The organism is Microcoleus sp. B13-B6 (genome assembly GCF_036705405.1).
GTDB lineage: Bacteria > Cyanobacteriota > Cyanobacteriia > Cyanobacteriales > Microcoleaceae > Microcoleus.
The window spans coordinates 95,131-152,801 of record NZ_JAUBUJ010000005.1 but is presented as its reverse complement, the minus strand read 5'-3'; the positions used below and the strand labels follow the sequence as shown (position 1 = coordinate 152,801).

Sequence of the window (57,671 nt, the reverse complement as noted above, 5' to 3'; positions counted from 1 at the left end):
GTTGTACCAGGCAATTCCCATGACAACATTAGCTCGGATTCCCGCATCCTGATAACAATTGCTGATAATGGTTTGGGCATGACAGAAACAGTTCGTGCTAAACTTTTCACTCCCTTTTTTACTACTAAACCCATAGGAAAAGGTACAGGCATGGGATTGTCAATCAGCCGAAAAATTCTAATAGAAAAGCACTGTGGTCAATTGGAGTGTATTTCTAAGCCAGAGCAGGGAACGCAGTTTATTATTGAGCTGCCGACTATCTGTAAATGCACTAACATCGCCGCCCTAGCGAATGCCTAGAAAACTCATCGGGCTGAATTGATCGTATACCGTTTTTCAGTTGCATGAGAATAGGGTAATTGCTAATTGGTAATTGCTCATTAATCAAAATTATGACTGAATTTTTCCCCGCAGCAAGTCCCCCCCTTCTGGGGTCGGGATAGCCACTGCGGCTTTAGCCACATTCTTCTAACTTAGAGCAGATTACAGGTTTATGAAGTAAACCCCTGATGGCTCAATCCCCGTAGGGGAATGGCATTGCCGTGTCTAAAGCTGCACTTCATAAAGCTGGGATACGCTGTAATTGTATTGGTTTTCAATATATAGCCTTTCTCAGTAACATGAGGTGCTCACGCGGGCATAGGGCATAGGGCATAGGGCATAGGGCATAGGACAAAGCCCCCATACCTCACAACGCTTGAGAACCGCTATATTTTTTAACAATATGTTCGCAGACGTTACCAACTGTGTCGTAAAAATACAGCATAAGCTGTTCTGCCTTTAAATTGTATGTCAAAAAAATTTAAAGTCTTGTGGGGAGTAGGGGTTGGGCGTCCCGCCCGCCCTGAATATACAGTTTAAATGCGCGACAGCTTATTCCATATACAGCGTATTCTAGGTTTATGAAGTGCACCCCAGAAACCGGGTTTCTTTACAGTTCTCGTATCATTACTGATTCTGTTGCTCGAAACCCGGTTTCTCGCGATCTACATCTACATGGAATATGCTGTATCACAATAGTTGAGGGCGAAAATACAAGGTTAAGACATTATTTAGCTCGTGTGAAACCAAAAAATATTTGTTATTCTCACTCAGGCAACTTGTTGCTAAGACATTCCCTTCGATTTTTAATTCACTATCTAAAATCTGCCGCTCTTTCAATTCCATATCAAAATCAAAGAAATTATTTGGCTCCTATGCGATCGCCCGCGTTGCTTAGTGATACCCTAATTGAGCAACGGCTTTTTTTGTAAAATCATCTGCTCAAGGTTCTTCCCTCAGATGCAAATGTCGCCCTATTTCTTGATGACATACGTGCCAAAAATACAGTGTTAAATTCAGAAGGGCTAATAATTTAGTGCCATCTTCTAACATCGCGTGTACTCCTAGACTTTGAGACTCCAAACGATCCTCAAAGCGTGAGATAGCAAACAAGAGGAATGCTGCGACTAATGGCAGGTAAGGAGTGGTTTTGATGTATCGCCAAAACTTAACTCCGTAAAGGAAAACAGCACTACCATAACATAAATTAATTAATTTGCTAGATATTCCCAATCGAGAAAGAATCAAAGTCATCCGAAACCTGTCATCCAGGAAAAAGACTCCGAGTAGTAAAGCACTAAAAAATAAGAAGATCGCCGATCGACTCCGCGGGTCTTTTTGGCGCACCACTCCGAAAGTAAATGCACAAATTGCGACTGGGATGCACCATAGGACTTCGGAAACTCCGGTGAGAATGCCTTCGTAAGGGAACCAGAAATTAAAAGGATCGCTAAACAGGCGTTCAACTCCGTCTCCCTGGTTGTTGAGTTTTGCGTATACGCTCAGCCCGCCCAAAATCAGAACAGTCAGAATGTTAAAAGCAGCTAAAAACCGTACACGAAAAAAGTGTTTTTTGAAAACTTCTAAAGAATTTGAAAAATTGGGAATTTTATCGAAGAAAGGCAGATGCTTCATAAAAAATGTCTCCAAGCAATAGAGTTCGTTACTTATTCACGGGTAGCCAAACCACAAATGTAGTGCCGCTATCGGTTGGATATAAGTGAGTTTCCGCCGATGGCAGCCATTCAGGATTGACAGGGGAAAATACTTCTATTTCTCCTTGCATTTGGCGGACTAAATCGCGGGCGATCGCCAAACCCAATCCTGTGCCGGGAATTTCGGTCTGCGCTTTTTCTCCCCGGTAGTGCCGCTCAAATAAATGCTCTAAATCTTGGGGGGGAATGCCGGAACCTGTGTCGCTGACGGCAACTGCTATGGCTGGCAATTGGCTGTATCCTTCCCGATCGCCATCCGCTGCTTTGTACCTTACTTTAATATAAATTTGGCGACCTGCAGGGGTATATTTCAAAGCATTGTCAATTAAATTGCTCAAAACTTCGCGCAAAGCTCGATCGTTCGCGGAGACTGGTGGCAAATCCGCCTCGATGTCGGCTACCAATTTCAGATGCCTTTCGGATGCGATCGCCTCGGCGGAAGTTAACAGCGGTTTTAAGACTTCTGTAACAAAACAGGATTCCTGGACATTGGCCGCAGGTGACAGCGACAGGGGAGAATGCCGGATTGATTCCACATTGGACATTGCTTTTTCTGAAGTGCCCGATCGCAGTTTTAGATGTGCTTCGCCGGTGTCAACAGTTCGATCGAACTGGCTGAGCAACTCTTGCAGCCGATCGCTCTCTCGGACAATACTAAAAGCCACATTGCGGTTTTTGTCTTCGGGTACCAGCCGCCGTGCTAACAGCTTGCCAAAAGTTCGCAACGCTGTCAGCGGACTTTTGAACTGATGCAGCAAATTGTGCATCGTGTCGTAAACCTGAGCCTGGATTTGCCGACTCGTACCCAATTCCTGCTGCATCCACTGCGATCGCTGGTCTAAAATGCAGGCTAGGGCTAAGGTGCGAGCAATTTGTTGTATTTGAGCCTCCTCTCGCTCGTTCCAAGGCCTGTCTTGCCTACCGCTGACTAGAAGTCCCATTACAGCTCCCTCGTGTATCAGAGGCGTCACAATTTGCATCCGCTGCTGCCACACATTCTCCGGGCCTTGGCACTGATGGGAAGTGCGCTCCTTACCCGGAAGTCGATCGGGTGCGATCGCCCCTACCGTTGATTCTTCCACAGGCCGAACAGGCGGCGCCAGCAGTCGCGGTACCGGTTTCACTGTCGAGCTTTCGGAAGATTGCAACCTCAACCCCTGATTTTCTTCCGATTCGGCTGAGGTTTCTGGGTAAACGGAGATCGGCACCAACTTTGCTTCGCTGCCTTCTACGAGCTCTTGTGTCAGGTATACCGCGCTGAATTTCGCTCCCAAACTAACGGCGATGGCTACCTGCGAGCGGCAAAGTTTGACAAATTCTGAACTGGCTGGCATTAACATGAGCGCCACATCATTAAGATATCTAACGGAATTCTAAGTAAATTACAAATGATCGGCCACCGATTACTGATGAGAGACTTCTAGATTTCAGGTTTCTTCCCTTTGATAGAAGACAGCTATGTTGAAGGCATGGGGCTTTCATGAACCCAAATTGCCCCGCATCGCCGTCGGCGCAGCTTCCACCGATCGCCAAGCTTGGCTTTTGGCGGAACTTGCGGCCAACCATACCACAACCGCTACACTTTTGTCGATCGGCACGAATGTTAAGATTATGTCGATATATTAAAAACAGTTGATTTTTTGAGCTAGAACGGATATACTGGCCTCGGATTTGGTAGCTATCATTACAACCTGTCTGCTCATACTGTCTGCTCACAGAGGAGGTAAAGAAATTGGCCAGGAGACGCAAACGCAAGAGTCGCCGCCGACAAGAAGGACGCAGAATTTTAGAGTGTGTGCCTCAATATAGCATCGAGAGCGGCGAAGATAAACCCGTAACAGCGGCTCGCAAGTTCATCCATGCAGAAGGCATTGCTCCCCCAGCTTTGCTGTTAGTCAAGCGTAACGAGCATACCACTGACAGATACTTCTGGGCTGAAAAAGGTTTATTTGGAGCCCAATACGTAGAAGAAAACCATTTCTTGTTTCCCAGCTTAAAGGTGATGTTGGAAGCTACCACAGAAAAAATTCCTGTGGTGTCAGCCAGCCGCGCATAGCTCAAAATGTTTAGCTCAAAACATTGACAGCAATGTTTTTCTAAGTCTTTTAACAAAAGCGCGAGAGTTCTCATTGTCTGGAGAGTGCCAACTGAAATTTCTGCGAAAAGTCCTTAGAAATTAGGGTATAAGGAGCCATCGCAACAGGCGTTATCGCACCCCAAGGGCGATCGCCACAATTGGCACTTTCACGATAATGGTTTTTTTTGATTGTTTTGTCGATCAAATTGGTCGATCGAACAAGTGGATCAAAAAAACAGCCACGGGTTTATCAACTAGAAAGCCGCTCTTGAGTTATGGGTTTGTCAGCTAGAAGTCTAACTACGGCATCTAGCATATCAAAAAAAGTTCCGCGTCAAACTTTTAATCGATCGGCTTCAAATCTAAAGCTTTTTGCATGGCTGCGAGTTCATCGCGGTGAGCTCTGACAGTAACAAAGCTCTTGGTTGGGCTTCCCGACTCAGCAACTGATTCGAGTTTGAGCGAGACTTGCTCAGAGCGTCCAGCTTTTTTCCAATAAAATACCCCCGCCAGCGGGGACAGCAGTACCAAAGCTAGGAAAATTTGACCTTGTTGGGGAACTAGCATTCCCAAAACCAGTCCCAAGCACAGAGCGCCGCCTGCACTCAGCAGAGTTAGAAAAATAGCTAGAAACCAACTCGGCCTGACAAAACCCTCAAACGTGACTTTATAGTTGGGGGCATCGACGGCTGCAACTCGGTAAGCTCTCTGGGCAAAATACTGTTGTAAGTCGGTTAACAGTGACTCTTGGGCGCTCTCGGAAGCCAGCTTGACTTGTTCGATTCGATCTTTGACTGAAGCCTTGATGAAGAAAAACAAGCCAACAGCCAGCAGTAGCGTTAGCACAAAGGTAGAAGGAAGAACAGCAGTATCCATCGGTAGAAGTTTGTGTAATTTAAATGATCTACTATTACTTTACAGAACTTTACATACGAAAGCGATCGAGGACTTACGCAGACACTTTGTTATCAAAATTCGCAGAAAGCTTCTTCTGCAAGGCGTTTTGCTCTCCATCACCCAATTCCCCTATCTCCCCATCATCCCTAATTCTCAAGTGACCGTGCGTAAGTCCTGACGTTGTGTAGCTGCTTTAATCGGTGTGCGGCGGGCGATCGAGCAAAGCGAAGGCAATCAGGCAAATCGCTTTGCAAGTAGCGCCAGCATCTCCAGGGTTTAGGCATCCGATTCCAACTCGGCTAACCCGTCTGACCAGTTTCTAAGGCGCGGGAACGACGCTCGGACGCGCCGTTTCCCTGACCAATGTACTCATGCCAGAGACGAGCGAGGTCTTGAGCTTGGTGCCGCCACTCAGGGAGGATTTGATACATCCGACGGGGGCGGCCACGTCCTTCTACTTTTTTCCAGTAACCGGTGATTACGGCTTCATCTTCGAGGAATTTCAGAGCGCTGTAGAGAACGGTATCAGAAAGTCGGTAGATGGGGAATTCCCTCTCTAGTTGGCCAATTAGTTCTGTACCGTAGGAATCTCCGCGCAATAACACGGAAAGAATGTAACACACAGCTAATTCCTTGTTTAGATAAACAGGAGGGGGGTCTTGAAAAAATTGATAGATATGTTCAAACTTCATCTGTCTTGTCCGCTGGAAACTCTCGTGATACCGTCAGGTTAACGGGAGAGGAAAGCGGGGCGGGGTGTGCCGCTTCCTAATGATTAAGTGGGACACCGGGGAAACAGAGGTGCAGTATTTCCCCAGTGAATGTTGATAGCCCCAAACGCTTGTCCTGCACTTCGGTAATGTTTGCCTGCGGCTTGGTTGAGCAGCGCGGGCGTAACTAGCGCAATTTTTTTCCTCTTCCAATGTATCGCAACGACTATTGTCAAGTGTGCGATCGCCTGCAAGAGTTGGCAGTTACTTGGGGAATTAGTGTGTTAACTGAATTTGCCGTTGGTGTTTGCGTTCAAGCGCAGGCTTTAAACCGAACTCAGGCCTAACATAGCCCGCAGTGTAAAAGTTAGAAAGACAAAAGTCGCTACAATCGAACTAATCAGGGCGATCGCAGTTGCCGGTCGATCGAGCAGGGGCTTGAGTCGCTCGAACAGGAAAAAGAAAATTCCCAGACATATCGTAATGAAAAAGCGCGGGTAGCGAGAGACGTTATTAATAAAATCTTGCATGAGCTTGGTGGGGTAAAGTGTTACAGCACAATCTTTGACTGGTAACACTTGTGAGCGAGTTAGACAATTTTGGCACAGCCGGAGCTAAATCTGCCGATCGGGCGCTCGGGCATTTTTGCCTAGGCTTAGCTGACATATATAATTCTAACGAAAACTTTTCGCCGATCGCTCCGGCACTGTCTGTTTAATGCCACGCGACCTCCGGTAAGAACTTCAGAAGTATTTCTATTGAGTTCTAGTTGTGATAAATATTAGAGGGCCGTTATTTCTAGATAAATGTCTGCTGCCGCACCTTCTTTCGTCTTGCCACGTCCCTTTCTGAAATGGGCAGGAGGCAAAACTCGGTTGATTGGACAATATCAACCTTATTTTCCTGAAAAGTTCACAACTTACTACGAGCCTTTTTTGGGCGGCGGAGCTGTATTTTTTTACTTAGCACAGCAGCACCCTGGTTTGCAAGCTGTTTTAACAGATATTAATCCTGAGTTGATTAATGCTTATCGCTGTGTCAGGGATAAAGTTGAGGAGCTAATTGAGCTTTTGTTCGATCACCAGTCAGAACACAGCAAGGACAATAAAGATTATTATTACTCGGTGCGATCGCGCTCCTACACAACAGATACAGAAAAAGCAGCACGCCTGATTTACCTAAATAAAACTTGTTACAACGGCCTCTACAGAGAAAACTCAAAAGGTGAATTTAATGTTCCCATAGGTCGATACAAAAATCCTAACATTTGTCAAGCCGATTTACTGCGATCGGTCTCATCTTTACTCGCGCCCGCTCAAATTGAAGTCAGAAAATTCGATGAAATTTTGGATTTTGCTACCAGCCGCGAAGACTTTGTTTATTTTGACCCGCCTTATTATCCAATCAGTGCCACCAGTAACTTCACCACTTACAGCCGGGATAATTTCAAAGAATCGGAACAGCTTAAACTGAGAGATATTTTTGCCCAACTTGCAGAACGGGGCGTGAAAGTTATGCTGTCTAATTCCAACTGCGATTTTATCGAAAAAATCTACCGCGATACTCAAGCTTTCCCAAATAAATCTCTGCCAAAACTCATTGAAATCTCAGCATCTAGGGGAATTAATTCTAATAGTTTGAAGCGCGGGAAAATCAAGGAATTATTAATACGTTCATTTTAAATATTATTTAAGCCAAGTCTATAATTAAGGAATGAGAATTAAATAACTTACAATGCGTGATGGTTCTTGTGGGATGGGCGTCCCGCCCGTCCAGAAAGGGCGGGCTATAAGCCCAACCCTACTCCCCACTTTCAAGAGTGTAAATTATTTAATTCGCGATCCTAAGCATATTTTGTAGGAGCAATACCTAGTTTCGCCAGACGCGGCAAAGTTGCGTAATTTCTGTTACAGATATTTGTTAGCCCAGGTAATAAAACCTTCTAGCTTGTGAACTGCCAACAGATTTTGATTGTCAGGAATTTGTTTTTTAAACCAGTCGATCGAACCTTGTCTCATACCATCACCGCCCACTATAACAATAGTAGGAACCCGATAGCAATTTTTTATATTTAAATTGAGGTAAGGATACTTCTCGTCTACTGAACCTTTGTCTTCTTGCCACTTGCACTCAACAATTAGACCCAGAGGAAATAAACCGCAACCAACAATATAAAAATCGACATTTATTTCAGTTTCATAGATACTAGACCCGATATAAACCTGTTTAGCATATCGCTTGGGATTTTCAGTAGAGATTAAGAGCCAATCTCGCTTGCGCTTTTTCGGCAACTGGGGGCATATTTCGAGATATCCGTGGCCTCTCAACGTACCTTCTACAGTTGTTTCTAAAACAAAACCAGTTTTATTGGCTCTAAAACCCCTATTCATTTTGTTTCCTCCTGAATATAATTTGAATTAAGCCGATCGCACTTGAATCACCCCTCTATCAAAAACCCGTTTGTCAGTACCGATAGAACTGACAAACATCCGGTCTTCATAGACATCAAACGTCGCAAAACTTAGGCGGCTAGCAGAATACTCCGTCCACTCAGAACGCCCCACCGGACGAGTGCCCGCGCCGGCCCCACAAATTAAATAAGTCGTACCGTTAATCGAGCGAGTGCGTTCGTAACTGTGCTCGTGTCCGTTGATATAAAGCTGCACGCCGTACTTTTGAAACAAAGGTGTCAAAGTCTTAATAAGAGATTGATCCGATCCGTAGACGCCAGAGGAATAAATCGGGTGGTGGCCGAACACAACTTTCCAAGGTGCGGTGCTCTGACTCAACTCTTTTTCCAGCCAAACAAGCTGATTTTTCCAATCCGCATTGTGATTGGTATCTAAAGCAAAAAACTGTACCGGATCGCGCCGAAAAGTATAGTAGCGACCTTGCATATTAAAACCCGCATATTTAACTTGCGGATCGCCGTTAGCAGTGCGGATATCGTGATTTCCCAGACAAGCATAAAATTTTACACCTTGCTGTAATAAGGGCTGATAAGGTCGCTCGAAAACAGCATTAATTTTTTCAATTTCGCCGTTATTGTAGATATTGTCGCCGGCGAGAACAGTAACATTAAAAGGGTTTTCCCGGTGATATTGCGCCATCGCCTCAGCGACAGCATACTGACCTTCTGCGCCGGTACCGGTGTCGGCTACCGAAATAAAGCGTAAAATAGGCGGTGAGGCCGGCAAAGGGACGATCGCCCTTTCTGCCTCAACGTTAGAAGGGACAGCAGCGTTGGCATCTGTACCCCAGGCACTCCGAAGCTGAAACATTTTCCAGACTCCGGCAAAACCTAAGCTGCTGAGACTGCCTAAAATTAGAAAGTGACGGCGTTTGATGCTCATTTTGATTCAGTTACAACTAATGAAATGATAAATTAAGGTTGAGATGGCTCAACTAAAAATTTATCGCTTTTAGATATATTTGCAACGCCCCAAGGCAGAGAAAATGTCAGAAGAACAACTAAACCAGTCAACTCCAGAACCCTCTCAATCTCCCACACCGGAGGTTGATTCGGCTGCAAAGTCTGCCCCCACTGGCAGCAAAACTCAAAATGCCAGCAGCGCGGTTCCCAAAAATCAGAGAATCAAAACTTTGATTGCATCGATTGGGAATTTGGGAAAAAAAGGGAAAAAATTAGCAGCCGAACCCCCCTTGCAGGCCCAAAAGCCGATCGCGCCCACCGCTTCAGACTCAGCAACAGTAACTCCTGCGGCTGTTGCTGCGGAAGTTAACAGCGTGCCACCAAAAGTTGCTGTAAAAGTTGATAAAAAGCCTGTATCCCAACGCAGGGAAGGGAGCTTTTTACAGAACGTCGGTATACTTTGGCAAAGTATTGTGCGCCTAGTGCGATCGCTACTGCCACCATCTACGAACCAGAAGCTGTCCGATCCAATTTTAAACGCCGCCATAGCAGCAATTCTAATCGTTGCAGTCGGTTTAACTCTCAACAGTTTCTCCCCAAAACCGCCGGAGAAAGTAGCAAAAGTGCCTTTGCCAGCAGCGCAGCAGTCGCCGCAAACTTTTGATGATTTTCTGGCATCGGGAACGCCGAAATCCCCAGAGGCGATCGTACCGTCTGGGCAAATCTCTGCTAAATTCAAAAGCAAGTTGCCCGATTTAGTGACGCCGGAAAAACCGCAACCAGTAGAAATTATCCCACCGCCACCGCTGACGCCCGAACAGTCTCTGATTGCTGCGATTCAAAATCAAGTTACTGACATTAAGAATCGACTGGGAGGCGGCTTAGTTGAGTCTGTTCAAGCTAATTTTGCCAGCAGCATTTTGACAGTAAAAGTCGCTGAAGATTGGTACAAACTCAGCGAACTTGAGCAAAATCAACTAGCAACGAAGATGTGGAAGGAGGCTAACTCACTCGATTTCAGCAAGTTAGAAATTGCGAATATGGAAGGCAAGTTAATAGCTAGAAGTCCGGTTGTTGGTTCGGAAATGATTATTTTAGAGAGAGGGATTAATTAGAATTTAAAGAGTCTGTATCTGTACACCATCTTACCAGCCTTAAAGTCCAGGACGCATAACATAATTATGTAGCGTGATGCCTGCGTACCTTACGGCTGTTGATGTTTTTGAGGAATATCGAACTTTTCCCAACTCCTACAGAATGCTGGCATTAAATTAATTAAGTTTGAGGAAAATTGAAAAATGACAATTTTAACTCAAGCCGAACAATTAGAAATTCAATATCCCAGCAGCGACGGAGAGCGGATGGCTGAAAGCGACATCACGCGCGATTACATGACTTACAGCGTTGAAGCTGTTGGGAGCATCTCATATTTGTATTTGTAAAAATACTTCTTCTGGCTCCTTCCTTCTTCTGGCTCCTTCCTTGTTCCTCTTTCCTTGTTCCTCTTTCCTTCTGCCTCCTGCCTCCTGCCTCCTGCCTCAAAACTCCAATTTCTAGCGGAGGGCTGCAAAGGTGAGATGCTCCCAAGCTGTCAAGCTTTACTTTCAAGAACGTTCTGATGTTTACGTGTCAGCTAATTCTTTCATTTATTATGAACAAGGGAACAACAGGGAGCATTTCATTTTTGCAAAAAGCATTTTTTTTTACAGTGCGAACTATTGAATATCTCGCACTATAAAAGCCAAAGAGAGATGCTCCCGTTGTTCCGTAATTTCCAGTCAGTAAATTTAAGTAGGCTTGAAATGCGAGCCTACAACAATCTAAGTATTTTGGCTGAGTAACGTACATTACTTTGATAAAGAATCTGTAAAAATTTAACAATTCAATCACAATTTATCAGTCAAACAAACTAACTAGCGCAGCAACCTTCACATATGCTCTGCTATTAAGTTGTTGCGGACACTGCCAGTTTTCCAGTACCCGACGGAAAATATCAGTAATTTCCGTGATTGACTTGCTGCCGAAAATACGGGAACATTATTCTTAATAAAAGCTTGGCAGCTCACTAAAAATCACGCACTAAAAACTTGATTAAGTCCGAATCCACACATTCTTCTTGAATGAAGGGTGAAGCGCATCAATTAGTTAGTTTGAAACTATCACAAGCAAACAGCTCACTCGCATCTACGGAAATTAAACATGAAACTTGTTAAAGATTCACCTTTTAACTCTCAAGATCCGTTTCAGAATTTCCTCGCCCCAGAATTCGAGATTGATACCAAAAACTTACTCAATAGTCAAGCTTACGCCAGCAACATCTCAGAACAAACACTCCCTCCACTTCGGGCCGCTGACAACAATAGCGCTGAAGTTGCCAGCTTTTCCAACTCCCTCAGTTTGAGTCAGAGCTTCCCCAACACAGATTTTACCCCCCCCGCAAAAAATAGCGCACTGGATGCTCTGACTGGGGAAATTATAGGTGAAAGGGATCTCGACTCTTACGACAAAGATGCTTTAATCGGCGAAAGACGCGCATCCCAAGTCGCACCAACAGCTTCTAATCCCAAAGCACCTCCCATCATCCAAAGTGCCGAACTTAAGTTTACAGACAGCAACAATCAATCTTTTCCCAACAATCAACCCGTTCTCTTCATCACGGGTACTAATGTATTAGTAGATAACTTGAGCGACCCGTTAGGCAGCCGATTCAGCGACTTAACCGTTAAATTTATCGTAGGCAGACAAGCTTACGAAGGAACAGTTTTGACAGACAAAAGTCGCAAATTGGCAAACAATCAATTTGAAATCGCCGTTCAAGTTCCCAACACCTTACCGTTAGGTGAATCCCGCATCGTCATCAGCCGCAAGCAAAACGAAAAAGTTAGCCCAAATCCCTCAGAACCAGCCAAAGAAGTTAAATACGATAGCAGTCCTTACCGAATAGAAAACAATACAGAATACATCTTTGGCGCGCAGTGGACAACAGATAAAATCGCAATTATTAACGGTGCAAATCCCGAATCAGTCGTCACAGCTACTAATAGCAGCGACTTGTCGATTGCCAGCGTTTCTGTAGGCACGGATGGTATACTCGATCGACCGCGAGAACTAACTGTAACCAGTGACGGCAACCGTGCTTATGTAGCGATGGATCGTTCCGGGCGCATTGCTTTAGTCGATCCGATGACCAGGCAACAGGTAGACACTCAGCCGAATACCGCTGGTATTAACCCGATAAATTTGCCCAGCGGTGCAGAACCTCGATCCATAGTCATAGACCCCCGCGACCAATACGCTTACATCGCAGACGGAAAAATCGGCAGCAACTCCATCTACGTTCTCGATATCAACCCGTTTTCCTCAACCTATCACCAAGTCACCCAAACCATCCCAGTCGGTACAGCCCCGAACGGTTTGCGACAAATAGCCATTAGCAGCGACGGCAAAAAGCTGTTTGTTACCGCACCAAACGGCTCGAACAGCAAAATTTACGCTGTTAACATCGACCCCAAAGACCGACCCAGCGACCCCAGTCAGAACCCCAAAAAGTGGAATCAATTAATCGGAAGTATCACAGCCGATGAAGGAGTAGAAGGAATAGCAAGCACCGTCAATCCCTTAGCCATGACCTTTACGAACAGCGGCAAAGATAGCAACGGATTTGGGGTATTGGACATTACTAATAATGACCCGGTGAGTTTTGCTGCTACCACCCGATATGCAAGTTTAGGGCTGGGTTCCAGTTTTGATTACTTTGATGTGAATGAGGGAGTTTCGGTAACGGTTTTACCGGATGCTAGCTATGCGTTTGTTGTGGGTCGCAATGCGGACACGAAATTTTTCGGTCAGGAATTGCCCAGCGTGGATGGAGACCCGCGGGCCGGTAGCAATATCGGCATTATCAAAGACCCGCTGACCAATCCGCAATTAGTGGCGGGAACAAGACCAATTCCCGACGGATTTGCTACTGATTTAGCGCTTTCAGGTAATAGCAAGTACCTCTATGCTTCCTATCCCAATTTGAGCGGTGCTAATGGCAAGGTGTATGTCTTTGACACTGAAGAATTCGTGAAAACAGTGACCAACCCCGGTCAATTTCAAATTGATGCTAAAGGTCGGGGTGTCGGGCTGCCTTTGTTCGACAGCACTACCGCACGAACTGCTACGGTTGCTGACCTTTCCACAGTGCCCATTGATAATATTAACCCAGCGGTTAGTGTTGCTGCTGACTTCCAGATTCTGATTGATGCGAACAGCCAGTATACTTACGGCGTGCCGCCTGGTAGCAAGCGAGCTCCTGTTTCTGCGACTAACTCTCGCGGTTTGGCTGCGACACCGCTGGATTGGTTGGATTTAATTGGGCCAGGTGAGAATACAATAAATGACTTGACTCCGACTTTTGACTGGAACTTCAGCATTCCTGATTCCCAAATACGCGAAGTTAATTTGTTTGTAAGTACCTTCCCAGAAGGTGAGGGTCTGTTGCCTTGGGACCAAGTTGTCAATTTATCGGAAGTGCTGCCCAATTCCAACCTAACTCAAGAGGAAAAAAGACAATTTTTGAGTTCTCCGTGGCAAGAGTTTGATGACTTTAATCCCAACCGCATTCTAACAGCAACTTGGAAGCCTTCGGGTGGCTGGGTTTGGAATGGAGGTGACAGGTTTGGAGATAACAACAATTTTACCCTCGATCCAGACCGGACTCTTACAGCAGGTCAAACCTATTATTGGGCTGTCGAAGCAATAAACGCTGAGGGAGAGCGCAATCTTGATTTTGGGGAGTTTAATACACAACTAGAAAGCTCTCTTTCTCCGTTCAGAAGCGTCACTGTTCTCACTCACGGTTTTACACCTCCGATAGTTACAGAAGCAGTAATTCCCGCTAACTTTTTTGACATCGCAAACAACATCGCGGATGCAGGGGGTGGGGGTTTGATTATTCGCTACGATAAGGGTACAGGTTTCTGGGTTCCTGTGGATAAATATGGGGCTGTGATGCAAGACTTCCCCGCAGGTCAAAATCCAGAAACCACAACAAATTACCTCGAACAATTAGCTACTTACATATCTGACAATTACAGCGACAAATCTTTAGTGCTGCTGCCTGATTGGGCTCAAAACAATGAGTCAAGTGTTCCTGATTCTGGTTTTACAGAAGGTGCAGCAGATGCTTTCTACGCATCGTTAGTACAGCTAGACCAGGCTTTGGGAGGAAGTATTGGACAGCGCGACTCTCAAGGGAATCTGGTGAGTCTTTACGACAGCAAAGGCAATCTAATTCGCAACCAAGGAGACTTGTTGAGTTCCCCCATGCACTTTATTGGCTTCAGTCGGGGCACAGTTGTTAATAGTGAAATTGTGCAGCGCTTGCTGACAGCATTCCCCAATGCAGGCGGAACAAATCAATTCGGCCGTGATTTTCAAGTGACAACAATCGACCCCCACGACTTCGATCAGGAGAGTCTTTCGCTGGTGGGGATTGGAGGGTTTAGGAACTTCTACGAACCCAAGGTGCAGACTTGGGAAGGCATTACATTTGCCGATAATTACTACCAAACTACAGCCGATCCGAGTGGTTTGGGGTCGTTTACTCCGAACGGTCGAAATATTCCTGACCTTCTGCCACCAGAAGATACTAGCAATCAACCCGGACTTCAGTTTCCCAAAGATGCAAATGGCAATCTCCTCGGTGTCCCCGATGTAGTCGAATTTCTGGGAACTCGTTCTAGGGAAACGGACTATGCTGAGAGTCGGGCTGGCTTCAGCCGACAAACCGATGCTATTCCGGTAATTGGGGGTGGCTTAGGCGCTACTCACGGACGAGTTCTCAATTGGTATTCCGGCAGTGCGAATCTGGGTTTAACGGAGTCGCAACCCAGCTATGCGGTGGATTGGCTCAAAGATCCAGTTTACCGCCGCCGCAGCGATGGAGGTTACGAGGTGTTGTTCGATGCCGACTTCTACGATACCAATCCCAACCGCGTCAATCCTTGGTACACCCCAGATCATACAGCAGCAAACTTTGTCCAAGGTAGCGCTGAGGCTCCTTGGGAAGGAATTGGGACTGGATGGTTTTATTCTATAAATGGTGGCGGTGAACGTTTGCGGCCAGAAACGCAGCCGCGAGTGCCGCTAAGTTTTGACAATACTTACAGCACCAGAATGCGCGGCGATGCTAGTGTTCCGACTCTTTTTAATGGCAATTTTGATGCTGTTACCGATCCGTTTGGGGGGAATTTGAGCCAGGTTCGCAGAACTATTTCTAACGCGCTACCTGGGTGGTCATTCCACAACGGTCAACAAAATCCAAATATTGATTTGGTTCAAAATTTGGAGGACGTAAAGTCCATTAAAGGAAAAAGCGAAACAGACTATGCCTTTAAACTAGGAGCCAACGGAGTCAAAGAAATTGTTCACAATCGGTTTGTTGTTCCCGATTGGGGAAATTTACGCTTTGATGTTCATGCTCCTGTCAAAAAAGGAAACCTGAAGGTCACGTTGGAAACGACAACAGGTACAGAGATCGCAAAAACCACAATAGACCTGAAAAGCAATTTGCAAAAACTCCCTTTCAACCGCAACGAAAATGTCAATACCCCAGAAAAGCTCGATCTGGCTACTAATATCTACTTAGGTAATGCTAATAAGATTGGATTTGGTGGAGAAGGTTTTGAAACTTTCCAGCTTAACTTGCAAACTCCTGATGAAGTGACACAGCTTTACCGAGGGCAACCAGCTACTTTGAAGTTTGAATTAGAAGGAGGAGACCATGTTTTCATAGATAATGTCTTCTTTAAGAGCGACCACCTGAGATTGGGAAATCCAACTGAAGCAAGATGGGATATTAAAGCCCCGGAGCAAAATCCATATCAAACCAATTTGTTGCTTGAAAAACCTCAGTATTCCTCATCTTATAATGCCGTTACTGGGCTTCCTAACTGGGTAAGTTGGAAAGTTGACAGCTCTTGGAGAAATCGAGTTGAGGGAAGAACAAATACTCCATTCATAACCGATCCAGGCTTGCCTGGTAGTCCTCAAGTTCCGAGCTGGCCTAGAATTGATGGGATAATGTATACAGGAACGGGTTTGGATAGAGGTCATCTTATCCCTAACCAAGATAGAAACAGAAATGAGAAAGATGCTCAGGCTACCTACCTAAGCACAAACTTAATCCCGCAAGCGCTCGACAATAACCGACTTTTCCCCAATAACAGAGGTAGATTAGACCCAGATATTTCGCCTGCATGGTCTAGAATTGAATCAAAATTAGTTGAGCAGCTAATCTTTGATTACAACAAAAAACTTGATATTACTGCTGGTGTTTTTGATACTAAAGAACAGAATTGGTCTATCCAGCCAAAAACTAGAGCACCTGAATTACTTACGGAAGCGCCCAATCAAGGAAATACAGATCCTACAAATTTAGAAGCTAACGGAATTCGCATTCCTGGGTGGGCATGGAAAACAATCTTAGTTTCCAATCAATCAAGTTTTGGGGTACAAGATGTTCTTGGCAGTTACACATACATTACGCCCAATATACCAGAACCTTACACGGACTGGAACGGGCAACCAGCAGTCCCGAACCCACTTAATCAACTGTTAGGTGAAAACCGCGAGCCTATAACAAGTGCTGAACAATGGCGAAGACCTAATACATGGAAGATTTCTATCGATCAGCTTGAAAATCTTCTGAATACTCAGGGTTCTGACACGGTTTTTAACTTTTTGTCAAATCTTCCTGAAGATGTTCGCAATCGAATTAAACAACAGAGCGATTTCTCGTTTCCACCACCTCCCTAAGTCCGACTTGCTCAGGATTTACGCAGAACTATTATGAAATAGGTTGGGGAGATATCTAAATGTTCAAAACATTACAATTTTCTCAATGCTCTGCGTAAGTCCTGTTTTTTGAAACAGATGTAACTCCTACGACTAATTATTACAATTTAAAATTCACCCTCCCTAATCTCACCACGCCAGTGGTAAGTAGCACTCGTTGGACCCTGGATAAATTCTCCATCTGTCCAAGTAGTCTGGTAAAAGAATACATCTCCTTGGAGACCACCAGAAAGACAATTTTTAGCTCCCGAAAAGTTGCTTCCTATGAATTGAGAATAACTCATGTCAACTCCTGATAAATTAGCCTCTCTCAAATCGCAATAAAAAAAATAGACACCCAACCAATCTTCATCCCGACTAAATCGAGCATTTCTGAAATCAGAAAATATAGCCATTCCCAAGCCAACATTTTCCAAACAAGCACAACTAAAGTTGACATAGCTTAAGCGAGAACGACTCAGGTCAATATCACGCAAGTCAGCACCGCTCAAATCTACACGATGCAATATTTTATCCTGAAAAATTCGCTCGCCTTCGCCATAGCGCCGGAGCAATTCTTCAGCAGACAACGTTCTGTTTAAATCGTTTTGAATCCTGCCGTCAGGCATAGTCACTTGATGAAAAATAGTCTGCTCTGTTGTTTTAATATCCGTCAAATTGGCATCAGTCAAATTAGTGTCAATCAGCACAGCACCCGTCAAGTCGGTACCCGTCAAGTCGGCACCTGTTAAGTCGGCACCAGTCAAGTCAACATTAACCAATTTAGCATTCCTGAGATTGGCATTGCTCAATTTTGCCTTAATCAGTAAGGATTGATCCAGCCATACTCTTTCTAAGTTAGCATGGCTCAAGTTAGAATTAATTAAATTAGCCCCCCCCAAACTAGCGTCTTCCAGATTAGCACCGATCAAGTTGATATCAACCAGGAAAAACTCGGAGAGATGAAAATTATTCAGATCGAAACCCGAAAAATTTCTCTCTCCAGCTATATACCGTCTCCGTAATTCTTGCAGGTCGTAGATTCTCGTTGACTCTTTTTCGTCCACCACGGTTTTTTTTCATATAAAATATTAGTTAATTTTAGCAGAACTATTATGAAATAGGTAGGGACCTATCTAAATATTCAACACATTACAGTTCCTTTAACTATTCCTCATATCAAACCCGGAAAGATTAACCACAGTACCGAGGGAACAACCACGGGGGGTTTGCCCCTACTGAACTATGTGCATTTAACCGGATTTGATATCACCCTCCACCTGCTACCTTGATTTTATGGGCGGTTGAGGGGAACTTCTGTATAGATAAGTGCCACAGAAGCAAGAATCCGGTGTCTTTCCAGAGCCTATCAAGTGTCAACATCGGACTAATAGTTTACCTTATTATTGAGTAATGGAGAATTAAGAGAAGACGACCTATGAAAGGATCGCTATTTACTGAAATGAGTGCCTCTGAATTGCTCGAACGTTATGCTGCTGGGGAGCGAAACTTTGCTGGAATTCGTGTTAGTGCGTTCTCATATCTCCAAGGAGCAATCTTGAGCGATGCCAATTTTTCCGGGGCTGTTCTGCAGGGTTCGATGATTGGAACTGACTTCTCTCGAAGTTACCTGATTGGAGCCGAATTGGCTGAAGTCTCTCTGGAGAACGCCATCCTGCAACATACCCGCTTGGATGGAGCTACCCTGGCTCAATCGATCCTCGATCGAGCTGACTTGACTCATGCTTGTTTGGTACGTGCCGAGTTGGATGAAACCCTGGTGGAGAAGACCAACTTCTATCGCTCTAATTTGTTCGGTGCTTCCGGTGTAGACATCGAATACTGGCTGGAACAAGAATGTATTTTCTGCCACACTATTATGCCCGATGGCAGTGAGAGGAATGATGGGTGCCAACGTCTAGGTATTTGTGTCTATTAATTCACTTGGAGCCCCTGTTACAGCGGCTCGTGAACTTTCTTTATATTATTAAATCAACCAACGTAGGCGGGAAAACTTGCTAGGCCTACCAGGCTCTTGACTTTTAATAACATTGAACTAATCTTCATCTTCATTAATACTGCATTTACTAAAGAGCAATATTAGCCGACCGCCCTTTTACCGCCTTTTACCCCTTTGAAGACTTACAAGGAAGAAAACCTGGGACGACTGGCAGCGGAGTCAGCTTTACGATCGCTCGTAACTCAACTATTAAATTCTGGAATGAGTCTGGAACAGGTAGCGCAAATGATGAATTTATCGACCGTGGAAGTGAGACGATTGGTAGGGGAAAACTTTTGATCGATCGCACTTTTCCAAGATATCAAGGATAGTGCGATCGAAGTATGGGACAAACTGAGAACAGTCAACAGCCAAGAGTCAACTATTAACTAATGACTAGAGAGGCTTATTAGTAGGCTTAAAGCCCTGCTTTTGAAAATAGGTTCGGAATACCTCTTGAGCAATTGGTGCCGCCGATACAGAACCAAATCCGCCGCCTTCAACTATAACTGCGATCGCAACTTCGGGTTTGTCAGCGGGAGCAAAACCCACAAACATAGAATTGTCAGGATGACCGGGCATTTCCACCGTCCCAGTCTTACCAGCACTTAAAGGAATAGTACCATCATTCATGCGTTTGCCAGTACCTTTTTTCACCACGTCAATCAATCCCTGGCGAACAACATTCAAAGTTGCAGGCTTAATACCTGTGGGAACTTTTTTGGTAATAGGAGTGTTGGTTTGAGAAGCCAATAAATGCGGCTGAACTCGATAACCGCCATTAGCAACAGTGGACACCATCACAGCCAATTCTAAGGGAGTACAAAGTACCAAACCTTGACCGATCGACATTGTTACTGTATCGCCAACGTACCAATCTTCACCATACATTTTCTGTTTCTCTGCTGGTATCGGAACTTGACCGTGATTGGCGGATTCCAACCCCAAAAGGTCTAAATTAATAGTACCGCCAATGCCCATCGCTTTAGCCGCTTTTGCCATTTGTTCGGGGCCTGCAGCCATACCTACTTGATAGAAAAAGGTATTGCTGCTGTAGGCTAAAGCATCGCGGAAACCGATAACGCCGTAACCGCCGCTGTGTTCGTTAAAAGAAATTCCGCCGATCGTAATTGAAGAAGAAGTAGCCACAGTCGAGTCAGGAGAAAACTTGCCCGACTCCATCCCCGCTATAGCAGTGACAATTTTAAAAGTGCTACCGACTGGATAACCTTGAACGGCTCGATTTAAAAACGGTTTTTCTGGCCCTTGCAGTCGATCCCATTCTGTTTGAGTCACCTTGCGGGTGAAAATATTGGGGTCAAATGTCGGCCAACTAGCCATTGTTAAAAGAGCTCCGGTTTTTACGTCGATCGCGACAACTGCACCCAGGCGATCGCCCAAAGCTTTTTCTGCAGTTTTCTGCATATCTAAATCTAAAGTTAGCTGCACCGGTTTGCCGGGGATAGGGTCTTTGACACCTAAATCTTGGATTTCCTCGCCCTTAGCATTCACCTCGATTAAACGGTTTCCCCAAACGCCCTCTAAAGTTGAATTGGCTAATTTTTCAACTCCCATTTGACCCACGAGCATCCCCATCGGATATGCAGGATTAGCTTTTAATTGCTCTAAACTAGCTTCGCCGACGTATCCCAAAAGGTGAGCTGCTAATTGCTGGTTGGGATTGTCTCGGCTCGATTCTACGCGAATTTCCACTCCCCGCAAACTATTAGCTTGTTCTCCCAAAGCGACGAAAGTACCTACATCGATATCCTTACTAATTCGCACTGGCAGGGCCGATCTGTAGCCAGCGGCATCGATTTTTTTGACAATTTCGGCCGCGGGCAGTTTGACGATCGGGCCCAGTGTAGCGGCGATCTCTTGCCACTCCTTGGCCGATCGCTCTTTTGGCCACACATAGACCGATCGAGATACGCGGCTGGCCGCAAAAATTTTGCCGTTGCGGTCTAAAATTTGACCGCGAGTCGCTGGGACTGAAACAGGGCGAATGCGGTTATTTTCCGCCCGCTGTCGGTTGTAGGCTCCCTGTACCAGTTGCAATTCGGCTAGACGAAATATTGGTAGCGCCATCAAGGTAGTGACGAGCAGCATAAAAATCATAACTTGGAGCGATCGGCTGCGTTGCCGTGAAGCATTGTCCAAGCCATTTTTGTCGAATCGGACTTTAGAGTTAAAAGAAAAATCGCCAGCCATATTAATTAATCTGCTCTTTTTATTCAACTAACAGGTTGATACGGGCCCCATCCGGATGATTGGGCAGATGATTACAGGGATTATAACTTCTAACTCTTTAGTAACAGACATAAATTCTGTCGATTGGCAGACGAATCAGCCGGATTGTTTAATTAAGGTATATAAGATATATGTTAAATATCAGGTTTTTCTGACAATTCAACTGTTAAGGAGGTAGGGGCGCTGTGGAACCGATCGATTTTTTGATTGCTTGGCTGGTGACGGGCAGCAGCTTGCTGCTAATTTCTCAACTCCCGATCGGCGTAGAAATTGACAGCACACCGAAAGCAGTAATTTCCGCTGCGGTTTTGGGAATGTTGAATGTTTTAATTTTGCCAATTCTGAAAGCAGTTTTTTTCGTGCCGAACTTGCTGACGCTGGGATTGCTTTCCGGCGTGTTTGCTTTTGTAATGAACGTGATTGTTTTTGCCTCGGCTGCGAAGTTAGTTGAAGGATTTAGTTTGCGGATGGGCCTTTGGAGTGCGGTACTGGGGGCGATCGCCTTAGCTGTAGTTAGCAGCTTTATCAACGGCGCACTGATTTAGCAACTTCCCCGGATAAAGGGCGATTGAAATCGCCCGATATTTCCCACCCTTAGCTGGCGCGTTTCCTGTGCCTACAACCGATTTCTATCGCTGAATATTTCTTCTCCCTTCTTCCTTCAATCCGTTACATCCGTTACATCCGTCGAGCGAATCCGTTGCCGAACTTCCTTCAATCCGTTACATCCGTTAAACAATCCGTTGCCGAACTTCCTTCAATCCGTTACATCCGTTACATCCGTCGAGCGAATCCGTTGCCGAACTTACTTCCCCATCAGCGACTTATAGGCTGTCACCTTAAGATCGATCCCAGTAATATCTGTCCCCACAACAACAGCCACCGCTCCTAAATCCAAGGCTTTTTTAGCCATTTCCGGCCCCGATATCCCGCCTTCGCAGATAACGGGAACCTTAAGCTTTTCTACCATTTCCGCAACCAAATCAAATCCCGGCGGCGACAAATTTTCCGTCTGGGCAGTGTAGCCAAAAAGAGTAGTTGCTACAGTATCTGCACCAGCTTCGGCTGCCGCGATCGCAGCTTCTATTGTATCTACATCCGCCATCACTAATTTACCCAATTCGCTGTGAATTTGCGCGATTAATGTCTTTAAATCTTCGCCGCCAGCAGGACGGTTTCTCAGAGTAGCATCAACGGCGATAATATCGGCTCCAGAAGCGGCGATCGCCCGCGCGTCTTCAAACCGAGGAGTAATGTAAATCTCGCATCCCGGCAATTGCTGCTTCCAAATCCCAATTATGGGAGCGGATATCTGTTTTCGCACCGCTGCAATGTGAGCCGGAGTGTCAATCCGCACGCCCGATGCACCTCGATTGATGGCGGTTCGAGCCATTGCCGCAATTACGATCGGATCGTGCAGCGGCGAATCAGCAGGTGCTTGACAAGAAACAATTAATCCTGTAGGAATTTGACAATTAATCATGGGGAATTGCGGATGGGGAATTGGTAATTGGGAATTACAAATTATACCAGTTCAAAAAAAGAATGTAACTGTAGACCATATCCCAACCTATATCCAATGAGTCAATCGATTTTAGATTTTAGATTTTAGATTTTAGAGGCGACCCCACGGATAAATGCGGGGGCAATAAGTGATTTTCGATTTTCGGTTTTGGATTGATTCCACGGATAAATCACGTGGCGGGTACCACCTTTGAAATTAGTGGTCATTCCCCAATCTAAAATCTAAAATCTAAAATCTAAAATTGTATTACCCATTACCAATCCCAGCCATTAAAGAAATAATTTTGTCCAGCAATTGCTCAGGGTGAATCGGTTTAGCCAAACAATCGTTAGCTCCCGCCGTCACGAAAGATATCTGATCGGCGGGGATTTCATTAGCGCTTAAGGCCAGAATTTTGATATTTTCAGTAGCGGGTTTTTCGCGCAGTTGGTGAATTATTTCGCAGCCATTCATACCGGGCAAACGCATAGCGACGATCGCAGCATTGGGCTGCAAAAGTTCAATTTGTTCCACCGCCGCCGAACCTTCAATCATCCACACCACTTGCATTCCTGCGACTGTCAGGATATCGCAAATCAGCATGGCAGTTTCTTCATCTTCTTCGACGAGCACGAGGCTGCCCCGCAAGGAGGAAGAATGCAGCGGTAAAGATGAATTCGATTTTTCATATTTAAATTTTGTGGATTCATCTTTGCTTTGAGTTTGGATTGGTATAAAAACGGTAAAAGTAGAGCCGACATCAACTGTAGAGTTAACTTCGATCGCACCGCCGTGAAGCTCTACTAACTGTTTAGTTAAAGCCAATCCCAGACCGGTGCCGCCGTATTCGCGGCGGTAGGGAGAATCTAACTGCTGGAATTTTTGAAACAACAGCGATCGCTGATTTTCGGGAATTCCAATGCCGGTATCTTTGATTTGAAAAACAGCGGTGCTGCCAGCAGGTGCCGTACCGGGCTGCCGCACTGCAGGCGTTCGATTTTTATCTTCTGTCACCCAAACTCGCAGGATGACTTGCCCGCCTTCGGGAGTAAATTTAATCGCATTTCCTAAAAGATTGAAGAGAATTTGTCTCAAGCGGCGCGGGTCAGCGATGAAGCGATCGCACTCTTGTTTTATCCGCTGTTCTTGCAGCAGTTCCACGCCTTTAGCCGCAGCTTTTTCTTTGAGGGCGTGCAGGCTCTGAGAAGCTAATTTAGAAAGTGAAAATTCACTAATTTTTAATACTGCTTTTCCCGCTTCTACTTGCGATAAATCTAAAATATCGTTGATTAATTCTAATAAGTGGTCGCCGCTGTCTCGGATAGTTTGCAGGTACTGCCGCTGCTTTTGCACTGGCACTTCTTTACTGCCAACTTTGCCGTAAGACCACCGCAGCAGCGTGTCGGAAATGCCGATGACGCAAGTGAGAGGAGTCCGCAATTCGTGGCTCATAGCTGCCAAAAATTCGCTCTTGGCGAGGCTGGCAGACTGGGCGGCAACCAGTGCATCGCGCAGTTCTCGCGTGCGCTCTATTACGCGCTGTTCTGAGGTGCGCTTTTGCTGCTGGACTTGTGCATAAAGTTCGGCTTGGTAAATGGCGATCGCCAAATGTTCTGCTATTTGTCGCAAAAATGTTTTTTTGCTTTCTTCCCACTCCCAAAAAGTACACTGGTGGGCAATTAGCAGCCCCCACAAGTCGTCTTGAACTACGATCGGCACTAGCAACTTTGCCCGCACCTTCGCCCGTCGCATCAACTCTAAAAAACAAGGCTGTGAAGAGTAAGTTGTTTCCACATCCGCGACGCACAAAGCCAAACCTTTGCGATATTTCTCTCGGTCAATGACTCCCTGGGTAAAACACTGCGCGTCTTCAGTAAAATTCAGTACAGACGAGATAGCATCGTTGGCTAAAGCTTCGTAGGTAACGCGACCTAAATACAAGTAAGACGCGGAATTTTCTTGGATTTCGCCAGACCCCGAAACCGCCGCAGGTATTTCTTTAGCTAACTCGCCATTGTGCGGCGCTGGCACTTTTTCAAATTGATAAATTAACAGGCGATCGACCTCCAAAAACTCTCGCACTTGCTCGACTGCTTTTGACAAAATTACAGGCAATTCCAAACTCTGGCGGATTTGAGTTGTCACCTGATTCAAAAGTCGCTCTTGTTCAAGCTGTTGCTGCAAAGCATCTTCCACTGGCTGACAAAATGAAATGCAGGGACTGGCAATTTGTAATTGATTGACGGCTTCGGCAATCTGGCTTTGTAGTGTTTCGGGATCTATAACTTTGGGTGCGGATTTTCCCTCTATTTCTGTTTGGCTGTGTAGGGGCGGGCGATTATTTGGGCTGGCATTGGCAGCGAGAATATCCAGCAAATTTAGGGTGAATTCGCTTTGGAGAACTGCCGAGTTGGGCTGTATATTTTTAATTGCTTGTTTGAGGGCGGGAATGTCAATTTGCCACGAGGGTGCGGGCGTTATTTCTGCGAGTTTGTCGGCGAGGGGAGACAGGAAATTGGCGATCGCCCCGGGGTCGAAAGTCAACTGCACATTCAATTGCGAATGGAGATTTTTTTCGCTGTGCTTGTGTCCGTTGGTTGCGAACTCATCTAATAGATTGCCCCGCAGCAGGGCGCTAAAATGCTCTGATACTACTGCTGCAAACCTTTCCGACGAATTTTCCAGATTTTGATAATCAGCGGCATCGTCGGTGAGCCAAATCGCCCCTGGGATTTCAGCCATTTGCTGTAACAACTGGTAAGCAGCCTCAAAGGTTGCTAGTGGCAAAGTCCGATTTAAGGTTTTTGGTTTCAATCTAGATATTTTCCCGGTTGTTTTAAAGAACAAAATATGAATGCCTCTGTTGTGAGGAAGGAACCTGGGGCACAACAGGCGCGGCCGATCCAACAAGTTGAGATGACAGTAGTCAGAAAGTAGGTAATAGAAGGCCCCAGGATGAGAGAGCTAATTTCTCCCTATAGTTGTCCTGATACTTTTAATCCCGACAATCCCCGACAATCGGTGAAAATCTGAATATAGCACACTCATCAGACAGGTCCCAGAGTATGGTGGTATCCCACAAAGCTTTGAGAAAAATTCCCAGAGCGCCATTAAAATCACGGGGCATTTCATAACCACAGTTAGGACATCTAAAAGTTTTAGAGCTACCCAATTTTTTATGAATATGACCGCATTTCGTACAAGTTTTGGAAGTATATTCCTCAGTTACCCTAACCAATCTCGAACCGTAACGATTACAGAGATGTTCTAAAGTTTGGGAGAACTGATAGAATGCCCAAGTCATCATTGCTCTCGCCGACTTAGAATTGAGCTTGCGAGTACCTCTTGCCACCATCTGAGAAGTTTCAAAAGTAGGTAAGTAAATAACATCATAATTCCTAGCCAAGTGACTTGCTACTTGCTTGTGAATCTCAGAGCGTAGGTTTTTAATTTTTGTCCTCACCCTTTCCATAGCTTGTTTTAATCGATAGCGTAATCGAGAAAACTCGCTACCTTGAGAGCGACTAAGTTTTGATTGCATTTTGTCCAAATGTTGACACAACCTAGCAATCTTCCCAAAGTCGTGTTTGCCAAATTCAGTAAAAGAATTACCATCAAACCCGGTCAAAAAACAACGCAGTCCTGGATCGAGTGCGATGGTCTTGCCACCATTTTTAGACTCTGGAACGTCCATCTCTACAGGCATATTTACAAACCAGCGCCCCTTGTTGTAGGTGACTTCTACGGCTCTATCGTAGTTAATTAAGCAGAAATCTTGCCCAGTCCATAGAGGTTTCTCTAAACCTTTACTAGAATTGGTCATTAAATGACCGTTCTTATAGTCCCCCGGAGCAAACTGAATGGTCTGTTTTTGGGATCGTATCGATCGGAACCGAGCTAACTTCAATCCGACTAAAGGATTGATTTTTGCCTTTTTCCCTTTACCTATTTGAGCGGGCTGCTTATCGGTTTTTTTCCAAGCTGTGTAAGCCTCAAAGAGTGCATTATCTAACCCGTGAGCTATGCCTAGTTCTTTGCACCATTCAGGAATTATTTGGGAGTCCCAAGTTTTACAAAAACTCCGAAAAGCTTGCTTCCCTGAAGTTTTTAAGACTGGTTGATTAGTTTTTTTGTCCACAGTATAATACGTGAATTTTCCTTGATGTTGATTCAGGTAAGCAATCGCGTTATTGTAGACTTTTCGATTGGCATGAATTCTCAGCATCCAGATTCTTTTTGTCTCCCCCTTTGGGTAAACTCGGTACGTCATAGTCTTCAATGATTTGCTTTTTATACTTCCTGAGTCCGTAGAGTCGGCAACGGTCGCCGTGGATGATTGCGAGTATGTCTTCAACCATTTCTCTTTCTGGACTAAGTGAACTATTGTTGAGAACCAAAATCTTACACCCGCCCCGCTCCGCAAACCATGAGATAAGATCGAACCCGAACCGACACAATCTATCTTTTGAGGCAATGACAACCATTCCGATGTCGCCCGTGTAAATGTGTTCCAGTAGGGTGATAAGACCTTTCCGTTTGAAATTGAGGCTGCTCCCGATGTCTTGGATAATTTCACCTCCGGGGTAGCGAGACACAAGAAAGTCAGCCTGTCGTACAAGGTCGGCTTTTTGACTTCGACTGCTAACTCTGGCGTAGAGGATTGTTGGTTGAGTAGATGGAATATCGACAATTGAGTCTCCGTCATGTCGTGGCTGTCCTGAAGGTGTTCTGTACGCTTTGATTTTCCCTTCTTTTTCCCACTGCTAAGCGTGTTTTTGCACATACTCCGAGTCGTTGAATAGCGATTCTTGGTGGTACATACTTGGACATGGTAGGTTTTTCTAAGTGAATCACTCTCTCATACACCAATTGTCGGACTTATTACGAAAAATGTCTGAGAAATGCCCCTCCTAGGGATTACTCTTTCTTGTGGGCGAGTGACCCCCACTTCACCGCTTTACGAGCGCGAAAGCGGTAGGAGGAAACGGGGGGAAGGGATACGGCTGTATAATCGATCGCTTCTGGTTGTGTTTGTGAACTGGGTTGTTGATGGAAACTAAGCAATTCCACTCCCATTGCTGGGGTGAAGTTAGCACGCGCCTTTGTTTTCTGAGCTGATTCGGCTAATGGCACGTCCTTAACCCAAATAAAAATGTTTAACCCTTAACGACAGAACATGGGACTAGCTACGTATCCGCTTGGTGTCATTACTGTCAGGCTGGTCAACTGAAAATGAAGTTTTAGGCGCGAAGCCCAGTCACTTCCGTGCTGGGTCGTTGACTACTTTCAACAATCTTATTCCAGTATAATATTAATATATAATTTGTTAACTTGTACTTAACACTATCCGGGTAAATGAGCAATCCAACTCAACTCACCCCCGATTTCACGATCGGACATCTGCCGTGTCACGACTTCCAAGTGAGCGCTACAACTCTAGGACAGGTAGTGGCTGAAAGATTTGAGCAAGAACCAGACCTGCCAGGAGTCATTATTACTCATGAATCACAGGTATTGGGCATGATTTCTCGCGTCAAATTTCGAGAGCAAATGAGTTTTCCCGATCGCGTAGAACTTTACGGGTCACACCCGATTCGAGCCTTGTTAGATTTTATTAGAATTCCGCCTTTGCTGCTTTCGGAAAACTGGAAAGTTGACGATGCCGTCCAAGCGTCTTTCCACAGGCACAAAGACTTGATTTATGAACCGATTATTGTGGTAAGGGAAGACCAGAGCCACCACCTTTTGGACGTTCATACTCTGGTGATTGCCCAGTCAAAGCATTTAGCGCAAGCTAACAAACTTCTTCAAAAATACCGAGTAGAAAGACACAAGTATTTGGCGCTACTTCAACAAGAACAGGCTAAGGTTCACGAATGTAATGAGCTTTTAAAAATCCAACAACGTCAAACAGAAAAATTGCATACTAATCCCAGTGCCCAGCAAGTGGCACTGGTCAAACAAGCTGAAGAAATTGCTCAAATGAATCAGCGATTTGTGAGGATTGCGAAACTGATTTCTTCCGAAGGTCGCCAAGCATTTCAAGCTACTTTTCAAGGCGCTAATTCTATTTGCAACAATACAGATAAAATTTTGGGCGTGGGCAAAGCAATAGCTAATGATTTAGAAACGGTTAATCGCACTTCCCGAACCATCCGGGAGGCGATCGAACAAGTCAGGCATTTAGCAGTACAGGTGGCTGTAGTTACCAATCAAATGGGAAGTCAGCCCAGCGGTCTGAGCAAAGTGAGTCTAGAAATTGGCAGACTGGCAAGTAAAACTTTTGAATTGGGGACTCAAATGGAGCAAATTGCCAGCCGGTTTAAACTTCGAGTTCACGAAATCACGGAGGCAGCAAGAGCGGGTGCTAATGTGGCTAAATCCGTGACGATCAAGATCGATCGCGCAGAAATGGCCCTGTTAGAGTTGGAAGAATTAATAGCGGAAAAAAAAATCAATTCCTTGACCGCTATCCAAGAACCTTTGGCAGGCATAAAAAGTGTTACCGCTGATTCTTTAGTTCGAGAGACAGAACAGGCCGAAGTTACGGTTTCCGAGTTGGAAGACTTAGTTAAACATCAAGATTCCTCGCAATATCTGATTCAAAAGATTCAGCAGGCGCTGAAGTCCAAAAAGCCCTAAAATCCCAGCGTGAATCTAATGAAATATTTGGAGAGGAAAACAAACAAAATAAAAATAATAATTGACTATTATCCTCTTGGTCAAAGACTATTTGTTATACTGAAGGTGGGGAATTTTTAAATGGGGTTGTAAAAAAGGCTATTTAATTAGCCCCAAAAACCGATAAAAAGTTCTAAGAATAGTTGGAATGACAGGTGAGGTTTATGAAAATCCTGCTGGTAGAAGATGACACAGTTACAGTCAGTTTGCTGACTCAAGCGCTGAACTCTCACAATTACAATGTGAATGCGGCTGCAGACGGTGAAACAGCGTTGCATTTGGTGCAGGCATACGATTACGACCTGATTGTTTTGGATGTGCTGATTCCTAAACTCGACGGCATTAGTTTGTGTCGGAAATTGCGATCGTCCGGCTGCCAAATGCCGATTTTACTGCTGACAGCGCTAGATAGCAGCAACGATCGAGTCCAAGGTTTAGAGGCTGGTGCAGACGATTATGTGGTCAAACCCTTTAATCTCGAAGAATTAATCGCTCGAATTCGGGCTTTGCTGCGCCGGGGTAAGGCAACTTTGTCGAGTACAAATTTAACATGGGAAAAACTGCAAGTCAACCCGGACACTACGGAAGTAACTTATGCCGAAAAAGTGCTGCACTTGACTCCCAAAGAGTACAATTTGCTAGAACTTTTCCTGAGAAATCCTCGGCGCATTTTCAGTCGCAGCGCCATCCTCGATCGCATTTGGTCGGCCGGCGAATTTCCTCAAGAAGAAGCCGTTACCGCTCACATCAAGGGGCTGCGGCAGAAGCTGAAAGCAGCCGGGATGACAGTAGATTTAGTGGAAACCGTGTACGGATTGGGCTATCGGCTCAAAAGTCTGCCGGAGGAGATTGAGAGCCAACAAGTTGGGCAGGAAACGGCAGAAACTGCTAAAACTCAAGAGACTTTCTCTCCTGAATCCAGCGGATCGAGCCAGGAATTAAACAATGACGAGCGCCGTCTCAAAGTCTTGAATGCGATTGCCCAAATGCGGGAAAATTTAAAAGCTAATTTTATAGAAAAGGTGGCGATATTCGATCGCGCGATCGATCAACTTAAAAACGGAAGCTTGGAGGGCGAACTGCGCGAGGAAGCCCAGGCTCAAGCTCACAAATTAGTCGGTTCTTTGGGAACTTTAGGGCTGCCGAAAGGTTCAGAAGTTGCGCGCCAGATAGAACATTTGTTCAAGCCTGAAAACATCTGGAAACCGGATACGGCTCAGCAGATTGAAGGCTTTCTGCAGAAGCTCACACAGATATTCGATCGCCCGTCGCCCGAACCAGAAGGCGATTTGGTTCCTGCGGTTTCCCAAAAGCGCCGAATGCTGATTGTTGAGGATGATAATTTTGGGAGCGATCAACTCAAAACAGTAGCATCCGGTTCCGGCTTCCAGATAGAAGTCGCCAACTCTCCGCAAGCGGCAAGAAATGCGATTTCTCAACAGCCTCCCGACGCGATTTTGCTGGATTTGACATTTTCCAAAGCTCAGGAAAACGGACTTTCTCTCCTAGCCGAACTCCTCCGTGAAAAACCCGAAATTCCGGTGATGGTTTTTAGCGGGCACAATCAATTGAGCGATCGAATAGAAGTTGCTCGTTTGGGAGCTTCGGGCTTTTTACACAAATCTATGCCCCCAGCAGATATACTCAAAGCAGTCGCCCAAGTTCTCGACCAGACCGGCCCTGCTGAAGCTAAAGTTATGGTGGTAGACGATGACGTGCATCTATTGGCTGCACTGCAAGTGATTCTAAAACCTTGGGGATTTCAAGTAACAACATTGGACGATCCCGAAAAGTTCTGGGAGGTACTCGAAACGACTTGTCCCGATTTGCTAATTTTAGATGTGGAGATGCCCGGTTACAGCGGTATCGAGCTGTGTTTGGCAGTTCGCAACGATTTGCGCTGGAGCAAGCTCCCCGTGCTATTTTTGACAGCTCATTCCGAATCGGAAATAGTGCGCCAAATGTTTGTCGCAGGTGCTGACGACTACGTGAACAAGCCGATCGTGAAACCGGAATTGATTGCTCGCCTCCTGAATCGTTTGGAGCGGACTCAACTGAGAAACAGACTGGCTCAGGCACAGCGCTAATCCCATTTTAGATTTAAAAAATTAAAGAATTAAAGAATTGAAGAAGTGGGAATGACTGATGAGATATGGGTTTCGATCGCGTACCTACACTTGTATTCTTTTTTTTTAATGGGATAACTAGGAGCAAATATGCAGTGCGTGTCCGAAACAACTCAGGAAGCCTTAGCCAAGACTGGGGATTGTTAGATTGTGTGATTGCGACGCGGTGCTGTTGATTGATGCTTGCCCGCCGATCGAGAACACAGGCTAATTTAGAGAAGTATTAATCAGATGAAAGCAATGGTATTGCCCTCAGACACAGGCACTCTCAATAACAGCGACTGCGAACTAATTTACGCCCCGGGTTCCATTCAACCTCACGGCATCCTTTTGGTGCTGGAATCTCCGGCGTTGAAAATTTTGCAAGTTAGCAACAATACTTTTGAGGCGATGGGCCTTTACCCCGAACAACTTTTGGATCAATTTTTAGAGGAATTTGTCGAGATTGAGGAAATTGAGGCTATTGAAAAAGCTTTATTTGAAAACGACCAACAACGTAACGCGCTCAGATTATCATTCAAAAGTCAAGACCGCAAGTCTTTTTTTGAGGGGACGCTGCATCAATCAAATTCAGCATTAATTGTTGAACTAGAGTCGGTTGTTTCCCCAAAAACGAGCGATTGTTTCAATTGTTATAATTTAGTCCAAGAGCCGATCGACAAAATCCACAAAACACCAAACCTGCAAGTGCTGTGTCAGACAGCAGTTGAAGAAGTGCGGAGGATCATCGGTTTCGATCGAGCGATCGTCTATCAATTTGATGCCACAGGTGCGGGGCAAGTTGTCGCCGAAGACAAAGTAGAAAGTTTGGCTCCTTTATTGGGACTGCACTATCCGGCTACCGATATCCCCGCCCCGGCAAGAAACCTCTTCCACATGAATTTAATTCGGTTTATTCCCGATATTAACTGTCAGCCTGTAGAACTAATTCCTCACTGCAATCCGCTGACGGGTCGCCCTTTAGATATGGGTGGCTCTTTGTTGAGAACAGTTTCGCCTTGCCACGTTCAATATCTCACAAATATGAACGTTGCCGCTAGCATGACCCTAACATTAATCAAAGATAAAAAACTCTGGGGATTGATCGCCTGTCACCACCCAACACGAAAGTATGTCAACTACGAAACAAGAACTGCTTGCGAACTGCTAGCCAAGTTTGTAAATCTAGAACTCAGCTACAAACAAGATAGCGAAGACCGGGAATATGCAATTTATTTAAAAGCACTTTGCCAAAAATTTATCACAGAAATTTATCAAAAAAACTGCTTTGTAGAAGGTTTACTAACATACCGAGATGAATTGCTGGGCTTAGTGGGTGCTACCGGTGGAGTTGTGTGTGCAAATGAAAATTTAACCACCATCGGGCAAACCCCGGAATTGGTAGAAATCGAAAACTTAATTGCTTGGATAAAAACTCAAATAAATAATGAGGTTTTTTATACAGATTCTCTCTCAAAACTGTATCCACCAGCCGAGAACTTTCAAGAATTTGCTAGCGGTTTGCTGGTACTTGCCATGTCCGAGATGCAAAATTATTACATTTTGTGGTTCCGTCCCGAAGCACTTCAAACTGTCAACTGGGCAGGTCCACCAGAGGGGCAAATTGAACTTAAAGCGGATGGCAGCCGATTGATGTCTCCTCGCATTTCCTTTGAGTTGTGGCAAGAAACTGTGAGGTCAAAATCTTTGCCTTGGCAGCCGTGCGAAATCGAAATAGCCCGAGAACTTCGAGTTGCTATTACTAGCATAGAGTTGCGAAAAACCAATGAGCAGCTTAGCTTAGCTTTGTCGGCTACCAAAATTGGATTTTGGGACTGGGACGTGCAGAAAAATCGCATAGTTTGGTCGAGGGAACACGAAGAGTTGTTTGGGTTGACCCCGGGCTCTTTTGCCGGAACTTATCAAAGTGTTGCAGCTTGCGTTCACCCAGAAGATTTAAAAAGTATGGAGAATGCTATAAATCAGGCGATCGCCCAGCGAGGAGATTTCTGTCACGAAACCCGTGTGGTTTGGCCCGACGGCAGCATTCACTGGATGGAGGGGAAAGGTAAGTTTTTTTACAACGAAGCAGGCGATGCAGTGCGGATGGTGGGGACTGTTACAGAAATTACCGATCGCAAAGCTAGAGAATTACAGTTGCGCCTGTTGGAATTAGTAGTCACCACCACTAACGACGCCGTGTTAATTACCGAAGCTGAACCGATTGAGGAACCGGGCCCGCGAATTCTTTATGTCAACCCAGCTTTCACGCGGATGACCGGCTATACGCTAGAAGAAGTTGTGGGCAAAACGCCGCGCATCTTGCAAGGACAAAAAACAGATCGCGCCAGTCTCCATCGAGTTCGGACAGCTTTGAAAACCTGGCAGCCGGTGCGGGTTGACTCGATCAATTACCGCAAAGACGGGACGGAATTTTGGGTAGAAATGAGCATTGTGCCCATAGCGGACAAAAATGGTGAGTTTACCCACTGGGTATCAGTGCACCGGGATATTAGCGATCGCAAATTTGCTGAAGCCGCCCTCCAACAGCTCAACGAACGGTTAGAAATGCGAGTTTTGCAGCGCACCAGAGAACTAGAAAGCTCTCAAGCAGAACTCCGGGAAAGCGAAGCTTTATTTCGCTCTCTGAGCGAGAGTTCCCCCGTGGGTATTTTCAAAATTGATACTGAGGGGAAATGTACCTATACAAATCCTCGCTGTCAAGCAATTGGTGGCTTCACACCTGCAGCAGCTTTAGGAAACGGCTGGATGCGGTTTGTTCACCGCGAAGACCTCAAACTAATTCTGTCTAAGTGGCCCCAATCGCGATCGCTAGATGGGGAATTTTCCTGCGAATTCCGCCACATCCAGCGAGACGGAACCATCCGGTTTTGTCGGCTGAAAACAGCTCCGATTTTTTCCGACAGATCTCAACTAATTGGTCACGTCGGCACAGTCACAGATATCACAGAAAGTCGGGCAATTGAAAAAATGAAAAATGAGTTTATTTCGATTGTCAGCCACGAACTGAGAACGCCGCTTGCCTCGATTCGCGGTTCTTTAGGTTTGCTGGCGGCTGGGGTACTGAAAAGTAAACCGGAAACGGCTAAACAGATGTTAGAAATCGCTTCGAGCGATACCGAACGGTTAGTGCGTTTGGTAAACGATATTCTAGACTTAGAGCGGCTCGAATCAAGCCAAGTTATCCTCGTCAAGCAGTGGTGCGATGCCCAGGTTTTGATGCGGAAGTCTGCAGAATCTGTACTTTCTTTGGCTGCTGAAAATAACATTGATTTGTCGATTTTGCCCCAAAAAGCAAAAATTTGGGCTGACCCGGACAGAATTGTTCAACTGCTGGTAAATTTGTTGAGCAATGCGATTAAATTCTCCGCTCCAGGGAGTACAGTAACTGTCAGGGTTGAAGATTTGGGCGATTCCCTACGGGATAGCTACGCTTCACGGGTTTTATTTGAAGTCAAAGATCGAGGGCGGGGGATTCCTGCTGATAAACTAGAAACTATCTTTGGACGGTTTCAACAGGTGGATGCTTCTGACTCCCGCCAAAAAGGAGGTACGGGTTTGGGTTTGGCTATCTGTCGCAGCATAGTACAGCAGCACGGGGGCAGAATTTGGGTCGAAAGTGTTCTCTCAGAAGGAAGCAGTTTCTATTTCACAGTGCCCGCACAGTTGGAAGGCGAAGGGGGAAAAAGTTTGGAGTTTTGAGATTGCTTTCATAAGACATCGCGAAAGCTAACGTTCCTCGCAACGCACGCGGGGAGAATGAGTTTGCAAGGGCTATATATCGATTTTTCTGTTCTCGGTTTAAGTAGGTGAGCGGCATAATATAGCAACCGCGCCCGACGATTAGGACGTTTTTAAGTGCTGAAACTCTTAATTTTATTGCTTCTTCTTTCTGCTATATCTGTCAAGAAACCCGGTTGAGGAGGCAGCGTGCGTAAGTCCTTTTTCGGTTTACCATGATTTATTTAAAATTTGAGTTTTAATTATGTCAGCAAAGCGCATTTTGGTAATCGATGATGAAAAAAACCTCTGCAGCGTGATTCAGGCCTGTCTGGAGCATTTAGGCGGCTGGACGGTACTAAGCGCGCCCGACGGCAGCCAAGGATTGCTTTTAGCTGAAACTCAACTCCCTGACGCTATTCTGCTAGATGTGATGATGCCGGATATGGACGGAGTTACTCTGTTTGGTTTGCTGCAAAACAATGCGGCTACTCGCGGGATTCCGGTGATTTTCCTGACGGCTAAGGTGCAGGCGATGGATTTGAGCGAATTTGCTGATTTGGGGGTAGCGGGGGTGATTGCAAAGCCTTTCGATCCTTTGAGTTTGGCACAGCAAGTGGCGGAAATTCTGGGTTGGGAACCGTTGCTTTAAATTGGGGGAAAATGCGATCGCAGATAGCCGCTCAAACTCGGCATTTGAAACCGCTACTATAGCAATCCTAAATCATTCATGTAAATTTGTAGGGGTAGTGCTACCCCTACTCCCCGTGCCTACCCCCTATCTATCGGGGCAACCGGGCGTGGGATTGCCCCTACAATAATTAGGCAAATGATTTAGGGTTGCTATAGACAAACAAAGTCGGCCCAGCCCGACGACAGAATAAAGGGGGCATTAAAGCCGGATGACGATCGAAAATCCGCTTTCTCATTCTCTTGATTCTTGCGAAAATTACGCAATTATCTTAGTAAACCGGGTTTATGCGTCCAGGAAAGTTCTAGCTTTTCCTGCTATTTTCATAATTTCCTCATTTTTTTGATTTAGCTTTGAGATGGATCGGTGATTGGTTAATTTAAACTCTGATTCCCTAGAAGTTCTAGAGATGATCTCAGGGAGTCGGGGTTTTTTGTTACCCGCAAAGCCGATCGGCTAATACCATATTTACAGGCAGAATAACTCCTCCAGAAGTTACACAGATGGGCCTCAAGAACGATTTTTTTTAATCCGAGATCACAGATGCAGCGAAGTTTTTTGGTAAAAAACCCGGTTTCAGCTTGCTAATCCAAGATTTACGCCGAGTTCCCTCAGAAACCTGGTTTTTTCACCCCGGAGCACAGATGCAGCCAAGTTTTTGGCTAAAAAACCCGGTTTTTGCCTAAGTGTTGTAATCCCTGCTTGAGCAAAAGTATATTTATCAAAAAAAATGATGGTCTTCATAATTTCCTCATATTTTTTAGATAAAGTTTACTCCTAGCTCTGGATCTCAAGGTCGATCGCACTCTCAGCACCATTCCGCTGCCAAAGAGCGAACCTGTTGTCAGGAGAGTTCAGCGCAGTGACGGTACTTTCGATTAACTCGTGCCACAGCACAACCAACCTAAATAAGTCAGGATCTAGGCCCTGCATACCAAACAAACCGGGTTTTATACCGGGAAAAACCGGGTTTCTGCGCCAGTCCTCTAAGTGTTGGCAGGATAACTAAATGCTACAAAAATTAATAACTGAAGATGTGATTCGCGCTCTCGAATAACACCCCAAAAATAAGTCGGTCGTTTGAACAAGAGCCAAACTCGTAATTGCTACTAACAGGCAAGGCCAAGTCTCAGTAAGTTTTAGAAAGAGTGTGGAGATTTTTTAAATGTCTGATCAGCTATCTTATAAAGGTAACAACCAGATTCTGTGCTATTACGCAAATGTTAGCAACCAAGTTCAGGTGGTTCGGATTGGGAACATTCCTAATTGGTACTTTGAAAGAGTGATGTTTCCGGGACAGCGACTGATGTTTGAAGCTGCGGCAGAAGCAGTCTTAGAAATTCACACTGGTACGGCGCCAAGTGCTATTTTATCGGACAAGATTCCCTGCTACGTGCTGCGGGTTATAGAAGAGGTAAGTTCCGAGTTCGAGCTGGTGATGACCGAAGAACGATTGGGGGTATTAGCGGGTTAAAATTCATGAGAAATCAGACGAGATCGAGAACGGCCACAAAAATATTAGTTAACGAGTGTTTGGGGACGGGGAAAATGCAGAAAAATCTTGTCAATATTACCTTAGCTGTAGTCACAGAGGAAGTAGAAATTATCTTGGAGTCTTATCCGAAGCACCCATACCAACAAGCTTTTTCGCCTTCGGGATTGCGACAGGATTTAATTGCTTATGTGCTCAGCCGAGTTCCTAATAGATATACTGCGATCGACTCCGGCGAGTTTGCGTCAAACCAAACAGTTCAGGTTCGCTGTTCTTCAGAACAGTTGCTGCACATAGAAAATTTGATTCATACTGGCATTCGCGACGTGCTCCACAGCTATCAGAAGATAGATTACCGCGTTCCTGAAGAAGTTAAATTTGATTCCAGAGTTGCTAGTTGGTTGTGATAGTTTCTGGTAATTGAGGGAGACGCCGAGATTCTCGGCACTCTCGGTTGGGCGAGGTGGAATTGTGTACTGACCGAAAGCATCCAGGATACAGGCCCCCGGATTCATTCCGAAAGCAGACTCAGGACCCAGAAATAAAAAACCTGTATCCGATAAAGGCGCCCCCGAATTTATCCGTGGGGTCAATGCTTAAAGGGAGCATCTCACCTTTGCAGCCCTCCGCTAGAAATTGGAGTTTTGAGGCAGGAGGCAGGAGGCAGGAGGCAGAAGGAAAGAGGAAGAAGGAAAGAGGAAGAAGGAAGGAGCCAGAAGAAGGAAGGAGCCAGAAGAAGTATTTTTACAAATATGAGATGCTCCCTGCTAAAATCTAAAATCTAAAATCTAAAATCTAAAATCGATTGACTTGATGGTTCAAGACTTTTGGTAATCGCAGCAGCAGTTGCACGGGCCATTGGGATTGACAGCACAGCGCAGAATTTCCGATCGAGCATTAAAGCGACAGCTAGCATCTCCGATAACCCAGATGCCGCTTACAAAAGTTCTTTCCGTCGGCGGTGTGGCCGACTGCACGTACAGGGCAATTTTTTGCAGTCGGTAGCGGCCGGATTTGAGTTGATAGCGGTGGTGGCGTTCCAAAACAGCGTAGGTTTGTCCCTCTAAATCTACATAGTTCCCCGGTTGTGGCGTCCAATCCAGCCGCAGGCTACCTAAATATTGGCGGGGGTGAGAGAGAATCACCTCTACGGGTAAAGTATTTTGTTCCATGTGGCGGTGCGTTGGCGAACTGAACTAAAGGGGCAAATAGTTGACTCAACCTACATCTTGTTCATCTAGAAAGATAAGTTTTTATAGAGAGAGTAATTTAGGTTTAGGCGCTCAACTTAACTATATAACTTTTGGCGATCGAGGAATAGGCGACTTATCTTGGGATAGCCGACTCCCTCCACTACGTTGAGCCTCACATCTTGCACCATTCTCAATTAGCCTTTTCTGAACAGGCAAGATGCCTGTTCCACAATAAAATTTATCTTTTGTGGAACAGGCATCTTGCCTGTTCTTGAGGATGGTGCAAGATGTGAGTTCCACCCAACAGGCTAGGAAATAAACTTCAACTCGCTTGAGGTAACTAAAGTTAAGTTCGATTAGGTTGTATAAAGCAGTACACGCTGATGGTATCGCAACTCGCAGGTTCGATCGATACGCGGTTGAGATTCCTCAACAGATTTTAACAACGGTTTGCAGGACTTGGGGTGCTTCGGGTGCGTTTGTAGTGAGGACTTCAGTCCTCTGATTTGTATGAGGCCTTCACTTCTCACTACAAATCAAACCGATTTTTTGGCAATCAAAATTCCCAAAAATATGCCATTCCTTCCATGATTCCCCAAGCGCAAGCAGAACCAGCTAAATAATGATTTTCAGTGCCGCATTCGCGATGCCATTCTAAGAGTTCTGAGAGAGCATTAGCGACGATTACTCCCCGGACATCCTGTTCAAACATACTGATATCATTGCCAGAATCACCGCAAACTAATGTTGCCTCAGATGGAATTTGTAGGCGTTTTTGTAAATAAGTAAGGGCATTGCCTTTATTGCTAGTTTGCGGTAAAAGATCCACATCGCTATTGCTGCTAAAAATGATTTGAGCTGGCAGTCCCGATTCAGTTAACTTTTCCTGCAAAGCCTGGACAGTCGAGCTATTTTCTGCTGCTGGTTCCAGACTATAACTGATTTTCCAAGGATTTTGTTCTTTTGGGGATTGGGGTTTAAGCTGGGAAAACTGCTGCGCTAAAGAGGCGATCGCCATTTTATCCCAGCCTTGAGAAAGATATTCCGCCCAATCTAAATCGAGGGTTCCGTCTTTGTAAATTTCACTGCCTACACCTGCGATCAAATAGTCCGGTGCTAGCAGTTGCTTTTGGGCAATTAATTCGCAAGTTGAAGCATAAGAACGCCCGGTAGCGTAAACCAAACAAATTTGCGATCGCTGTGATTGCAAGCGCTGGTTTAAAACTTGAGTTGCTTCGTCATCTCCGACTAGCGTGTTGTCTAAATCTGTAACTAATAAAAACTTCATTTGGGGAATTAGTCAGGAGTCAGTAGTCATCAGTGATTAGTGATGGGGAATCGAGCGCTTCCTAAAATAGTTTTAACTATTTATAAGAATTTGTTAAAAAAAATACATTTATAAGCAAGCTTATCGGTTAAGCTTGGCCAGATTTAATTTTCCACAAGTGGTGTGAGTTTTATGGTGAATAATGCAACCTCGGTTAAAGCTTTTTGGCTGTCTTTCTTGATTTCTGGTGCGGCAGTGCCTTTGGGGCCGATCTCCGCAACAGCTCAAATTCAGGATACCTCAACTCCAGAAGTTGCGCTAGAAGCGAGTGCCGTCCCTACGGCTACCCCAGACGCAGCGCTGGCAGCAGGTAATATTGAGATACCGCAGTTAGCGGCGATTACCGCAGAGACTAACTCCGCAGTCGATCGTGCTTTACCCGACACAGATGCAGCATGGGTGAATAGCGCTTTACCTCAAACAGATGCAGCCACAGTCGATCGCGCTTTACCTCAAACAGATGCAGCATGGGTGAATCGCGCTTTACCCCAAACAGATATAGCAACAGTCGATCGTGCTTTACCCGAAACAGATGCAGCCACAGTCGATCGCGCTTTACCCCAAACAGATGCAGCCACAGTCGATCGTGCTTTACCCCAAACAGATATAGCAACAGTCGATCGTGCTTTACCCCAAACAGATATAGCAACAGTCGATCGTGCTTTACCCCCAACAGATGCAGCATGGGTGAATCGTGCTTTACCCCAAACAGATATAGCAACAGTCGATCGTGCAACAACAACCCCAGAAATAACGGAGGCAATTCGCGAATTGCCTCCACAGAAGTTAGAAATTGCAAACTCTCCTCAGTCTCAACAAGTTGCTGAAGCCAGCAAAGTTGCCGACATCAGCAGCGAGACAGGCACCGCTGATGACCTCAGCATACAAGAAGACGCAGCACAAGTCACTTCTGTTTCCCAACTCTCCGACGTGCGGCCGACAGATTGGGCTTTTCAAGCCTTGCAATCCCTAGTAGAAAGATACGGCTGCATTGCGGGATATCCAGACGGCACATTCCGAGGCAATCGAGCAATGACTCGGTATGAATTCGCCGCCGGATTAAACGCTTGCTTAGACCAAATTACCAAACAACTTGGCGGTTCTACTGGGAATTTAGTCAAGCGAGAAGATTTACTTGCTTTGCAAAGATTGCAAGAAGAATTTGCAGCCGAATTAGCTACATTGCGCGGTCGAGTAGATGCTTTAGAAGCCCGCACGGCCGAATTGGAGGCCAACCAATTTTCAACTACTACTAAACTCAACGGATTTGCTTGGTTTAACCTGAGTGGAGCTTTTGCGGACAAGGGAGTCCGAGTTGAAGCAATAAATGCAGATGCTGCTCCGCTCGATCGAGTAGCCGGACGCGATCCTGTCACCAACAGACCGATCGTGCAGAGAGTGGACGACCCAGAAATTGCTTTCAGCCACTTAATTTGGTTAACCCTCACTACTTCTTTTACAGGCAAAGACCAATTGGTTACACAGCTAGCTGTAGGTAACGGAAATTCACCAGCAAATCAGTATACTTCTCCGGGTCTTTTTAATACCTTTGGCACTCCTTTTCTCGACCAGACTGCGGGGGTGAATCCCAATGAAGTTATCCTGCGAGAACTTTATTATCAGTTCCCGGTTAGCAACAGCTTGCAATTAGTAATCGGCCCCAGAATTAATTTCTACCGCTACTTTGACAACAATAATTTTAGCTTTTTCGTGGACGGTGCGAGCAGTTTTAATTCTAACAATAGCACTTTGTTAACTGCTACCAAACGCGGCGCAGGTGCTTTGGCTTTGTGGGATATCAGCCGCCGATTGAAACTGCGTTTAGGCTATTTGGGCGAGAGTATGGAATTTTTGCCCAGTTCGGTGTTTAATTCCGCTTCCAATCCGTCTCAAGGCTTGTTTGGTGGGACAAATACGAGTACCGCCGAACTAACATTCAGTCCGAGCGATCGGGCAAACTTGCGGTTTTTGTACAGCCGTTCCAACATCCAGCAAATTGGCGGGCTAATCGGAGCACCGAATGGCAGGCCCCTTAACGGTTTGGCAGATGACGGTTTCGGTGGCCGTCTCGGCAATGCTACTGCCAATACTTATAGCTTTAATTTCGATTGGTCGCTCAGCCGCCGTTTCGGTCTTTTCGGCCGCTACGGCTACGCCGAAACCAATATATTTCCCAAGACTGACCGACCCGACGGCACGATCAAAACTCAATCTTATATGTTAGGATTTGCACTTCCTGATTTATTCAAAAAAGGAGCTGTGTTTACCGCCTCATTTTTAGTACCTTTTGACGTTACTGGCGGTCGGAGGTTTCTGGTTTCGGGCGGGGGGAATGGTGGCAAACAGTACGAAATTGAAGCCACTTATTATTTGCCTGTAACCGAGAATATTTCGCTCGTACCGGCATTTTATGCGATCTGGAATGCCAACAATTTCGATAACAACCCGACAATTTTTGTGGGGAATTTGCGGACTCAGTTTAGTTTTTAATTTCCAGAATAAATAGATACCGTATGGTGCGTCGCTACCCTCCCATCTGCAATTAAAATAGAAAATCTGGTAGCGACGCACCCTACAAGATACCCACGTTGCAGCCAAAAGAAACCGGGTTTTTCCAAAAAACCCGGTTTCTGGATATCGTACTGCGTCCAGCACTGTTCCTTTTTCCTTCTACTTAATTGGAATTTCGATGATAAATTCACTACCTTTACCGGGTCCGGAGAGGCACTGCAATTTGCCGTTGTGTTTTTCAACGACAATTTGGTGCGAAATTGATAAACCCAAACCTGTGCCTTTACCTACGGGTTTTGTGGTAAAAAATGGGTCAAACAAACGCACAATCTGATCTTCGGGAATGCCCTGACCGTTGTCTTTAATCCGAATTAAAATGCTCTTGTCATCAATCGTTTCAGTTTGAATGGTAATAGTAGGAAAGATAGTATTTCCGGTGTCTTGTGCTTGGCTGCAGCTTTCTTCTAAGGCGTCGATCGCATTTGCCAATACATTCATAAATACCTGATTTAAGAGTCCGGGATGACAGTTTATTTGGGGCAGTTCTCCGTATTCTTTAATCACTTTAATGCCCTGCCAGTTGGCCTTGGCTTTCAGCCGGGTGTTCAACATTAACAAGGTACTTTCTAAACCTTCGTGAATGTCGGCAGTCTTGATTTTCGCTTCGTCCGCCCGCGAGAAATTTCGGAGAGTTTGAATAATTTCTACAATGCGCTCGCATCCGGTCTGCATCGAATTGAGCAATTTGGGCAGGTCTTCTGCTAGAAATTCTAAGTCTATATCATCGGCTTGTTGCTGAAGTTTTTCTGGGGGATTTGGGTACTCTTCTTGATATACTTGCACGATTTCTAATAAGTCTAGAACGTAGCCTCGGACGTGGCAGAGGTTGCCGGCGACAAAGCCAACTGGGTTATTAATCTCGTGGGCAATTCCTGCTAGCACCTGTCCGAGGGAAGACATTTTTTCGGTTTGTACTAACTGCATTTGAGTTTGCTGCAATTCGTACAAAGCTGTTTGCAGTTCTTGGGATTTTTGCCGATCGCGATCGGCGGCGGCGGCCCGTTCTTCCTCAACTCCGATCGCCCCGGCAATAATTCCGATCAGCTTGCAGTCGGCTTCTGTGGGCGCGATCGACTCAGTGTTGACAACGCACACCGCACCCACGTAATTGTCGCCCCGCCGCACTGCTTGTCCCAGATAGCTTCGCAGTTGGTAGCGGATGACAGCGGGATCGGTTTGGGCGTAGATCGTGTTCTGCAAGTCAGGAATGGCAACAGCCCGATCGCTTCCTTTGCTGCATACGTCGGTGCAGATGTGACCCTCGGCGCGATCGACTAGCGGGTAGTCCGGCGGCGCTTGCCAAGTCCCGATCGCGCGCAGCAGACCGTCACCGACGCGGCTGTAGATGGCGCAGCTTCCGCCCAAAAGCTCGCCGGCTAAGGATGTCAGGCGCTGGATGTTATCAGCGGCGTCGGTGGTGAATCCCAAAAAGCACTCGTTGATTTTGCTGAGGCGGTACTCTGCTTGCCGGCGCGCCGTCATGTCGCGGGAGTTGATCACAATTCCTTTCACAGCGGGGTCTGCTAGCAAGTTGATGCCGACACCTTCGAGAAAACACCAAGAACCGTCAGCGCGCCGGAACCGACCTTCTAGGGCGATCGGATCGCCTGGATTTGCGATCAGTTTTTCGCCGTCGGACATCACCGAGGGCAGGTCGTCAGGGTGGATCAAATCGAGAGCAATTTGACCGGCGACTTCATCGGGTTCGTAGCCTAAAACTCTTTCTACAGAAGGGCTTTCGTAAACAATGCGACCGCTGGCGTCGAGAATAGTAATGATGTCGGAACTGTTGAGAATTAGCGATCGCCACTTAGCCTCATTTTGGAACAAAGCTGACTCGGCTTGTTTGCGATCGGTAATATCCTCTACCATTTGCAAAATAAACTGTGGGGTTCCCTGACTGCTGTCGATGACAGATGTGCTGAGGCGTCCCCACCTGATGCTGCCGTCTTGGCGGAGGTAGCGCTTCTCGATTTGGTAAGCTTCGCGGGAGCCCGCGACCAACTGTTGGCGCAACTCGCGCGAAGTTTGTGCGTCTTCCGGGTGCGCGCAGTCGTCGAGGCCGAGACCCCGCAGTTGAGCTTCCGATCGCCCCAGCATAGCTTGAAATGCCGGATTAGTGGCGATCGCAACACCTTCGAGGGTAGCGACTACCATGCCGATCGCAGCGCGTTCAAAAATTGCCCGAAACCGCTGTTCGCTGTCTCGCAAAGCTGCATCCGCTGCCACTTCCTGCGTGATGTCCCGCCCCGCCACTGCCAAACCTTTGCGCGAACCGTCGGGGTTGAACAGTGGCACTTTCCGCACTTCAAACAAATTGCTGCCGCCTGTGGGCAAGGGGACAATTTGGCGGGTGGAGGTAAGAGTGCCTGCTTGCCAGGTGGTTTCGTCGGTTTCCTGCCAAGTTAGCAGGATTTCTCTGACTCTCGGATCGGCGGCGGTAGCGAGTTCGGCAGTAGTTTTGCCCTGGTAGTCTGCGGTTTCCCAGCCCAAAAGTTGGAGGGCGCAGTCGTTGGCAATCAGCCAGCGCCCCTCGCTGTCTGTGAGGTTGATCGCGTCGGGGACGGCGTTGATTGCGGTTTTCAGCCAGTATTCTTGATTTCGCAGGGCTGCTTCGGCTTTTTTGCGGGCGACGATTTCGGCGACTGTTCCTTCGTAGTAAAGGATCTCGCCATCTTCGTCGCGGACTTCGCGCACGTTTTCCGAGATCCAGGTAGTGCTGCCGTCCTTGCGGCGGACGCAGGACTCAAACTCCTTCAGGGAGCCATTTTGGCTGATTTCTGCCATGAAGGAAGCGCGGCGGGTGCGATCGGCGTAAAGGTTTTTTGCCGAACATTTGGCGATCAGTTCTGACGGGGAATCGTAGCCGTACATTCGGGCGAGTGCCTGGTTGGCGCTGAGGTAGCGCCCGTCTGGGGCGGTTTGAAATATGCCTTCGGTGGCGTTTTCAAAGATGCTGCGGTATTTTGCCTCGGCTTGTTTGAGGGCTTCTTCTGCTTGTTTACGATCGGTGATATCAGCTTGGACGCCGATGAAGTGGGTAACGAGCCCGCTGCTGTCGCGCACCGGCGAAATGGTGAGTTCGTTCCAGAAGGAGGTGCCGTCTTTGCGGTAGTTTTTCAGAACTACTTTGCAGTCGTGTTGTTCTTTCAGGGCCACGCGGATTTGATCGACGGCAGCGCCATCGGTATCCGGGCCTTGCAGGAAGCGGCAGTTCTGCCCGATTATTTCGCTGCGATTGTAGCCTGTAATCCGCTCGAAAGCCCCGTTGCAGTAAACTATAGGCTTGTCCGGCTGGGTAGCGTCCGCGATCGCGATGCCGTTGCTGGTAGCTGCCAGGGCGCGATCGTACAGCCTCCAGACTTCTTCTATTAAATTCGGTGTGCCGCCAGTACGAGTCGGCGATAGCGTTTCAGAAGGAATGCTTATATCTATCTGCATGAGTTTCTATAAATTGAGTTTATTGTAGATACCGACTGCCAGCACACCCTAGAGTTTAACAAAATTGTCTGTTTTCCGAAGGCTGAAGTTAAAAGGCTATCATGCAGAATTGGGGCGGTAAATTCTACCTAAATAAAATCTGGCTTCCCTCGGTTTTTTTTCCTTCTGCCTTCTGCCTTCTGCCTTCTACCTTCAAAGGAATCCTAGTTGTTAATTTATAATAGTTGTTCCAGCGATAACTCTATCTCTGGTATGGTTTACTTGGCCGAGTTTGGGCGGCTTACAATTTCGTTCATTTATTTTTTTAATTAAATAAAAACTACATTATCCGGCTCGAGTAAAAAAAATAATTAAATACTTTATAGTTAAATGAGTCAAACTCTTCTCTAAAACAAACCGAGGAAAAATTAATTTTGAACGAACACAGCAAGTTCTGAAATATCGTCGATCGCGAAAGTCGGTTCTAGGGCAAGACACTGAGCGCGATCGCCATATCCGTAAGCCGCCCAACAAACATCTATCCCAGCATTTTTAGCAAACAGCAAATCAATCGCTGTATCGCCAACCATTAAAATTTGACTGTTATCCAACTCCGGGAACAGCGGTTTAATAATCGAGTGAAAAACAGCCGGGTTTGGTTTCATAATTATTTCTCCGTTGTCACCTAAAATTAAATCAAACAAACTGTGAATTTTCAGTTTTTGCAGTAACAAATCCACAAAACTAACGTGTTTATTGCTGAAAATTCCCAGGCTCAATCCCGACTCACGCGCCAACTGCAACACTTGCTTTGTCCCGGTAAATAACTCTACCTGCTTTTCACCTTCCGTCCGATAATAAGAGCGGTAAGTTTCAACCCATTCGGGAATTGCACTTTCCGCGATCGCCGGATGGAGGATTTTAAAACTATTTGGTAAATTGATGCCGATCGTACCTATAATAGTATCAGCAGCAGGCGGGGCAATATTGTAACTTTCAAAAGTTTTGGTAAAGCAAAATACAATAGCTTTGTGAGTAATTGCCAAAGTGCCGTCGAAGTCAAAAACAATTAACTTGTACTGACTCATATTATTTAAAATATTCTATATAGCAATCGGAGGTTTGCCACGACATAATAGCATAATTAATCTCTCCTTCACCAATTATAAGTATAATTTTTTAACATTCAAGAGGTCAACATGAGTGTCACCGAAAAACCCGAACTTCTAGTAACAGATTTTACAGATTTCCCAGACCACACTCAATTACCAGATTCCGACGGTACTTTTGTAAAAAACTTTCAAGAACTCCCTCAAAGCATCCTGTTAACAACATCTGTTCGACCCATTTTAGACCAACTTCATCCCGACGGACAATATTGTATCGGTCAAGATTCCGGCATTTATTGGCGAGTCCCGCAACCCCCAGAACCCCTAGCCAGAGGAGCTGAAGCACCCGATTGGTTTTACGTCCCCGACGTGCCGCCAACTCTCGACGGAAATATGCGGCGTTCCTATGTAATGTGGAAAGAATTAATGCCGCCGTTAATCATACTAGAATTTGTCTCTGGAGATGGCAGCGAAGAAAGAGATAAAACTCCAAAAAAAGGCAAATTCTGGATTTACGAGCGGATTATTCGACCTGCTTTTTACGGAATTTATGAAGTTAAAAAAGCCAAAATAGAATGCTATCATTTGGTAGAAGATAGATTTGAGTTAATGTCAGAAAATCAGCGCGGACATTACCAAATCGAGCCAATGGGATTGGAATTAGGCATTTGGCAAGGGGTTTATCAGGGCGTAGAACTGCCTTGGATGCGCTGGTGGGATGCTGAGGGGAATTTGCTGCTGGCCGCTGATGAACGGGTTGAACAAGCGGAATTGGCAGTCGAACAAGCGCAGTCAGAAGCAGAACAAGAACGGCAAAAGCGAATAGAAGCCGAGCAGCGAATTCAAGCTTTAGAAGCGCGTTTGCGAGAGCTAGAAGGAGGCTAAAATCAGACTCAAGAGGGCGGGTTTATTAAAATATTGGTGTGAGAGACTTAAATGGCTGGTAAAACCCACCCATACCCACATATTTTCATCGTTTACGCAGATATTTTTTTCTTTTCTCCGGTTTGTTGTATGGGAATTTTAAAAATTACCACTTCTAATCCAGAAGCTGCTTGTATTATTTGATAAGTATTTTGTAGCTTTGTGTAGAATCTATGGCACTAATTGTTCAGAAATATGGCGGAACCTCGGTTGGTACAGTCGATCGCATTTTGGAAGTAGCCCGACGAGTTGTAAAAACAGCACAGCTCGGCAACTCTCTGGTTGTCGTACTTTCGGCGATGGGCAAAACCACCGACGGTTTAGTTAAACTCGCCAAGGAAATTTCCGCAAATCCCAACAAGCGGGAAATGGATATGTTGCTCTCCACTGGGGAACAAGTCTCGATCGCACTTTTGAGCATGGCATTGCAGGAAATGGGACAGCCCGCCATTTCCCTCACCGGCGCCCAAGTCGGCATTGTCACCGAAGCCGCCCACACCCGCGCCCGAATTTTGCGAATCGATCCGAATCGGCTTGAAAGCCAGTTAAAAAGCGGTAAAGTCGTTGTGGTTGCGGGTTTCCAAGGCATCGCCGATGCCGGAGAATTGGAAATTACCACCTTGGGCCGTGGCGGTTCCGACACAACCGCAGTAGCCTTGGCCGCAGCGCTGCGCGCCGACAGATGCGAAATTTATACCGACGTGCCCGGAATTTTGACTACAGATCCGCGCTTGGTTGCCGACGCGCAATTGATGGACGAAATCACTTGCGACGAAATGCTGGAATTGGCGAGTTTGGGCGCAAAAGTCCTCCACCCGCGCGCGGTAGAAATTGCCAAGAATTACGGCGTGCCCCTAGTAGTGCTTTCTAGCTGGAGTGACGCCCCCGGTACCCGTGTAGTGTCCCCACCCCCGCAACCCCGGCCTTTGGAGGGCTTGGAGCTCGCAAAAGCGGTGGATGCGGTGGAATTTGACTTAGATCAGGCGGGGGTGTCGCTACTGCGTTTGCCCGATCGCCCCGGCGTAGCAGCGCGGTTGTTTGGTGCGATCGCCCAACAAAACCTCGATGTAGACTTAATTATTCAGTCAATTCATGAAGGAAATACTAACGATATTGCCTTCACAGTGACGCGAAAATCTCTGCAACAAGCCACCGCCGTTGCAGATGCAATTATCCCCGCCCTCGGCAAGAATTCTCGCCCTGAATTGGGAGAACCGGAAGTGAAAGCAGAAGAGCGGCCAATAGCTAAAGTTAGCATTGCGGGTGCGGGAATGATCGGTCGTCCGAGGGTAGCGGCGCAGATGTTTAAGACTTTAGCGGATGCGGGAATTAACATTCAAATGATTTCCACATCCGAGGTGAAAGTTAGTTGTGCGATCGATGCTGAAGATTGCGATCGGGCCGTTGCTGAACTCTGCAAAGCATTTGATGTCGCCAACTCCCCTATTGGGCTGCGTTCATCCTCCCACAAACCGCCTGCAGTCCGCGCCGTTGCGTTGGATCTCAATCAAGCGCGTCTAGCAATTCGCCAATTGCCCGATCGACCCGGAGTAGCAGCAAAACTGTTCGGACTTTTAGCCGAGGAAAATATCAGCGTAGACACGATCATTCAGTCGCAGCGCTGCCACAATATCGACGGCATATTAACTCGCGACATTGCATTTACAGTCGCACAAATTGACGCCGAAGCTGCTAAAATAGTCCTCGAAAAAGCCGCCCCAGAATTCGGATGGGGCGAAGTAGCAGTCGATACACAAATAGCCAAAGTTAGCGTTGTCGGTTCCGGGATGGTAGCGCATCCGGGAGTAGCCGCAAAGATGTTTGAAGCGCTTTCCCGCCAGCAAATCAACATTCAAATGATTGCCACTTCCGAGATTAAAATTAGCTGCGTTGTGGATGAAGGACAAGGAGTAACTGCTTTGAAGGCAATTCACGCAGCTTTTGAACTTGCCGGCACTGAAAAAATCCAAGTTCCAGCGTAATTAAGGTTTCTAGTCAGGACTTTATACCGAATCCGAGTTTTTCACCCCCTTTATGATTCGGCGGTTGAAACCAATCCTACACAAACTTTCGTCTGCCTCCGCAGACTAAGAAATGAACGGGGTATTTAAGCCGCATTTGGTATTAGTCCTTTCTTCGAGATTCGTAGTAAGGAATTCAGTCCTTCAAATTTTATTTAATTGATATAAAAAAAATCGCCCTTTTTTTTAGGGTGAAACACTTGACTTCGAGGATTTAATCAAGTACAATTTAATAATGGGAGTGGTGGCAAAAATTTTATTTTTGCCACCACTCCCATTATCTAAAATATACCACAATAAATCAACCAAAGTCAATAGATAATCCTTCTTTTTTAGGGCCGAGCAGTTATTGATATCAATTCCGCCTGTATGGGAATGATTAAACCGCAGAGGGCGCAAAGATCGCAGATTCTCCAGAAGAGAGAAGAGAGATGAATAATTCCGATGTCAACGGATTTGATATGACACCACGGTAGCATAGAACAAAGCTTCAAGCGCCGAGTTATCTATAATCTACGAGGTAGTGAAAAAAACATCAGCAGTTAGATAGCTAGCATCGATATCAAAGACGATCGCTAAATAATCAGAATTAAATTTAATCGCAACAGAAGCCACTGGCATCCCACTATCAATCTGTAATAACACCGGCTCAAAGGACAGTTGAGCATAGGCAATGCCTGCACTCAAACCAATAGCATCACCCTTAGAAAAATCGATAATTACATCAGCCCGCTCAATGGATGCGATCGCCTGACTCTCCGCAAAAATAAAGGCATCATTTCCAGTACCGCCAATGAGAATATCTTGACCAAAATCGCCAATTAATACGTCATCCTCAGCACCGCCATTGAGAATATCATCTCCCTTGCCACCTTGCAAAACATCATTACCATCTCCTCCGACTAAGGTGTCATTATCATTGTTACCACTGAGAAAATCATTGCCAGAACCGCCGTCGAGAAAATCAGAACCTTTGCCGCCAAGCAAAATATCATTGCCGCCAACTCCGGCTAGCGTATCTGCCCCTTGATTGCCATTGATCGGATCGTCATCTTCTGTACCGGTGAGAAAGTCATTACCCGACAAAGCAGAAATTCCTGTCTTGGCGGCAACTTCTGGAATGGCAGTATCAGATCCGTCTGTTAGCAGGTAAAACCCTTCTCCGCGTAGATTTTCAGGGATTCCTGTCGGTTCGCCACTATCGGTGGCATTGGGGAGAGGGGTTTTGATAGAAAGTACAGGTGCTGGGGCGGGTACTGGTGTTGGGGCGGGCGTTGGGGCCGGCGTTGGGGCGGGTGCAGGAATGGGTGTTGGGGCGGGCGTTGGGGCGGGTGCAGGAACGGGAGTCGGTATGGGTGTTGGCGCTGGGGCGGGTGCAGGAATGGGAGTTGGGGCGGGCGTTGGGGCGGGTGCAGGAATGGGAGTCGGTACGGGTACTGGTGCGGGTGCAGGAGTCGGTGCGGGTGCGGGAGTCGGTACGGATGCGGGAATTATCGTCTCGATCTGACTCTGATCGAGGAAATTTAATGGCAGAGTAATTTCAGTGGGTGTGGTTGAGAGGGTAAGAGGTAGTGTAGGAATTGATATCGGCGTTGGATTTACTACAGATATTAGTGCCGGTGTTGGAGTTGTCACGGGTGTTGGAGTTGTCACCGGTGTTGGAGTTGTCACGGGTGTTGGAGTTGTTATCGGTGTTGGAGTTGTCACCGGTGTTGGAGTTGTTATCGGTGTTGGAGTTGTTATCGGTGTTGGAGTTGTCACCGGTGTTGGAGTTGTTATCGGTGTTGGAGTTGTCACCGGTGTTGGAGTTGTTATCGGTGTTGGAGTTGTCACCGATGTTGGAGTTGTTATCGGTGTTGGAGTTGTCACGGGTGTTGTAGTTGTCACCGGTGTTGGAGTTGTCACGGGTGTTGTAGTTGTCACCGGTGTTGTAGTTGTCACGGGTGTTGTAGTTGTCACCGGTGTTGGAGTTGTCACCGGTGTTGGAGTTGGCTCTGGAGTACCCTCATCGATCAGCACTGTGAAGCTTTTGCTCAACTCATTCGCCACAACAAGATCCAGTTTGCCATCACCATTGAAGTCAGCCGCCGCGACTGAGGAGGGACGCGAGCCTACTGGAATGTCTGCCTGTTTCGTAAAGCTGCCAGAACCAGAGTTTAGCAGTACAGAGATGCTATTGCTGCCTGTATTTGCGATCGCGATATCAGCGAAACCATCGCCATTAAAGTCACCTGTGGCGATCGAGCTTGGAGAATTACCAACAGTAATATCTGGCTGTTTGGTGAAACTGCTACCCTGAGAATTCAACAAAACTGAAATGCTGTTGCTACCTGCATTCGCGATCGCCAAATCAGGGAAGCTGTCACCATTAAAATCGGCTGTGGCGATCGCCTGGGGAGAATTTCCAACAACTATATCTGGCAGTTTTGTCAAGTTGCCACCACCAGCATTGAGCAGCAATGTAACATTATTGCTGCCTTGGTTCGCTACCGCCAAGTCGATTTTCCCATCAGCATTAAAGTCGATCGCCGTCATCGCCAGAGGATTGCTGCCAACAGGAATGGCTGGCTGCAAAATAAAGCTCAAACCACGGTTTAGCATCACAGCCACCACATTCCCTGTCCCATTGACGACAGCGAAATCTAGTTTATTATCTCCATCGAAATCAGCCGCGATCGCCGCGTCTGGAAAAGGCAGATTACCAAAGCTAAAGGCAGGAAATTTAATGTATCCAGATTTAGTATTTAACAGAAATGATATGCTACTGTCTCCGCTATTAGCTACCAAGAGTTCTGGTCGGTTGTCTCCACTAACAAAATCTGCAGCTAAAACGATAGTGGGGGCGCTTCCTACGGATTCGTTAGATTTTAAAGCAAAGTTTCCGGAGCCAGAATTAGCAAACAATGAGATGCTATTGCTGCCTAAATTCGGTACAACTAAGTCTGGTTTGCCATCTCGATCGAAGTCTGTCACCGTCACTGACAGTGGGTTCGTATTTAGCGATACATCTTTACGGGAGAAGTTCAAATTGCGACCTCTCTAATTTTTATTTATGTATAAATTTTGATGAATATTTTATATATTACAGGAATTTTGAACTAAGTCAATCTATTTTTAATTTTTGATTTTTAATTTGGGATTTTCCCCGCCCTGAGCCTGTCCCAGGCTGTGTTAGCATAAATAGGACTAAGGTCAACTGACCCAATTAGTAGGGTGTCGCGGAATCAGAGACCCTGAATAATCGCCCTAGAACTTCGTCGCCCGGCACCCTACAAGTTGATTTGAGTGTGACACTCACGTAATTCACCATCAAATTAGCGATCGACTTAAGGGATTTAATCTTATGACTGTAGCTAAGGAACATATTACTGATAGCAATAGCAATAGCGGTTTATCAAATTTCCGCGTCACTATCGAACGTTTGATCGAAATTTTAGATTTAGAATAAGAGGATGACTACGGAATTTTAAGACCGACTGAATATGCTTTCAGGACAGCGATGAAGTTAGTTTTTGAGGCATACGATAGCATGGGAAACAGTTTCCCAAAAGCCTCAAACAATACTTCCAAATAAGAAAGGTAGTATTTGGCTTGCTTGGGAAAATACAAATTCCGATCGGGCAGTACGCTTGATCTGCCCAATTAATGCCGATGAAAAATCTTACATTTATCATGTGACTGGGGAATATGGCTCAAAAGATATTACTTCAGCGGCAATATTAGTCCAGCGGCTAAAGTGGTTTAATGAAGCATGAACGATAAATGTTTTCGGAGTGCATCAGATGGCACTTCCTTCATTTGATCGTACAATAAATTTTGACTTAATATTTCTTTGGCGATCGCCTCCACCACCGGTACACAAACCGAATTCCCAATTTGCTTGTAACTTTCCCCCGCACTTGGATAACTCTTAAAATCTTCCGGAAAACCCATAAGACGATAACATTCCTTCAGCGTCAACTTTCTCACCATATCTTGCTCAGGAATGTAGATAAAAAACCTGCCCGATGTTTCTTGCGAAGGAATTGTCGGATGCACTCCATCTACCGAATAAATTCGATTAGGCTGTCTGTGAACTCTCGATAAATGTTCTGTATTCGGCCTCACGCCAGTTTTCCAAGTACCTTTATTTCTGTAACCTACAAACAAAAGTCCCGAATCTTGCTTTCTCGGAGACTCAATTAAAGTATACTCGGATTTGTCCAATATTTCAAAATCCCCTGTCTCGTCTAGAAATTCCCTAAGTTGGGGAGGAAACTTGCTTTTAAGTCCAGAAAAATTGAATTCTTTACCTTGAGTTGCAATAATAAATATTCTTTCACGATGTTGCGGAATTCCAAAGTCTTTAGCATTCAGCATTTTGTAATTCACGCTGTATCCCAAATCTTCAAGACTGGCAATAATTATTTTTAAGGTATTTCCCTTGTCGTGATGGATTAAGTGCTTAACATTTTCGAGAACGATAACTTTAGGCTGCTTGATTTTTATAATTTTACAAATCTCGAAAAATAGCGTGCCTCTAGTATCTTCAAAACCGAGCTTTTTGCCGCAAATGCTAAAAGGTTGGCACGGAAACCCGGCGACTAAAATATCAAAGTCTGCTAAATCGGCGGGATTGATGTTACTGATGTCGGCAAAAGGAACCTCACCGAAATTTTCTGTGTAAACTTGTCGGCATTTGCTGTTTATCTCGCAGGAAAAAACGCATTCAAAGCCAATTTTTTCAAACCCTTGTCTGAAACCTCCTATTCCTGAAAACAAATCTATAAATTTCATCTATAATTTAATACTAAATCTTACTAAAGCCAATCCTAACATATTTTGTTTCTCTCTCTTCTTTCACTCTGCGTTCTCTGCGCTCTCTGCGGTTCAGAATACTAATTTAAACAAAAACCCCGCGCCGGACAGGGCATTGCCGTGTCTACAGATATCGCCGAGAATGTCGATCGCCCAAAAACTCCCAAACTTGTCCCGCCGCCGACTAAACTAGAAATAGCAAAACAAAATACAGCCATTATCTACTTCCTTTCACCAACCATGAGTCAAACCTTGGAAAATCTGACCGCAATCGATGACAAGCTATCCAAACGCCACATCGACCTCGATCCGGGCGGCTACTTCATCATTTATCTCGATCGCGAAACCAGCTTAATCTGTGCCAAACATTTCACCAACATCATCGACGATCGAGGCCTCGCCATCGATCCCGAAACTGGTAAACCCATCCCCGCCCGTGGCAAAGTAGAACGCACTGAGGTCACACTTTTTACCGGCAGAACCGCCAAAGAACTTTGTGTCAAAATTCTAGAAGAAACCCGCCCCAGCCCGGTGACAATGTTAGATCACGCGGCTTATCTGGGACGGGAATTTGTACGGGCAGAAATTGCTTTGTTGAGCGATCGAGAATACGTTCAAGATTAGTGCAGCCCTGCCAGAATTTCTGGACAAAATGGCAACTTATCGGACTTAGCAGCACCGATTACGAAAAACCTTGATACCAGAAATAAGTCACCATCGGAATCACTGTCGCCAATACCAACAGCACAACCACAACAACTGTGGCATTGCCTTGGTCTGTTTCTTCAGCTTTTTTAAACGTGCCTTCAACTTGAATGTTGTCAACAACTTCAGGAGCACCCGGATCGGGTTCGCCCGACAAAACAGTTGCAATGCGCGTACTTGCAGCCGCAAATGCCTCGTTGTATTTATTGGCTTCCCGCAGCGGCACTTGCACGGTTTCCCCAGCCACACTCTGGGCAATTTCATCGGTTAGCAGGGATTTCACCCCTTCCCCCGTCCGAATTGCCGCACTGTTGGTAACAGTGTCGAGAACGAGTAAAATTTGATTAGTCTGGTCCTCTTTTGCGGGAAACCACTGTTCAAACAGTTGGTCGGTGAAAGTGGCTGTCGTTTCGCCGTAGTCTAAGCGGTGGATGGTGACAAATCGGACTTGTTTCCCTGTTTTGTTTTCCAGGTTGTCGAGCACGCTGCTGATATTGCTTTCGCTGCTGCGGCTGAGCACGTCGCCTTTGTCGAACACCCAAGTTCGATCGCCCGCCGACAACACCGGTATTTCGTAAACGCCAGTCGCCAATGCCGGCAATACCGCCATCTGGGATGCGATTAGGACGATCGCGATCGCCGCGGCTAAAGGTTGGAGATATTTTCTCCAGTTAAATAATTGCTTCAGGAGTCTGGTCATGAGGTTAACCGTAAAACTGACTTTTTTCCAAAAATACTATAGAAACCCCCGTAAAATTCATTTTATGCAGGGCAATATTTACAATTAGCTCGCCAGTGGAACTCCCCGCCCGATTATTTTAGGATTCTAACTATGGAACCAGCAGACACTTATAAAGGTTGGATTATTCAATCCCAGAAAGTCTTCTACGTCGAGGTTTGGGATAGCCGCGGCAACCGCCACGTCGCCGTCCAAAATGCCAAGACAGAGGAGGAAGCTTTGGAATTGGCCAAAAAGTGGATAGACAAATATGAGTCAAAACCCGGAAGAATGCCGATCGACGTACCCCATCCTTTCGGAGACATGATCGATATGCCATTTTAACTCAGTAGTCAGTAGTCAGTAGTCAGTAGTCAGTAGTCAGTAGTCAGTAGTCAGTAGTCAGTAGTCATTAGTCAGTAGTCAGTAGTCAGTAGTCAGTAGTCAGTAGTCAGTAGTCAGTAGTCAGTAGTCAGTAGTCAGTAGTTGGTTGCTACAAATTACCAATTGCCAATAACCAATACAAATTACTCCTTACCCATTACCAATAGTCATTAGTTATTGGTTATTGGTTAGTTACTACCAATTCCCAATTCCCAATTACCAATGACTACTGGCGAAAGCAAGCCGTCTGCTAAGAAATTCCTCGCAATTTCCGCGTATTTTCCACTAAACTCCGAGCAAATTCGTCGAACCTTTCAGACAGTTTTTCATCCAACAATGTACCATCAGGACTAAAAACTTTCCAAGCTTGTCCGATCGCAATTTGTTCGGGAATTACCCAAGCGTGCACCCATCTCAAAATGGTTCGCAAATCGTTGAGTGCGTTGCTGTTAACTTGCCCTCCCAAAACGCTAATCGCACCCGCAACTTTCCCGTCCAAATGCTCAAAACTCATCAAATCCAGGGCATTCTTGAGAGCACCGCTGACGCTACCGTGATACTCCGGCGTTGCCAAAATCAAGCCGTCGGCTTCCTTAACCGCATTTCGCAGCTTTTCCACATCCGGGTAATCGAGATAATCATTCTCACCGTCGCAGAAGGGCAGATTGAGCGATCGCAAATCGAATATTTCAACTTCCGCGCCCAGGGCCTCGGCCCGTTCTGCTGCCACCTTCAACGCTAACTGGCTGTAGGAGCCAGCCCGCAAACTTCCACCAATGCCGACAATTTTTACCATAAAGCTTAAAAACAATAACTGCTTGACTAAAGCGTACTCATTACGAGTATGATTAACATAGCAAGTTCGATCGGCAACTGTCAATCGATTTTAGATTTTAGATTTTAGATTTTAGATTTACCGACGGAGCCGAGAAACCGGGTTTTTTGAGCAAAATCAATCGATTTTAGATTTTAGATTTACGGACGGAACCCAGAAACCTGGTTTTTTGAGCAAAATCCATCGATTTGAGATTTGAGATTTACCGACGGAGCCAAGAAACCGGGTTTTTTGAGCAAAATCCTTGGTTATAGCCCGCAGATTACGTAAAAAACCCGGTTTCTTGAGGA

The 57,671-nt window shown here is 45.8% G+C and carries 48 protein-coding genes and 1 pseudogene (1 of these 49 running past the window's edge); 26 read left to right on the top strand and 23 right to left on the bottom strand.

Annotated features, from left to right (window positions below):
• Both QUB35_RS04100 and QUB35_RS04095 read left to right on the top strand, forming a co-directional pair.
• On the top strand, positions 1-300 hold the end of the coding sequence (locus QUB35_RS04100) for an ATP-binding protein (protein ID WP_333139615.1). It extends 1,242 nt beyond the left edge of the window; only the last 300 of its 1,542 coding nucleotides appear in the window; its start codon lies beyond the left edge, outside the window; the stop codon is at positions 298-300.
• Between the two features lie 710 nt (positions 301-1,010).
• Positions 1,011-1,253, top strand: a pseudogene (locus QUB35_RS04095) (hypothetical protein); the annotation flags it as partial.
• 10 nt (positions 1,254-1,263) lie between these two features.
• On the opposite strand, the gene QUB35_RS04090 reads toward QUB35_RS04095, so the two are convergent.
• Both QUB35_RS04090 and QUB35_RS04085 read right to left on the bottom strand, forming a co-directional pair.
• Entirely contained in the window at positions 1,264-1,956 is a 693-nt protein-coding gene (locus QUB35_RS04090; RefSeq protein WP_333139614.1) for a hypothetical protein, read from the bottom strand.
• A 28-nt stretch (positions 1,957-1,984) separates the two neighbouring features.
• Positions 1,985-3,376, bottom strand: coding sequence for a HAMP domain-containing sensor histidine kinase (locus tag QUB35_RS04085; RefSeq protein ID WP_333139612.1), 1,392 nt, complete (start codon positions 3,374-3,376; stop codon positions 1,985-1,987).
• A 118-nt stretch (positions 3,377-3,494) separates the two neighbouring features.
• On the opposite strand from QUB35_RS04085, the gene QUB35_RS04080 reads away from it, so the two are divergent.
• Both QUB35_RS04080 and QUB35_RS04075 read left to right on the top strand, forming a co-directional pair.
• Positions 3,495-3,662 (top strand): hypothetical protein, encoded by a 168-nt coding sequence (locus QUB35_RS04080; RefSeq protein ID WP_333139610.1) that lies wholly within the window; start codon positions 3,495-3,497, stop codon positions 3,660-3,662.
• Between the two features lie 106 nt (positions 3,663-3,768).
• Positions 3,769-4,092 (top strand): DUF3155 domain-containing protein, encoded by a 324-nt coding sequence (locus QUB35_RS04075; protein ID WP_006635576.1) that lies wholly within the window; start codon positions 3,769-3,771, stop codon positions 4,090-4,092.
• A gap of 363 nt (positions 4,093-4,455) precedes the next feature.
• Here QUB35_RS04075 and QUB35_RS04070 read toward each other — a convergent pair whose 3' ends face one another.
• The 3 genes from QUB35_RS04070 to QUB35_RS04060 form a co-directional block, all read right to left on the bottom strand.
• Positions 4,456-4,989 carry a cofactor assembly of complex C subunit B gene (locus tag QUB35_RS04070; RefSeq protein WP_333139608.1) on the bottom strand — a complete coding sequence of 178 codons (534 nt, stop codon included), beginning with the start codon at positions 4,987-4,989 and terminating at the stop codon, positions 4,456-4,458.
• Between the two features lie 320 nt (positions 4,990-5,309).
• Positions 5,310-5,702, bottom strand: a complete 393-nt coding sequence (locus QUB35_RS04065) for a PadR family transcriptional regulator (protein WP_333139606.1) — start codon at positions 5,700-5,702, stop codon at positions 5,310-5,312.
• Between the two features lie 344 nt (positions 5,703-6,046).
• Positions 6,047-6,250, bottom strand: a complete 204-nt coding sequence (locus QUB35_RS04060; protein ID WP_190657763.1) for a DUF751 family protein — start codon at positions 6,248-6,250, stop codon at positions 6,047-6,049.
• 50 nt (positions 6,251-6,300) lie between these two features.
• On the opposite strand from QUB35_RS04060, the gene QUB35_RS04055 reads away from it, so the two are divergent.
• Together QUB35_RS04055 and QUB35_RS04050 are read left to right on the top strand one after the other, a co-directional pair.
• On the top strand, positions 6,301-6,438 hold the full coding sequence (locus tag QUB35_RS04055; protein ID WP_333139604.1) for a hypothetical protein: 138 nt from the start codon (positions 6,301-6,303) through the stop codon (positions 6,436-6,438).
• A gap of 88 nt (positions 6,439-6,526) precedes the next feature.
• Positions 6,527-7,402 carry a DNA adenine methylase gene (locus QUB35_RS04050; RefSeq protein ID WP_333139602.1) on the top strand — a complete coding sequence of 292 codons (876 nt, stop codon included), beginning with the start codon at positions 6,527-6,529 and terminating at the stop codon, positions 7,400-7,402.
• Positions 7,403-7,627: 225 nt separating this feature from the next.
• Here the strand turns inward: QUB35_RS04050 and QUB35_RS04045 are convergent, their stop codons facing one another.
• Both QUB35_RS04045 and QUB35_RS04040 read right to left on the bottom strand, forming a co-directional pair.
• Positions 7,628-8,110 (bottom strand): PD-(D/E)XK nuclease superfamily protein, encoded by a 483-nt coding sequence (locus QUB35_RS04045; protein WP_333139600.1) that lies wholly within the window; start codon positions 8,108-8,110, stop codon positions 7,628-7,630.
• A gap of 27 nt (positions 8,111-8,137) precedes the next feature.
• The gene (locus QUB35_RS04040) at positions 8,138-9,073 is read right to left on the bottom strand and encodes a metallophosphoesterase (protein WP_333139598.1); all 936 of its coding nucleotides are present in this window, start codon (positions 9,071-9,073) and stop codon (positions 8,138-8,140) included.
• A 103-nt stretch (positions 9,074-9,176) separates the two neighbouring features.
• Between QUB35_RS04040 and QUB35_RS04035 the strand changes: the two genes are divergently transcribed.
• The 3 genes from QUB35_RS04035 to QUB35_RS04025 all read left to right on the top strand — a co-directional run bounded on the left by QUB35_RS04035 (position 9,177) and on the right by QUB35_RS04025 (position 16,896).
• On the top strand, positions 9,177-10,208 hold the full coding sequence (locus QUB35_RS04035; protein ID WP_333139596.1) for a hypothetical protein: 1,032 nt from the start codon (positions 9,177-9,179) through the stop codon (positions 10,206-10,208).
• 183 nt (positions 10,209-10,391) lie between these two features.
• Positions 10,392-10,535: a hypothetical protein gene (locus tag QUB35_RS04030; RefSeq protein ID WP_333139595.1), complete on the top strand. Its 144-nt coding sequence runs from the start codon at positions 10,392-10,394 to the stop codon at positions 10,533-10,535.
• Between the two features lie 757 nt (positions 10,536-11,292).
• On the top strand, positions 11,293-16,896 hold the full coding sequence (locus QUB35_RS04025; protein ID WP_333139593.1) for a DNA/RNA non-specific endonuclease: 5,604 nt from the start codon (positions 11,293-11,295) through the stop codon (positions 16,894-16,896).
• Positions 16,897-17,042: 146 nt separating this feature from the next.
• Here QUB35_RS04025 and QUB35_RS04020 read toward each other — a convergent pair whose 3' ends face one another.
• Positions 17,043-17,984, bottom strand: a complete 942-nt coding sequence (locus tag QUB35_RS04020; RefSeq protein ID WP_333139591.1) for a pentapeptide repeat-containing protein — start codon at positions 17,982-17,984, stop codon at positions 17,043-17,045.
• 368 nt (positions 17,985-18,352) lie between these two features.
• Here QUB35_RS04020 and QUB35_RS04015 point away from each other — a divergent pair, with 368 nt between their 5' ends.
• A complete protein-coding gene (locus QUB35_RS04015) occupies positions 18,353-18,853 on the top strand; it encodes a pentapeptide repeat-containing protein (protein WP_333139589.1) in 501 nt (166 codons plus the stop codon).
• A gap of 195 nt (positions 18,854-19,048) precedes the next feature.
• Positions 19,049-19,213, top strand: a complete 165-nt coding sequence (locus tag QUB35_RS04010) for a hypothetical protein (protein WP_333139587.1) — start codon at positions 19,049-19,051, stop codon at positions 19,211-19,213.
• Positions 19,214-19,309: 96 nt separating this feature from the next.
• Here the strand turns inward: QUB35_RS04010 and mrdA are convergent, their stop codons facing one another.
• Positions 19,310-21,124, bottom strand: a complete 1,815-nt coding sequence (mrdA, locus tag QUB35_RS04005) for a penicillin-binding protein 2 (RefSeq protein ID WP_333139586.1) — start codon at positions 21,122-21,124, stop codon at positions 19,310-19,312.
• Positions 21,125-21,348: 224 nt separating this feature from the next.
• Between mrdA and QUB35_RS04000 the strand changes: the two genes are divergently transcribed.
• Complete coding sequence (locus QUB35_RS04000) at positions 21,349-21,708, top strand: phage holin family protein (protein WP_006635567.1); 360 nt, start codon at positions 21,349-21,351, stop codon at positions 21,706-21,708.
• A 260-nt stretch (positions 21,709-21,968) separates the two neighbouring features.
• On the opposite strand, the gene QUB35_RS03995 is transcribed toward QUB35_RS04000, so the two are convergent.
• From QUB35_RS03995 to QUB35_RS03980, 4 genes are all read right to left on the bottom strand, one after another.
• A complete protein-coding gene (locus QUB35_RS03995) occupies positions 21,969-22,646 on the bottom strand; it encodes an N-acetylmannosamine-6-phosphate 2-epimerase (protein WP_333139584.1) in 678 nt (225 codons plus the stop codon).
• A 288-nt stretch (positions 22,647-22,934) separates the two neighbouring features.
• Entirely contained in the window at positions 22,935-25,481 is a 2,547-nt protein-coding gene (locus QUB35_RS03990) for an ATP-binding protein (protein WP_333139582.1), read from the bottom strand.
• A 181-nt stretch (positions 25,482-25,662) separates the two neighbouring features.
• A complete protein-coding gene (locus tag QUB35_RS03985) occupies positions 25,663-26,892 on the bottom strand; it encodes a transposase (RefSeq protein WP_333139580.1) in 1,230 nt (409 codons plus the stop codon).
• Positions 26,855-27,409 carry an IS607 family transposase gene (locus QUB35_RS03980; protein WP_445252012.1) on the bottom strand — a complete coding sequence of 185 codons (555 nt, stop codon included), beginning with the start codon at positions 27,407-27,409 and terminating at the stop codon, positions 26,855-26,857. The genes QUB35_RS03985 and QUB35_RS03980 overlap by 38 nt, the downstream gene beginning before the upstream one ends.
• 613 nt (positions 27,410-28,022) lie before the next feature.
• Between QUB35_RS03980 and QUB35_RS03975 the strand changes: the two genes are divergently transcribed.
• The 4 genes from QUB35_RS03975 to QUB35_RS03960 all read left to right on the top strand — a co-directional run bounded on the left by QUB35_RS03975 (position 28,023) and on the right by QUB35_RS03960 (position 35,846).
• Entirely contained in the window at positions 28,023-29,309 is a 1,287-nt protein-coding gene (locus QUB35_RS03975) for a chemotaxis protein (protein WP_333139578.1), read from the top strand.
• A 203-nt stretch (positions 29,310-29,512) separates the two neighbouring features.
• Positions 29,513-31,435, top strand: a complete 1,923-nt coding sequence (locus tag QUB35_RS03970) for a response regulator (protein ID WP_333139577.1) — start codon at positions 29,513-29,515, stop codon at positions 31,433-31,435.
• Between the two features lie 270 nt (positions 31,436-31,705).
• Positions 31,706-35,176: a PAS domain S-box protein gene (locus QUB35_RS03965; RefSeq protein ID WP_333139574.1), complete on the top strand. Its 3,471-nt coding sequence runs from the start codon at positions 31,706-31,708 to the stop codon at positions 35,174-35,176.
• Positions 35,177-35,459: 283 nt separating this feature from the next.
• Positions 35,460-35,846: a response regulator gene (locus QUB35_RS03960; RefSeq protein WP_333139573.1), complete on the top strand. Its 387-nt coding sequence runs from the start codon at positions 35,460-35,462 to the stop codon at positions 35,844-35,846.
• Between the two features lie 615 nt (positions 35,847-36,461).
• Here the strand turns inward: QUB35_RS03960 and QUB35_RS03955 are convergent.
• Both QUB35_RS03955 and QUB35_RS03950 read right to left on the bottom strand, forming a co-directional pair.
• On the bottom strand, positions 36,462-36,629 hold the full coding sequence (locus QUB35_RS03955) for a hypothetical protein (RefSeq protein WP_333139571.1): 168 nt from the start codon (positions 36,627-36,629) through the stop codon (positions 36,462-36,464).
• A 33-nt stretch (positions 36,630-36,662) separates the two neighbouring features.
• Complete coding sequence (locus tag QUB35_RS03950) at positions 36,663-36,818, bottom strand: hypothetical protein (protein ID WP_333139569.1); 156 nt, start codon at positions 36,816-36,818, stop codon at positions 36,663-36,665.
• 232 nt (positions 36,819-37,050) lie between these two features.
• On the opposite strand from QUB35_RS03950, the gene QUB35_RS03945 reads away from it, so the two are divergent.
• The 3 genes from QUB35_RS03945 to QUB35_RS03935 all read left to right on the top strand — a co-directional run bounded on the left by QUB35_RS03945 (position 37,051) and on the right by QUB35_RS03935 (position 38,155).
• Positions 37,051-37,359, top strand: a complete 309-nt coding sequence (locus QUB35_RS03945; protein ID WP_333139568.1) for a DUF1830 domain-containing protein — start codon at positions 37,051-37,053, stop codon at positions 37,357-37,359.
• 5 nt (positions 37,360-37,364) lie between these two features.
• Positions 37,365-37,784: a late competence development ComFB family protein gene (locus QUB35_RS03940; RefSeq protein WP_333139566.1), complete on the top strand. Its 420-nt coding sequence runs from the start codon at positions 37,365-37,367 to the stop codon at positions 37,782-37,784.
• Between the two features lie 209 nt (positions 37,785-37,993).
• Positions 37,994-38,155, top strand: coding sequence for a hypothetical protein (locus QUB35_RS03935; RefSeq protein WP_333139563.1), 162 nt, complete (start codon positions 37,994-37,996; stop codon positions 38,153-38,155).
• A gap of 40 nt (positions 38,156-38,195) precedes the next feature.
• Here the strand turns inward: QUB35_RS03935 and QUB35_RS03930 are convergent, their stop codons facing one another.
• Both QUB35_RS03930 and QUB35_RS03925 read right to left on the bottom strand, forming a co-directional pair.
• Complete coding sequence (locus tag QUB35_RS03930; protein WP_333106534.1) at positions 38,196-38,549, bottom strand: DUF6464 family protein; 354 nt, start codon at positions 38,547-38,549, stop codon at positions 38,196-38,198.
• 577 nt (positions 38,550-39,126) lie between these two features.
• Positions 39,127-39,858, bottom strand: coding sequence for a sucrose-phosphate phosphatase (locus QUB35_RS03925; protein WP_333139561.1), 732 nt, complete (start codon positions 39,856-39,858; stop codon positions 39,127-39,129).
• A 171-nt stretch (positions 39,859-40,029) separates the two neighbouring features.
• Between QUB35_RS03925 and QUB35_RS03920 the strand changes: the two genes are divergently transcribed.
• On the top strand, positions 40,030-42,387 hold the full coding sequence (locus QUB35_RS03920) for an iron uptake porin (RefSeq protein ID WP_333139558.1): 2,358 nt from the start codon (positions 40,030-40,032) through the stop codon (positions 42,385-42,387).
• Positions 42,388-42,567: 180 nt separating this feature from the next.
• Here QUB35_RS03920 and QUB35_RS03915 read toward each other — a convergent pair whose 3' ends face one another.
• Complete coding sequence (locus QUB35_RS03915) at positions 42,568-45,909, bottom strand: PAS domain S-box protein (RefSeq protein WP_333139556.1); 3,342 nt, start codon at positions 45,907-45,909, stop codon at positions 42,568-42,570.
• A 407-nt stretch (positions 45,910-46,316) separates the two neighbouring features.
• Positions 46,317-46,976: an HAD family hydrolase gene (locus tag QUB35_RS03910; RefSeq protein ID WP_333139554.1), complete on the bottom strand. Its 660-nt coding sequence runs from the start codon at positions 46,974-46,976 to the stop codon at positions 46,317-46,319.
• 111 nt (positions 46,977-47,087) lie between these two features.
• Here QUB35_RS03910 and QUB35_RS03905 point away from each other — a divergent pair, with 111 nt between their 5' ends.
• The 3 genes from QUB35_RS03905 to QUB35_RS03895 are packed head-to-tail and all read left to right on the top strand — an operon-like array spanning position 47,088 to position 49,903.
• A complete protein-coding gene (locus tag QUB35_RS03905; protein WP_333139552.1) occupies positions 47,088-47,882 on the top strand; it encodes a Uma2 family endonuclease in 795 nt (264 codons plus the stop codon).
• Between the two features lie 51 nt (positions 47,883-47,933).
• On the top strand, positions 47,934-48,065 hold the full coding sequence (locus QUB35_RS03900) for a hypothetical protein (protein WP_333139550.1): 132 nt from the start codon (positions 47,934-47,936) through the stop codon (positions 48,063-48,065).
• A gap of 29 nt (positions 48,066-48,094) precedes the next feature.
• A complete protein-coding gene (locus QUB35_RS03895; RefSeq protein WP_333139548.1) occupies positions 48,095-49,903 on the top strand; it encodes an aspartate kinase in 1,809 nt (602 codons plus the stop codon).
• Between the two features lie 552 nt (positions 49,904-50,455).
• Here QUB35_RS03895 and QUB35_RS03890 read toward each other — a convergent pair.
• Positions 50,456-52,969 (bottom strand): FG-GAP-like repeat-containing protein, encoded by a 2,514-nt coding sequence (locus tag QUB35_RS03890; protein ID WP_333139546.1) that lies wholly within the window; start codon positions 52,967-52,969, stop codon positions 50,456-50,458.
• 485 nt (positions 52,970-53,454) lie between these two features.
• Here QUB35_RS03890 and QUB35_RS03885 point away from each other — a divergent pair, with 485 nt between their 5' ends.
• Positions 53,455-53,697: a hypothetical protein gene (locus QUB35_RS03885; protein WP_333139544.1), complete on the top strand. Its 243-nt coding sequence runs from the start codon at positions 53,455-53,457 to the stop codon at positions 53,695-53,697.
• Here the strand turns inward: QUB35_RS03885 and dcm are convergent.
• Positions 53,684-54,718 carry a DNA (cytosine-5-)-methyltransferase gene (gene dcm / locus QUB35_RS03880; RefSeq protein ID WP_333139542.1) on the bottom strand — a complete coding sequence of 345 codons (1,035 nt, stop codon included), beginning with the start codon at positions 54,716-54,718 and terminating at the stop codon, positions 53,684-53,686. The two genes, QUB35_RS03885 and dcm, sit on opposite strands and share 14 nt — an antisense overlap.
• A 261-nt stretch (positions 54,719-54,979) precedes the next feature.
• On the opposite strand from dcm, the gene QUB35_RS03875 reads away from it, so the two are divergent.
• Complete coding sequence (locus QUB35_RS03875) at positions 54,980-55,363, top strand: DUF4346 domain-containing protein (protein ID WP_333139627.1); 384 nt, start codon at positions 54,980-54,982, stop codon at positions 55,361-55,363.
• A 58-nt stretch (positions 55,364-55,421) separates the two neighbouring features.
• Here the strand turns inward: QUB35_RS03875 and psb32 are convergent, their stop codons facing one another.
• Positions 55,422-56,144 (bottom strand): photosystem II repair protein Psb32, encoded by a 723-nt coding sequence (psb32, locus tag QUB35_RS03870; RefSeq protein ID WP_333139540.1) that lies wholly within the window; start codon positions 56,142-56,144, stop codon positions 55,422-55,424.
• Positions 56,145-56,276: 132 nt separating this feature from the next.
• Between psb32 and QUB35_RS03865 the strand changes: the two genes are divergently transcribed.
• The gene (locus tag QUB35_RS03865; protein ID WP_006635545.1) at positions 56,277-56,507 is read left to right on the top strand and encodes a hypothetical protein; all 231 of its coding nucleotides are present in this window, start codon (positions 56,277-56,279) and stop codon (positions 56,505-56,507) included.
• Positions 56,508-56,796: 289 nt separating this feature from the next.
• On the opposite strand, the gene QUB35_RS03860 is transcribed toward QUB35_RS03865, so the two are convergent.
• On the bottom strand, positions 56,797-57,342 hold the full coding sequence (locus tag QUB35_RS03860; protein ID WP_333139625.1) for an NADPH-dependent FMN reductase: 546 nt from the start codon (positions 57,340-57,342) through the stop codon (positions 56,797-56,799).
• Between the last annotated feature and the right edge of the window lie 329 nt (positions 57,343-57,671).

Bases quoted from the DNA above. Each gene is read 5' to 3' on its own strand.
- QUB35_RS04090 (WP_333139614.1), bottom strand. From the start codon at position 1,956: ATGAAGCATCTGCCTTTCTTCGATAAAATTCCCAATTTTTCAAATTCT.
- QUB35_RS04085 (WP_333139612.1), bottom strand. From the start codon at position 3,376: ATGTTAATGCCAGCCAGTTCAGAATTTGTCAAACTTTGCCGCTCGCAG.
- QUB35_RS04080 (WP_333139610.1), top strand. From the start codon at position 3,495: ATGTTGAAGGCATGGGGCTTTCATGAACCCAAATTGCCCCGCATCGCC.
- QUB35_RS04070 (WP_333139608.1), bottom strand. From the start codon at position 4,989: ATGGATACTGCTGTTCTTCCTTCTACCTTTGTGCTAACGCTACTGCTG.
- QUB35_RS04065 (WP_333139606.1), bottom strand. From the start codon at position 5,702: ATGAAGTTTGAACATATCTATCAATTTTTTCAAGACCCCCCTCCTGTT.
- QUB35_RS04060 (WP_190657763.1), bottom strand. From the start codon at position 6,250: ATGCAAGATTTTATTAATAACGTCTCTCGCTACCCGCGCTTTTTCATT.
- QUB35_RS04050 (WP_333139602.1), top strand. From the start codon at position 6,527: ATGTCTGCTGCCGCACCTTCTTTCGTCTTGCCACGTCCCTTTCTGAAA.
- QUB35_RS04045 (WP_333139600.1), bottom strand. From the start codon at position 8,110: ATGAATAGGGGTTTTAGAGCCAATAAAACTGGTTTTGTTTTAGAAACA.
- QUB35_RS04040 (WP_333139598.1), bottom strand. From the start codon at position 9,073: ATGAGCATCAAACGCCGTCACTTTCTAATTTTAGGCAGTCTCAGCAGC.
- QUB35_RS04035 (WP_333139596.1), top strand. From the start codon at position 9,177: ATGTCAGAAGAACAACTAAACCAGTCAACTCCAGAACCCTCTCAATCT.
- QUB35_RS04030 (WP_333139595.1), top strand. From the start codon at position 10,392: ATGACAATTTTAACTCAAGCCGAACAATTAGAAATTCAATATCCCAGC.
- QUB35_RS04025 (WP_333139593.1), top strand. From the start codon at position 11,293: ATGAAACTTGTTAAAGATTCACCTTTTAACTCTCAAGATCCGTTTCAG.
- QUB35_RS04015 (WP_333139589.1), top strand. From the start codon at position 18,353: ATGAAAGGATCGCTATTTACTGAAATGAGTGCCTCTGAATTGCTCGAA.
- mrdA (WP_333139586.1), bottom strand. From the start codon at position 21,124: ATGGCTGGCGATTTTTCTTTTAACTCTAAAGTCCGATTCGACAAAAAT.
- QUB35_RS03995 (WP_333139584.1), bottom strand. From the start codon at position 22,646: ATGATTAATTGTCAAATTCCTACAGGATTAATTGTTTCTTGTCAAGCA.
- QUB35_RS03985 (WP_333139580.1), bottom strand. From the start codon at position 26,892: ATGCTGAGAATTCATGCCAATCGAAAAGTCTACAATAACGCGATTGCT.
- QUB35_RS03975 (WP_333139578.1), top strand. From the start codon at position 28,023: ATGAGCAATCCAACTCAACTCACCCCCGATTTCACGATCGGACATCTG.
- QUB35_RS03970 (WP_333139577.1), top strand. From the start codon at position 29,513: ATGAAAATCCTGCTGGTAGAAGATGACACAGTTACAGTCAGTTTGCTG.
- QUB35_RS03965 (WP_333139574.1), top strand. From the start codon at position 31,706: ATGAAAGCAATGGTATTGCCCTCAGACACAGGCACTCTCAATAACAGC.
- QUB35_RS03960 (WP_333139573.1), top strand. From the start codon at position 35,460: ATGTCAGCAAAGCGCATTTTGGTAATCGATGATGAAAAAAACCTCTGC.
- QUB35_RS03955 (WP_333139571.1), bottom strand. From the start codon at position 36,629: ATGAAGACCATCATTTTTTTTGATAAATATACTTTTGCTCAAGCAGGG.
- QUB35_RS03950 (WP_333139569.1), bottom strand. From the start codon at position 36,818: ATGCAGGGCCTAGATCCTGACTTATTTAGGTTGGTTGTGCTGTGGCAC.
- QUB35_RS03945 (WP_333139568.1), top strand. From the start codon at position 37,051: ATGTCTGATCAGCTATCTTATAAAGGTAACAACCAGATTCTGTGCTAT.
- QUB35_RS03940 (WP_333139566.1), top strand. From the start codon at position 37,365: ATGAGAAATCAGACGAGATCGAGAACGGCCACAAAAATATTAGTTAAC.
- QUB35_RS03930 (WP_333106534.1), bottom strand. From the start codon at position 38,549: ATGGAACAAAATACTTTACCCGTAGAGGTGATTCTCTCTCACCCCCGC.
- QUB35_RS03925 (WP_333139561.1), bottom strand. From the start codon at position 39,858: ATGAAGTTTTTATTAGTTACAGATTTAGACAACACGCTAGTCGGAGAT.
- QUB35_RS03920 (WP_333139558.1), top strand. From the start codon at position 40,030: ATGGTGAATAATGCAACCTCGGTTAAAGCTTTTTGGCTGTCTTTCTTG.
- QUB35_RS03915 (WP_333139556.1), bottom strand. From the start codon at position 45,909: ATGCAGATAGATATAAGCATTCCTTCTGAAACGCTATCGCCGACTCGT.
- QUB35_RS03910 (WP_333139554.1), bottom strand. From the start codon at position 46,976: ATGAGTCAGTACAAGTTAATTGTTTTTGACTTCGACGGCACTTTGGCA.
- QUB35_RS03905 (WP_333139552.1), top strand. From the start codon at position 47,088: ATGAGTGTCACCGAAAAACCCGAACTTCTAGTAACAGATTTTACAGAT.
- QUB35_RS03900 (WP_333139550.1), top strand. From the start codon at position 47,934: ATGGCTGGTAAAACCCACCCATACCCACATATTTTCATCGTTTACGCA.
- QUB35_RS03895 (WP_333139548.1), top strand. From the start codon at position 48,095: ATGGCACTAATTGTTCAGAAATATGGCGGAACCTCGGTTGGTACAGTC.
- dcm (WP_333139542.1), bottom strand. From the start codon at position 54,718: ATGAAATTTATAGATTTGTTTTCAGGAATAGGAGGTTTCAGACAAGGG.
- QUB35_RS03875 (WP_333139627.1), top strand. From the start codon at position 54,980: ATGAGTCAAACCTTGGAAAATCTGACCGCAATCGATGACAAGCTATCC.
- psb32 (WP_333139540.1), bottom strand. From the start codon at position 56,144: ATGACCAGACTCCTGAAGCAATTATTTAACTGGAGAAAATATCTCCAA.
- QUB35_RS03865 (WP_006635545.1), top strand. From the start codon at position 56,277: ATGGAACCAGCAGACACTTATAAAGGTTGGATTATTCAATCCCAGAAA.
- QUB35_RS03860 (WP_333139625.1), bottom strand. From the start codon at position 57,342: ATGGTAAAAATTGTCGGCATTGGTGGAAGTTTGCGGGCTGGCTCCTAC.